This window comes from Streptomyces minutiscleroticus, from assembly GCF_014650875.1.
Taxonomy (GTDB): Bacteria; Actinomycetota; Actinomycetes; order Streptomycetales; family Streptomycetaceae; genus Streptomyces; species Streptomyces minutiscleroticus.
In genome coordinates, this window is record NZ_BMVU01000003.1 from 57,672 (window position 1) to 112,922 (window position 55,251).

At 74.6% G+C, this 55,251-nt stretch carries 54 protein-coding genes and 3 pseudogenes (2 of these 57 running past the window's edge); 20 read left to right on the forward strand and 37 right to left on the reverse strand.

What is annotated here, in order from left to right:
- The 8 genes from IE271_RS05425 to IE271_RS05460 all read right to left on the reverse strand — a co-directional run.
- A protein-coding gene (locus IE271_RS05425) for an inositol-3-phosphate synthase (RefSeq protein WP_190189024.1) crosses the window boundary here: on the reverse strand, positions 1–1,183 show its 5' portion. The gene continues 68 nt to the left of window position 1, outside the view; 1,183 of the gene's 1,251 nt are visible here — the first part of the coding sequence; its start codon is at positions 1,181–1,183; the stop codon falls past the left edge of the window.
- Between the two features lie 429 nt (positions 1,184–1,612).
- Positions 1,613–2,440 carry a GvpL/GvpF family gas vesicle protein gene (locus IE271_RS05430; protein WP_190189025.1) on the reverse strand — a complete coding sequence of 276 codons (828 nt, stop codon included), beginning with the start codon at positions 2,438–2,440 and terminating at the stop codon, positions 1,613–1,615.
- Positions 2,437–2,751, reverse strand: a complete 315-nt coding sequence (locus tag IE271_RS05435) for a gas vesicle protein K (protein ID WP_190189026.1) — start codon at positions 2,749–2,751, stop codon at positions 2,437–2,439. The genes IE271_RS05430 and IE271_RS05435 overlap by 4 nt, the downstream gene beginning before the upstream one ends.
- 55 nt (positions 2,752–2,806) lie before the next feature.
- Positions 2,807–3,736 (reverse strand): gas vesicle protein, encoded by a 930-nt coding sequence (locus IE271_RS05440; protein ID WP_229919143.1) that lies wholly within the window; start codon positions 3,734–3,736, stop codon positions 2,807–2,809.
- Positions 3,726–4,334, reverse strand: a complete 609-nt coding sequence (locus tag IE271_RS43555; protein WP_308435156.1) for a gas vesicle protein — start codon at positions 4,332–4,334, stop codon at positions 3,726–3,728. Before IE271_RS43555 ends, IE271_RS05440 begins: the two co-directional genes overlap by 11 nt.
- A gap of 283 nt (positions 4,335–4,617) precedes the next feature.
- Positions 4,618–5,112 (reverse strand): STAS domain-containing protein, encoded by a 495-nt coding sequence (locus tag IE271_RS05450; protein ID WP_190189027.1) that lies wholly within the window; start codon positions 5,110–5,112, stop codon positions 4,618–4,620.
- Between the two features lie 432 nt (positions 5,113–5,544).
- Complete coding sequence (locus IE271_RS05455) at positions 5,545–5,979, reverse strand: response regulator (RefSeq protein WP_190189028.1); 435 nt, start codon at positions 5,977–5,979, stop codon at positions 5,545–5,547.
- A 1-nt stretch (position 5,980) separates the two neighbouring features.
- A complete protein-coding gene (locus tag IE271_RS05460; RefSeq protein ID WP_190189029.1) occupies positions 5,981–6,358 on the reverse strand; it encodes a hypothetical protein in 378 nt (125 codons plus the stop codon).
- A 162-nt stretch (positions 6,359–6,520) separates the two neighbouring features.
- On the opposite strand from IE271_RS05460, the gene IE271_RS05465 reads away from it, so the two are divergent.
- Together IE271_RS05465 and IE271_RS05470 are read left to right on the forward strand one after the other, a co-directional pair.
- Positions 6,521–8,065 carry a sensor histidine kinase gene (locus IE271_RS05465; RefSeq protein ID WP_190189311.1) on the forward strand — a complete coding sequence of 515 codons (1,545 nt, stop codon included), beginning with the start codon at positions 6,521–6,523 and terminating at the stop codon, positions 8,063–8,065.
- Positions 8,062–9,309 carry a PP2C family protein-serine/threonine phosphatase gene (locus tag IE271_RS05470; protein WP_190189030.1) on the forward strand — a complete coding sequence of 416 codons (1,248 nt, stop codon included), beginning with the start codon at positions 8,062–8,064 and terminating at the stop codon, positions 9,307–9,309. The genes IE271_RS05465 and IE271_RS05470 overlap by 4 nt, the downstream gene beginning before the upstream one ends.
- A gap of 18 nt (positions 9,310–9,327) precedes the next feature.
- Here the strand turns inward: IE271_RS05470 and IE271_RS05475 are convergent, their stop codons facing one another.
- The 10 genes from IE271_RS05475 to IE271_RS05520 form a co-directional block, all read right to left on the reverse strand.
- Positions 9,328–9,792, reverse strand: coding sequence for a lasso peptide biosynthesis B2 protein (locus IE271_RS05475; protein WP_190189031.1), 465 nt, complete (start codon positions 9,790–9,792; stop codon positions 9,328–9,330).
- A gap of 1 nt (position 9,793) precedes the next feature.
- Positions 9,794–10,069 (reverse strand): lasso peptide biosynthesis PqqD family chaperone, encoded by a 276-nt coding sequence (locus tag IE271_RS05480; protein ID WP_190189032.1) that lies wholly within the window; start codon positions 10,067–10,069, stop codon positions 9,794–9,796.
- Entirely contained in the window at positions 10,056–11,921 is a 1,866-nt protein-coding gene (locus tag IE271_RS05485) for an asparagine synthase-related protein (protein ID WP_190189033.1), read from the reverse strand. Before IE271_RS05485 ends, IE271_RS05480 begins: the two co-directional genes overlap by 14 nt.
- Positions 11,922–11,927: 6 nt before the next feature.
- The gene (locus IE271_RS05490; RefSeq protein ID WP_190189034.1) at positions 11,928–12,098 is read right to left on the reverse strand and encodes a lasso RiPP family leader peptide-containing protein; all 171 of its coding nucleotides are present in this window, start codon (positions 12,096–12,098) and stop codon (positions 11,928–11,930) included.
- A 161-nt stretch (positions 12,099–12,259) separates the two neighbouring features.
- Entirely contained in the window at positions 12,260–12,433 is a 174-nt protein-coding gene (locus IE271_RS05495; RefSeq protein WP_190189035.1) for a lasso RiPP family leader peptide-containing protein, read from the reverse strand.
- Between the two features lie 108 nt (positions 12,434–12,541).
- A complete protein-coding gene (locus IE271_RS05500; protein WP_190189036.1) occupies positions 12,542–13,417 on the reverse strand; it encodes a geranyl diphosphate 2-C-methyltransferase in 876 nt (291 codons plus the stop codon).
- Positions 13,418–13,500: 83 nt separating this feature from the next.
- Positions 13,501–14,559 carry a family 2 encapsulin nanocompartment cargo protein terpene cyclase gene (locus IE271_RS05505; RefSeq protein WP_190189037.1) on the reverse strand — a complete coding sequence of 353 codons (1,059 nt, stop codon included), beginning with the start codon at positions 14,557–14,559 and terminating at the stop codon, positions 13,501–13,503.
- Between the two features lie 568 nt (positions 14,560–15,127).
- Positions 15,128–16,102: an STM4015 family protein gene (locus IE271_RS05510; protein WP_190189038.1), complete on the reverse strand. Its 975-nt coding sequence runs from the start codon at positions 16,100–16,102 to the stop codon at positions 15,128–15,130.
- Positions 16,103–16,257: 155 nt separating this feature from the next.
- Positions 16,258–16,599: an STAS domain-containing protein gene (locus tag IE271_RS05515; RefSeq protein ID WP_190189039.1), complete on the reverse strand. Its 342-nt coding sequence runs from the start codon at positions 16,597–16,599 to the stop codon at positions 16,258–16,260.
- 195 nt (positions 16,600–16,794) lie between these two features.
- Positions 16,795–17,826, reverse strand: a complete 1,032-nt coding sequence (locus IE271_RS05520; RefSeq protein ID WP_190189040.1) for a medium chain dehydrogenase/reductase family protein — start codon at positions 17,824–17,826, stop codon at positions 16,795–16,797.
- Positions 17,827–17,977: 151 nt separating this feature from the next.
- On the opposite strand from IE271_RS05520, the gene IE271_RS05525 reads away from it, so the two are divergent.
- Entirely contained in the window at positions 17,978–18,679 is a 702-nt protein-coding gene (locus IE271_RS05525) for a TetR/AcrR family transcriptional regulator (protein ID WP_190189041.1), read from the forward strand.
- Between the two features lie 97 nt (positions 18,680–18,776).
- On the opposite strand, the gene IE271_RS05530 is transcribed toward IE271_RS05525, so the two are convergent.
- Positions 18,777–18,995: a hypothetical protein gene (locus IE271_RS05530; RefSeq protein WP_190189042.1), complete on the reverse strand. Its 219-nt coding sequence runs from the start codon at positions 18,993–18,995 to the stop codon at positions 18,777–18,779.
- Positions 18,996–19,174: 179 nt separating this feature from the next.
- On the reverse strand, positions 19,175–20,368 hold the full coding sequence (locus tag IE271_RS05535; protein WP_190189043.1) for a glycoside hydrolase family 64 protein: 1,194 nt from the start codon (positions 20,366–20,368) through the stop codon (positions 19,175–19,177).
- Between the two features lie 515 nt (positions 20,369–20,883).
- Between IE271_RS05535 and IE271_RS05540 the strand changes: the two genes are divergently transcribed.
- Positions 20,884–21,306 (forward strand): cupin domain-containing protein, encoded by a 423-nt coding sequence (locus IE271_RS05540; RefSeq protein WP_190189044.1) that lies wholly within the window; start codon positions 20,884–20,886, stop codon positions 21,304–21,306.
- 73 nt (positions 21,307–21,379) lie between these two features.
- The gene (locus tag IE271_RS05545) at positions 21,380–22,129 is read left to right on the forward strand and encodes an SDR family oxidoreductase (protein ID WP_190189045.1); all 750 of its coding nucleotides are present in this window, start codon (positions 21,380–21,382) and stop codon (positions 22,127–22,129) included.
- Positions 22,130–22,340: 211 nt separating this feature from the next.
- On the opposite strand, the pseudogene IE271_RS05550 reads toward IE271_RS05545, so the two are convergent.
- Positions 22,341–22,994, reverse strand: a pseudogene (locus tag IE271_RS05550) (EamA family transporter); the annotation flags it as partial.
- A gap of 29 nt (positions 22,995–23,023) precedes the next feature.
- Here IE271_RS05550 and IE271_RS41670 point away from each other — a divergent pair.
- A pseudogene (locus IE271_RS41670) lies at positions 23,024–23,143 on the forward strand (XRE family transcriptional regulator); the annotation flags it as partial.
- Positions 23,144–23,183: 40 nt separating this feature from the next.
- Complete coding sequence (locus IE271_RS05555) at positions 23,184–23,825, forward strand: hypothetical protein (RefSeq protein ID WP_190189046.1); 642 nt, start codon at positions 23,184–23,186, stop codon at positions 23,823–23,825.
- Positions 23,826–23,925: 100 nt separating this feature from the next.
- Here IE271_RS05555 and IE271_RS05560 read toward each other — a convergent pair whose 3' ends face one another.
- The 3 genes from IE271_RS05560 to IE271_RS05570 form a co-directional block, all read right to left on the reverse strand.
- Complete coding sequence (locus IE271_RS05560) at positions 23,926–24,885, reverse strand: bile acid:sodium symporter family protein (RefSeq protein WP_229919145.1); 960 nt, start codon at positions 24,883–24,885, stop codon at positions 23,926–23,928.
- A gap of 100 nt (positions 24,886–24,985) precedes the next feature.
- Positions 24,986–25,417: a nuclear transport factor 2 family protein gene (locus IE271_RS05565; protein ID WP_190189047.1), complete on the reverse strand. Its 432-nt coding sequence runs from the start codon at positions 25,415–25,417 to the stop codon at positions 24,986–24,988.
- A 116-nt stretch (positions 25,418–25,533) separates the two neighbouring features.
- A complete protein-coding gene (locus IE271_RS05570; protein WP_190189048.1) occupies positions 25,534–25,761 on the reverse strand; it encodes a hypothetical protein in 228 nt (75 codons plus the stop codon).
- 449 nt (positions 25,762–26,210) lie between these two features.
- On the opposite strand from IE271_RS05570, the gene IE271_RS05575 reads away from it, so the two are divergent.
- From IE271_RS05575 to IE271_RS05585, 3 genes are all read left to right on the forward strand, one after another.
- Positions 26,211–27,422 carry an MFS transporter gene (locus tag IE271_RS05575; protein ID WP_229919146.1) on the forward strand — a complete coding sequence of 404 codons (1,212 nt, stop codon included), beginning with the start codon at positions 26,211–26,213 and terminating at the stop codon, positions 27,420–27,422.
- Between the two features lie 134 nt (positions 27,423–27,556).
- Positions 27,557–28,006, forward strand: coding sequence for a hypothetical protein (locus tag IE271_RS05580; RefSeq protein WP_190189049.1), 450 nt, complete (start codon positions 27,557–27,559; stop codon positions 28,004–28,006).
- Between the two features lie 676 nt (positions 28,007–28,682).
- Entirely contained in the window at positions 28,683–29,564 is an 882-nt protein-coding gene (locus tag IE271_RS05585; protein WP_229919147.1) for a DUF2637 domain-containing protein, read from the forward strand.
- 202 nt (positions 29,565–29,766) lie between these two features.
- Here IE271_RS05585 and IE271_RS05590 read toward each other — a convergent pair whose 3' ends face one another.
- On the reverse strand, positions 29,767–30,747 hold the full coding sequence (locus tag IE271_RS05590; RefSeq protein WP_190189050.1) for a TIGR03557 family F420-dependent LLM class oxidoreductase: 981 nt from the start codon (positions 30,745–30,747) through the stop codon (positions 29,767–29,769).
- Positions 30,748–31,161: 414 nt separating this feature from the next.
- Here IE271_RS05590 and IE271_RS05595 point away from each other — a divergent pair, with 414 nt between their 5' ends.
- The gene (locus IE271_RS05595) at positions 31,162–31,503 is read left to right on the forward strand and encodes an STAS domain-containing protein (RefSeq protein ID WP_190189051.1); all 342 of its coding nucleotides are present in this window, start codon (positions 31,162–31,164) and stop codon (positions 31,501–31,503) included.
- Positions 31,504–31,802: 299 nt separating this feature from the next.
- The gene (locus tag IE271_RS41675; protein ID WP_229919148.1) at positions 31,803–32,168 is read left to right on the forward strand and encodes an STAS domain-containing protein; all 366 of its coding nucleotides are present in this window, start codon (positions 31,803–31,805) and stop codon (positions 32,166–32,168) included.
- A 532-nt stretch (positions 32,169–32,700) separates the two neighbouring features.
- On the opposite strand, the gene IE271_RS05605 is transcribed toward IE271_RS41675, so the two are convergent.
- Positions 32,701–33,342 carry an MBL fold metallo-hydrolase gene (locus IE271_RS05605; RefSeq protein ID WP_190189053.1) on the reverse strand — a complete coding sequence of 214 codons (642 nt, stop codon included), beginning with the start codon at positions 33,340–33,342 and terminating at the stop codon, positions 32,701–32,703.
- A 91-nt stretch (positions 33,343–33,433) separates the two neighbouring features.
- On the opposite strand from IE271_RS05605, the gene IE271_RS05610 reads away from it, so the two are divergent.
- Both IE271_RS05610 and lpdA read left to right on the forward strand, forming a co-directional pair.
- Positions 33,434–33,859, forward strand: a complete 426-nt coding sequence (locus tag IE271_RS05610; protein WP_190189054.1) for a MarR family winged helix-turn-helix transcriptional regulator — start codon at positions 33,434–33,436, stop codon at positions 33,857–33,859.
- 146 nt (positions 33,860–34,005) lie between these two features.
- On the forward strand, positions 34,006–35,403 hold the full coding sequence (gene lpdA / locus IE271_RS05615) for a dihydrolipoyl dehydrogenase (protein WP_190189055.1): 1,398 nt from the start codon (positions 34,006–34,008) through the stop codon (positions 35,401–35,403).
- Positions 35,404–35,738: 335 nt separating this feature from the next.
- Here the strand turns inward: lpdA and IE271_RS05620 are convergent, their stop codons facing one another.
- The 4 genes from IE271_RS05620 to IE271_RS05635 all read right to left on the reverse strand — a co-directional run bounded on the left by IE271_RS05620 (position 35,739) and on the right by IE271_RS05635 (position 41,157).
- Complete coding sequence (locus IE271_RS05620) at positions 35,739–37,385, reverse strand: MDR family MFS transporter (RefSeq protein WP_229919149.1); 1,647 nt, start codon at positions 37,383–37,385, stop codon at positions 35,739–35,741.
- A complete protein-coding gene (locus IE271_RS43255) occupies positions 37,382–38,611 on the reverse strand; it encodes a glycosyltransferase (protein WP_190189056.1) in 1,230 nt (409 codons plus the stop codon). The genes IE271_RS05620 and IE271_RS43255 overlap by 4 nt, the downstream gene beginning before the upstream one ends.
- A gap of 1,173 nt (positions 38,612–39,784) precedes the next feature.
- Positions 39,785–40,810 carry a hypothetical protein gene (locus IE271_RS05630; protein ID WP_190189057.1) on the reverse strand — a complete coding sequence of 342 codons (1,026 nt, stop codon included), beginning with the start codon at positions 40,808–40,810 and terminating at the stop codon, positions 39,785–39,787.
- Positions 40,807–41,157, reverse strand: a complete 351-nt coding sequence (locus IE271_RS05635; RefSeq protein WP_190189058.1) for a PadR family transcriptional regulator — start codon at positions 41,155–41,157, stop codon at positions 40,807–40,809. The genes IE271_RS05630 and IE271_RS05635 overlap by 4 nt, the downstream gene beginning before the upstream one ends.
- Positions 41,158–41,502: 345 nt before the next feature.
- Here IE271_RS05635 and cbiE point away from each other — a divergent pair, with 345 nt between their 5' ends.
- On the forward strand, positions 41,503–42,762 hold the full coding sequence (gene cbiE, locus IE271_RS05640; RefSeq protein ID WP_190189059.1) for a precorrin-6y C5,15-methyltransferase (decarboxylating) subunit CbiE: 1,260 nt from the start codon (positions 41,503–41,505) through the stop codon (positions 42,760–42,762).
- A gap of 241 nt (positions 42,763–43,003) precedes the next feature.
- Here the strand turns inward: cbiE and IE271_RS05645 are convergent, their stop codons facing one another.
- On the reverse strand, positions 43,004–44,125 hold the full coding sequence (locus tag IE271_RS05645) for a cobalt-precorrin-5B (C(1))-methyltransferase (protein ID WP_190189060.1): 1,122 nt from the start codon (positions 44,123–44,125) through the stop codon (positions 43,004–43,006).
- Positions 44,126–44,161: 36 nt separating this feature from the next.
- Between IE271_RS05645 and IE271_RS05650 the strand changes: the two genes are divergently transcribed.
- Complete coding sequence (locus IE271_RS05650) at positions 44,162–44,905, forward strand: cobalt-precorrin-6A reductase (RefSeq protein ID WP_190189061.1); 744 nt, start codon at positions 44,162–44,164, stop codon at positions 44,903–44,905.
- A gap of 233 nt (positions 44,906–45,138) precedes the next feature.
- On the opposite strand, the gene IE271_RS05655 is transcribed toward IE271_RS05650, so the two are convergent.
- Positions 45,139–45,765, reverse strand: a complete 627-nt coding sequence (locus IE271_RS05655; protein ID WP_190189062.1) for a precorrin-8X methylmutase — start codon at positions 45,763–45,765, stop codon at positions 45,139–45,141.
- Positions 45,766–45,983: 218 nt separating this feature from the next.
- Complete coding sequence (locus IE271_RS05660) at positions 45,984–46,532, reverse strand: LysR substrate-binding domain-containing protein (RefSeq protein WP_190189063.1); 549 nt, start codon at positions 46,530–46,532, stop codon at positions 45,984–45,986.
- A gap of 40 nt (positions 46,533–46,572) precedes the next feature.
- Here IE271_RS05660 and IE271_RS05665 point away from each other — a divergent pair, with 40 nt between their 5' ends.
- Positions 46,573–48,408, forward strand: a complete 1,836-nt coding sequence (locus IE271_RS05665; protein WP_190189064.1) for a gamma-glutamyltransferase family protein — start codon at positions 46,573–46,575, stop codon at positions 48,406–48,408.
- Positions 48,409–48,677: 269 nt separating this feature from the next.
- Here IE271_RS05665 and IE271_RS05670 read toward each other — a convergent pair whose 3' ends face one another.
- Both IE271_RS05670 and IE271_RS05675 read right to left on the reverse strand, forming a co-directional pair.
- Positions 48,678–50,027, reverse strand: coding sequence for an MFS transporter (locus tag IE271_RS05670; RefSeq protein WP_190189065.1), 1,350 nt, complete (start codon positions 50,025–50,027; stop codon positions 48,678–48,680).
- Between the two features lie 258 nt (positions 50,028–50,285).
- A complete protein-coding gene (locus IE271_RS05675) occupies positions 50,286–51,734 on the reverse strand; it encodes an MFS transporter (RefSeq protein WP_229919150.1) in 1,449 nt (482 codons plus the stop codon).
- Positions 51,735–52,097: 363 nt separating this feature from the next.
- Between IE271_RS05675 and IE271_RS05680 the strand changes: the two genes are divergently transcribed.
- On the forward strand, positions 52,098–52,943 hold the full coding sequence (locus IE271_RS05680; RefSeq protein WP_190189066.1) for a class I SAM-dependent methyltransferase: 846 nt from the start codon (positions 52,098–52,100) through the stop codon (positions 52,941–52,943).
- A 91-nt stretch (positions 52,944–53,034) separates the two neighbouring features.
- Here IE271_RS05680 and IE271_RS05685 read toward each other — a convergent pair whose 3' ends face one another.
- Complete coding sequence (locus IE271_RS05685) at positions 53,035–53,280, reverse strand: DUF5133 domain-containing protein (RefSeq protein ID WP_190189067.1); 246 nt, start codon at positions 53,278–53,280, stop codon at positions 53,035–53,037.
- A 202-nt stretch (positions 53,281–53,482) separates the two neighbouring features.
- A pseudogene (locus IE271_RS05690) lies at positions 53,483–53,871 on the reverse strand (HD domain-containing protein); the annotation flags it as partial.
- A 146-nt stretch (positions 53,872–54,017) separates the two neighbouring features.
- On the opposite strand from IE271_RS05690, the gene IE271_RS05695 reads away from it, so the two are divergent.
- Positions 54,018–54,479 (forward strand): nuclear transport factor 2 family protein, encoded by a 462-nt coding sequence (locus IE271_RS05695; protein ID WP_190189068.1) that lies wholly within the window; start codon positions 54,018–54,020, stop codon positions 54,477–54,479.
- A 292-nt stretch (positions 54,480–54,771) separates the two neighbouring features.
- Positions 54,772–55,251, forward strand: partial view of a siderophore-interacting protein gene (locus IE271_RS05700; protein WP_190189069.1) — the 5' portion only. Its footprint extends 339 nt past the window's final position; 480 of the gene's 819 nt are visible here — the first part of the coding sequence; the start codon lies at positions 54,772–54,774; its stop codon lies beyond the right edge, outside the window.

Genomic DNA, 55,251 nt, shown 5'->3' on the forward strand with positions numbered 1-55,251 from the left:
GGTGCAGGGCATGCTCCGGGACGCCCCCGCCGACGGTCATCGGGGCCTTGAAGAAGAACCCGAACTGCTCCTGCACCCCGCTCTCCCCGCGGCGCCGCGCCTCGGCCAGCAGGCGTACCAGCTCCAGCACCAGGGGAGCCGCGAGGACGGAGTCGCGGCACAGGAAGTCGACCTTCATCTGCATCCGGCGGCCGAGGAAGCCCACGATGTCGATGTTGTCCCAGGCCTCCTTCTCGTCGCCGCGCGGCCGGTAGTACTCGATGCGGACCTTGTGGTCCTCCACCGGGTAGCCGAGCACCGAGTCGAGGACCGACTCCTTGGTGGCCGTCTTGCTGGCCAGCGAGTCGGGGTCCTCCAGCGCCCGGCCGTCGCGGTTGCCCAGCAGGTTGGTGGAGTACCAGCCCTCCACCCGCAGCGCCCGCGAGCGCAGGGCGGGCGCGAGCACCGTCTTGATCAGGGTCTGCCCGGTCTTGCCGTCCTTGCCGGCGACCGGCACGCCCCGCCGTTCCGCCAGGCGGGTCAGGGCCGGCACGCCGGCCCCCGAGCTCGGGGTGAAGTTCAGGTACGCCATGCCCTCGCTCAGGGCCGCGTAGGCGTAGAGCATGGAGGGGGTGACCGCCTCGTCGCCGTCGTCCAGCGCCGCCTCGAACGCCTCGACCGAGGCCAGGGCGGGCGACGCCGGGTCGGGCAGCCGCTCGGTCGAGGCGAGGTTGACCACCACCACCTCGTCCAGGTCCTGCTCGTCGCGGAAGCGCCGCAGGTCCTCCCGGATGCGTTCCGCCCGCTCGCGCAGGCCGTCGAACGCCACGACGTTGGCGCCGGTCACCGCGCGGCAGTAGCCGGGGTCCGCCACGGCCGGCCAGGGCCGCAGCCGCTGCAGCTGGGGGGCCACGGCCTCGATGTGGGCCGGTTCCAGGACCCCGTGCAGATGGGCGGCCTTGGCCAGGTCGTCGGCCGACACGTCCCAGCCGCCGAACACCAGGTCCTCGTAGGGCACCAGGTCCGTGCGCGCCGCCAGCGGGAGCCCGTCCTGGCCGCAGATGCCGAGCCTGAGCAGTTCCACCCCGGCCACGGCGGTGGTGGCGACCGCTCCGCCCAGCCCCACGACGGCGGCGCCCAGCCGGTTCGCCGGGGTGCCCGCGCCCCCGGGCCGGGAAGGCCGTCCCACAGTCGGTCCGTCCATCGCTCTCTCCGTTCGACTCGACCGCCGGACACGACCGGGCCCGGGTCGGGAGACGAAGGGGCGGTCGACGGCCCTGGAGCGGTCCGCAGCAGCTGTCGTTCGCGCGGCGGTACGAGCCGCCGCCGCGACACGACCAAGGCTCGGGGGAACCGCGGACCGCCGCATCCCGGAAAGCGATCACGGTTCCGGCGTTTCGTCCGCGCGCACACGGTGATGACGCGCCGGACCGCCCGCCGGCCGCCGTCTCCGGCACGCGGCGGACGGCCCGGGCGGGTGGCCGAACGGGTGAAATGTCCCGGGGGCGGCCGGGCGGCGCGGGCGGCCGTCCGGGGAGCCCGGGACGCCGGTGCCCTTCATCGACTGCGGGGCCGGGTCACGGCACCCGCCCGCCGGACCACCGCCACCGCTCCGCCCCTGGCGCCGGCCGGGTCACACCCGGGCGGTCTCCGGCGTCTCGGCGAACGAGTAGGGCGGCCAGGGGCCCAGGAAGCGGATGCGGACTGCGGGCTGCTCCGCCTGGAGTTCGCTCAGAAGGGTGCCCACCGCGTCGATCTCGTCCTTGCGTACGAGGAGGGCGGCGCAGAGCACGTCGGTCTCCTGCGGGGCACGGTGGGTACGGCCGCGGTCGCGCAGGTCGTCGGCGACGGACAGCAGCCGCCCGCGGAGGCCGGCGTGCAGCGCGTCGGCGAGCCGCTCGGCCGCCTGCCTGCTCTGCTGCTCCTGCTGCTTGGCGAGCAGCCGGCGCAGGCCCGCCGAGCGGACGGCCGCCGCGTCCGCCGCGTCCGCGCCGGTGTCGTCGGCGGACAGCGCCGTACGGTCCAGGGTGATCTCCACGCGCAGTTCGCACCGCCCGTCCAGGGCCGCCAACTGCTCGTTGATCTTCGGCGCCTGCTCGGTGACCCAGGCCGTGAGGCGCTGCTCGGCCGTCCCCGCGCCGTCGGCGGTGTCCGCGTCCCCGTCCGTGCCCGTGTCCGGGGCGTGACCGGCGACCAGGACGTTGAACGTCGTCGGCAGCAGACCGCCGGTGCGCTCCCACACGAGGGTGACGGCCCGGCTCTGCTCGTCCACCCAGCGGCGCACCTGCTCGTCGCCGCCCTGGTAGGGGGTGGCCGGAGCGTCGTGGACCAGCGCGGCCAGGCCGGTGCCGGGCACGGACAGCAGCCGCAGGGGCAGACCGTCGATGCCCGTGACACCGTCGGCGGCCCCCGCCCGGTCGGGCAGCAGCGCGTAGACGTACAGCGCGTCGCGCTCGCTCATGCCCCCGCCTCCTCCGCCCAGCGGCGCGGGTTGATCAGCTTGTCCACGACGTCGTCGACCACTTCGTCCAGTCCTCGGTGCAGGTCGGCCACGGAGGCGGTGATGCCGTGGTCCTCCTTGATCTGCTCCAGCGCCTCGTCCAGTTCCAGCAGGGCGTCGGCGAGGCGCTCGCTCTCCTCCAGGGTGAGGTCGCCGCCGTTGATCCGGCGCAGGGCCTGGCGTTCGAGCGCTTCCTGGATGACCTCGGTCAAGGTGAGCACCAGGGACAGCACCCCGTGCTTGAGGCTCTTCTCGTCGACGGTCAACGGCATGTCTTCTCTCCACCCTCCTGTTCCTGACGGCCCCGTCCGGGATCGCGCCGGGCGGTCACCCGGTCCCCATCGCCGGACGGGCCGCCGCCAGCCGCTCGGTCCAGGCCGCCGGGTCGTCGGCGGCCAGCGTCGCCTCGCCCCCGTCCGTGGTGCGCACGACGAAGACGGTGCCCTCCCCGGCGGGCCCGTACCCGGCGGACCGCTCCACCCCGGCGATGTCCGCCATGGGCACGACCAGAGCGGGCCGGGAGTCCACGGGGGCCTTCCACACCAGGCCGGCGGCGGTGAGCCGGCCCTGCCCGCCGCGCCACAGCGGGCCGCCGCGGCGTGGCTCGTGGAACCACAGGTGCCCCTCGTGCAGCGGCTCCTCCTCGACGGCCGGCCGGAACGGGAAGGGCGTGTCGAGACGGCCCGCGCACGCGTCGGTGAGCCGCGCGTGCAGCTTCTCGGGCTCCTGCGCGGACAGCAGCGCCTCCCCGCCGTCGGCCAGGGCGACCCGCAGGCGCAGGCGCTCCTCGCCGCCGACCGTGCGCTCCGGCTCCAGCCGGGCGGCCCGTACGGCGTCCAGGTCGGCCTGCCACAGCACCTCACGGGGCTCGTCGCGCACCACGACCAGGCGCTGGTCGGTCAGGTGCACGGTGCCGGGCCGCCAGCCCGTGTAGATGCCCTCGGCCAGCAGGTGGCCGCCGCTCATCCGGCAGACGACGCTCTCGCCCTCGCGCAGGTCGAGGCCGCGGCGGCGCACGGAGCGCTCGGCCCAGGCGCGGGTGTCCTCGTCCCACTGGCGCATCATGCCGTACTCCAGCATCGTCTCCATCCCCGCGACGACGGCCCGGACGTTGACACCGATCAGGGGGATGTCGGCCACGGCGACGATGAGGTCCAGGTGCAGGACGGCGCCCTTGTTGAGCAGGACCTCCACCAGGTCGTCCAGGGTCACCCGGGGGTCCCGCGTCGGCCGCAGCGGTGCACGCTCAGCCGTCACGCCGCACCGCACCGCCCTCGGACTCCACGGTCTCCCCGGCCTCCTGGGACTCCTCGGCCTCCTCCGGCCCCTCGGTCCCCCTGCTCTCCTCGTCCTCCCCGGCGGTCCGGCCCCCGCCGTCCCCGGAACCGGCGGGCAGGCCCTGCCGGGACTCGTGCTCCAGCCGGGCCTGCGCGCTGCGCCAGCCGCACCACGGGCACCACTCGTGCATCAGCTGCTGGAGGGGTGCGCGCTTGCCGCACTGCGGGCAGGTCTCCTTCTCCTCGCGCGCCTCCCGCCAGGCGGCGGTCTCCGTGTCCGTCCCCGCCGGGAACTCCAGTCCGTAACGGGCGGCCGTCTCGAACGACGCCAGCGCCGCCCGCAGGCGGATGCCCAGCAGTTCCACCCCGGCGACGGAGACCATGATGTCGGCGTTGAGGACGAGCCCCTTGTCCAGCAGCGTCTCCACCACGTGGGCCAGGCTTCCCTCGCCGTTGCGGGTGGGCTGCAGGGGCTGGACAGACGCGCTCCCCGCACGGTTGGGCACGGCGCCCCGGCTCGCGGTGGCCGGCGGGAAGACGGCACCGGTGGCTGTGTCTCTGTCCAGGCGGTTGCTCATTCTTCGCGCGTATCCGGTTTCCCAGGGCTTACACGCGGCACCCGGCGGGGAATGCCCTCTCGCGGGCACGGCGCCCGTACGGAGGGGCGGTCGGAGGAGGGAGGCCGCGTCGGCCGGGCCCCGGCACGGGGTTTCGCCGCTCCCGCGGACGGGGTGGTACGGCAGAAGGGCCGGAGGGTGCGGACGGGGTGGTCGGCAGAAGGGCCGGAGGGCGCGGACGGGGCCGTACGCACGGCCTGGGCGCCCCGCCGTCACACGTCGGGGCGGCGGCGCCGCGGCCGTGTCACACGGCCCGGCCGAGCACGGGGAGGACCTCGCTCGCGGCGCCGGCCTCCGCCGCCCCGGCCGACGCACGCGCGTGCCCGGCGTGCGCCGTGCCGAACAGCGGCCAGGCGCCGGTCAGGGTGAGGAGGCGGTCGGCGGCCGGACCGGCCGCGCCTATGGTGAGCGCCTTGCCCTGCTCGGCCGCCCAACGGTGCAGTGCCAGCAGGACGTTCAGTCCCGAGCAGTCGATGAAGGTGATGTCCTCCAGGTCCAGTTCCACGCCTCGTGGGGCACGGCGCAGGACGTCGCGGAGCGCGTGCTCCAGCACCTGCTCGGCCTGGCGGTCGATCTCGCCGCGCAGCACGACGGCCGTCGTGTCCGCTCCGGGGGCTTGGGGGCGCGTGCGGAGGGCCAGCGGGTAGGGCAGTCCGGCGCCGAGGCTGATCACCTCGGTGAGGTGCGCCGACCGTGCGTCGCGCACGGGCACGGGCGTGGCCGTCTTGTCCGTCGACATGCGTCCGTCCTCCTCTCCGTCGAGTCCTCAGCCAGGAACACGCTGAAAGATACGCGAAATATATGTCATGCATTCTGTGTCCGCCAAGGGTCCCCCCTTGTCTCGGTGCGGCACCGCCGGTCGCGCCGTCCGGCGGTGAGCGCGAGGGGGCGGGCGGCACGCAGGGGCCCGTCACGGACGCCTCGTGCGCAGGCAGACAAAAAGCAGGCCCACGGCGAGCACGCCGTCACAGCGTGTGACGGAGGGTGTGTCGGTGGTCCTGCTCTGTGAGGGGACGCCGCCTCGGACGCCGCCCCGGACGCCCGTCCGGCGTACGGGTGCGGGCCCGGCGGCCGGACGCCGGCCGGCGTCCCGCTTCGGCCGCGCTTTCGGGGCCGCGTGCGGCCCGTCCCCCTCGGGCGCGGCGCGGGCTGAGCGGGGCGGCCGGTGTCCCTACGGGCGGGAGGGCTTGGCGGCGACGTCCAGGTAGAAGGTGTCGATGCTGCGGACGGCCTGCTCGAACTGCTCAAGGTTGACCGGCTTGGTGACGTAGGCGTTGGCGTGGTGCTGGTACGCCCCCGAGACGTCGTCGGGCGCGGAGGACGTCGTCAGCACGACCACGGGGATGGAGCGCAGGTCCGCGTCCTCCTTGACGATCGCGAGGAACTCGCGGCCGTTCATGCGGGGCATGTTCAGGTCCAGCACGATCAGGTCGGGCCGGGAGTGGTTCGGGTCACGCAGGTACTCCAGGGCCTGGACCCCGTCGGCGACCTGGGTGAGGTTGCGGGCGCCGCGGTCCGTCAGGGCGTCCTGGATGAGCATCGCGTCGGCGATGTCGTCCTCGACCAGCAGCACGTCGTAAGGGCGGGTGGCGGCGGGGGTGGTCATGTCACGAACTCCTGGTCGAGTGGCGGGAGTGGGGGGAGACGGAGCCGCCGGCCACCAGGCCGGGCCACCGGCGCCGCGCTCCCTGGCGGCTCATGTTCGAGGCCTGGCCGATCTCCGGGTATCCGGCACCGGCCGCGGCGGCCGCTCGGGCCGCCTGGGATTCCAGCTGCTGCACAGCCTGTTCCGCGACGGTGAGGACGTACAGGCGCGCGAGCGCCCGTCTGCGGTCGGCGGCCGCCGGGTCGGCCGGGTCGGGCGCACCGGCCGAAAAACACACCGTGTCCAGCGCGATCCGGCGGGTCAGCTCGTCCACGGCCTCACTCACATGTGCAGCGATCTCCTTCTCGGCCAGCTGTGGGGCAAAGGCGGGATCTGGCATGTTGTCACCCTAGACGCTCGCGGGGACGTGCGACAACAAGTGTTGTCCTGCCCGGGTAAGGTGGGCCTGCCGTGCGGCCGGCCCGCCGCACGGTGTGTCCGAGGTCTGTGAAGGAGCATTCCTGTCGTGAGCAACGGTTCGCCCGCCGGCGTCACCGGCTCGATGGCCGGCTGGACCACCCGCCGCTGGCTGCGGACGGGCGTCGCTGTCACCCTGGTCGTGCTCGCGGTCGTGGGCTCGCTGAGCGTGTGGGCGATGGCCCGCGCCGCCCGGATGACGGACGAGCTGGTGAACACGCGCACACCGGCGCTGGTGGCGGCGGTGCGCCTGGAGTCGGCCCTCGTCAACCAGGAGACCGGCGTCCGCGGGTACGGCCTGACCGGCCGCACGGAGTTCCTCACCCCCTACACACAAGGTGTGAAGGACGAGAAGGCCGCCATGCGGCGGCTGCAGTCCCTGCTCGCCGGCGACGGGCGCGCACGCGCCGACCTGGCGCGGGTCCGCGAGCTGGCGGAGACCTGGCAGGGGCGCATCGCCCGGCCCGTCTCCGCCGCCTCCGCCGAGGAGGCCGTGCCGCTGGCCAAGGAGCGCGCGGAGGAGGGCAAGGCCGCGTTCGACGCCCTGCGCGAGGCGGTGGGCCGGCAGCAGGCACGGCTGCAGGAGCAGCGCGCGGTGGCCGCCGGCTCGCTGCGGGAGGCCACCACGCTGCGCAACTGGACGCTCGGCGCGGGCGCGGCGGTCGTCCTGGCCGTGGCCGTCCTCGTGTCCGTGGCCCTGCGGCGCGGCATCACCCGCCCGCTGGAGCGCCTCGGCGCCGGGGCCCGCACGGTCGCCCGCGGCCGCTTCGACCAGCCGATCGCCGTCACCGGCCCGGCCGACGTGCGGCAGCTGGCCTCCGACGTGGACTCGATGCGCACCCGCCTGGTGACCGAACTCATCGGCAGCGAGGAGTCGCGGCGGCTGCTGGACGAGCAGGCGGCCGACCTCAAGCGCTCCAACACCGAGCTGGAGCAGTTCGCCTACGTCGCCTCGCACGACCTGCAGGAGCCCCTGCGCAAGGTGTCCAGCTTCACCCAGCTCCTGCAGCGGCGCTACGGCGGCCAGCTGGACGAGCGGGCGGACCAGTACATCGCGTTCGCCGTCGACGGCGCCAACCGCATGCAGGTCCTCATCAACGACCTGCTCACCTTCTCCCGGGTGGGCCGGGTCCTGAACGACCACAAGTCGGTCGACCTGGAGAAGGTGCTGGAGCACACCACGGACGCGCTCAGCGTGTCGATCGAGGAGAGCGGGGCGGAGATCACGCACGACCCGCTCCCCACGGTCGTCGGCGACCCCACCCAGCTGGGCATGCTCTGGCAGAACCTGCTCTCCAACTCCATCAAGTTCCGTGCCGCGGATCGCCCGCCGAGCATCCGCATCGGTGTGACGCGCAGCGGGGACCTGTGGGAGTTCACCTTCACCGACAACGGCATCGGCATCGCCCCGGAGTTCCAGGAGAAGGTCTTCATCCTCTTCCAGCGCCTGCACACCAGGGACGCCTACCCCGGCACCGGCATCGGCCTGGCCATGTGCAAGAAGGTCGTGGAGTTCCACGGCGGGACCATCACCATCGACCCCGACCACGGGCCCGGTACCCGCGTGGTGTTCACCCTTCCCGTCGCAGAGGTCCCGGAGGCGGTCCCCGAGGAAAGGGCGGCGGCGTGACCCAGCCGTCCGGCGATCGCGAGGCCCACTACCGCATCCTCCTCGTCGAGGACGACGACGGGGACGCCCTGCTGGTGGAGGAGCTGCTCGTCGACACCGACCTCCGGTACACCCTGGTGCGCAGCCGCTCGGTGGCCGAGGCCCGCGGCGAGCTGGCGGCGCGCCCCTTCGACTGCGTCCTGCTGGACCTGCACCTGCCCGACGCCTCCGGTGTCGCGACGGTCCACACCGTGCAGGAGACCGACGGGCACGCCGCGGTGATCGTGCTGACCGGACTCGTCGAGTCCCGCGCCGGGGTGGAGGCGCTCGCCGCCGGTGCGCAGGACTACCTCGTCAAGGGCAAGGTAGAGCCCGAACTCCTGCAGCGCGCGGTGCGCTACGCGGTCCAGCGCAAGCAGTCCGAGCGGGCCAGCGCGGCCCTGCAGGTGGGCCGGCTGCGGGCGCAGGAGAACGCGCGCCTGGAGCGGGGGCTGCTGCCCCAGCCGCTGGTCTCCTCGCCGTCCGTCACGATCACCAGCCGGTACTTCCCCGGGCGGGAGCAGGCGCTGCTCGGCGGCGACTTCCTCGACGTCGTCCAGACCGACGACGGCCAGGTGCACGCCATCGTGGGGGACGTCAGCGGCCACGGGGCGGACGCCGCGGCGCTCGGCGTCTGCCTGCGCATCGCGTGGCGCACCGCCGTCCTGGGCGGCCACCGCGACCAGGACCTGCTGCACCTGCTGGAGCGGATGCACATCGCCGAGCGCAGCGGGAGCAGCCTCTTCACCACCTGCACGCTCGTCACGCTCGACCCGCTCCGGGCGCAGGCCGTGCTCCACCTGGTGGGCCACCACGAGCCGCTGCTCATCACACCGTCGGGCGCCGAGGTCGTGCCCGCCGAGCACGGCATAGCCCTCGGCATCATCCCCGGCCTCGGGGACTGGCCCGCCACCACGCTCCGGCTGCCCGCCCGCGGCAGCCTCATCGTGTACACCGACGGGCTCATAGAGGGCTACGCCGGAGCCGACGAGCGGCTGGGCGTCGAGGGTCTGCTGGCCATCATCGAGGAGACGGACGCGTCGGGGCCCGGGGACCACCTCGACCAGCTCATCGCCAAGGCACGCTCCCTCAACGCCGAGCGGCACACGGACGACCTGGCGATCCTGCGCATCGACTGGAACGCCCCCGGGGACGCGGCGGACGGGCCCGCCCCGGCCGGGGAGCGGCGGGGCCGGCAGCCGACCGCGCGGTCCGGCGCGCACTGAACCGCGGGGCCGCCCGGATCACGGGGCGGCGGGGCCGGACGTCTCGGGGCGGGACGTCCGCGGCGGCCCCTCCTCGGGCGCCACGGTGATGGTGGGGGTGTAGTAGCCGGGCGGATGGGGCTCGTCGACGGGGCGGCCGTCGGCCTCGACCCAGGCGTGGGCGGTGAAGGGGTAGGCGCGCACCCCGGTGCGCCAGGTGGGCCAGGTCCCGCGCAGCCGGCACAGCAGCGCGGTGGCGATGGAGCGGGGCAGGCAGCCCTGGCCGGCGCAGGACAGGCTCACGGCCAGGACGGCGTCGCGGGCGGCCCCGGCCTGGGCCGCGGTGGCGGGGGCCGCGCCCCGCCGCGCGGCGGTGAGCAGGGCGCGGATGCGGGCGGGCGGCCGGCGGGCGATCACATGGGCGGCGGCCACGGCGGCCAGCGCGGCGGGCCGTTCGCGCCAGGGCAGGCGGGGGCGCGTCCGCGCGGTGAAGGGGACGCTCACGTCAGGTCTCCAGGAGCCGGGCGTCGGTGAGCTGGGTCACCAGACGGTGGGTGTCGGCCTCGGCGCGCGGCGCGGCGGCGGGGTGGGCCTCGGTCAGGCACCGGGCGGCCTCGTGGGCGGTGGCTCCGGACAGCAGGGCGCGTACCAGCAGGTGCGCGGTGGGGTTGAGGTGCCAGTAGCGCCCGGTGCGCTCGTCCAGCAGGACCGCCGGGGTCCCGGCCGGTGGCGCGGTGGGGTCGCCGGCGGGGGTGAGGGTGACGTGGTCAGGAAGGTGCATGGTCGCGGACTCCCGCTGGTGTGGACGGACGGACGAGGGCGTGGGGGGCGCGGGACCGGGCGCGCAGCCAGTTCTCGACGCCGACGAAGACGTCCAGGGCGAGCCTGCCGGCCCCGGCGTCGACGGGCGTGTGGACGCACAGCTCGCGCAGGGCGGCGGGATCGGCCAGGCCGAGCCGGACCAGCAGCGCGTCGTCGGCCAGGGCGTGCAGCTGGTCGCGGTGGGCGCGCAGCCCCTCGTAGAGGAGGGCGGAGAACTCGGCCTTCGTGGCGCGGGCCAGGCACGCGGCCGGCACGTGCGGGCGCATCGCGGCGACCGTGAGGGGCTTGTAGCGGCCGGGTACGGCCCGGTGGTCGAGGCGTACCGCCAGGGCCGCGGCGACGACGCGGTCGTCCAGATAGGGGGCGTGCACGGCGGCGCCCGCCCGCGCGGTCAGCTCGCGCAGGGAGGCCATCAGCGGTGCGGTGGCCCGCACGGCGGACAGGGCCTGGTGCTGGGAGCGCGCGGTGGCGCAGGGGCGGGCGGCGGGAGCGGCGCGCAGGACGCGGCGGGAGACGGTGTCGGCGGCGGCCGGGGTGGTCCAGGCGGGCAGCCGCCACGGCAGCTCCCAGCCGAAGTCCGGCACGTTCAGCGGGGACGGGGGCGTGGTCAGCAGGCGGGCCTGGTCGGCCAGCCAGGTGCCGTAGGGGCGCCGGTCGGCCAGGGCGCGCACGCAGGCGGTGTGCGGCCAGCGGGTGCGGGCGCGGAGGTTGCGCAGGCGCGGCCACAGCGCGCTCGGGCGGGTGCGGGCCAGGTCGTGCAGGTAGGAGGAGGACAACAGGGTGAGTTCGTCCCCGCCGTGGCCGGTCAGGTGGACCCGGGCACCGTGGCCGGCCAGGCGCCCGGCGGTCGCGGTGACGCGGGCCAGGGCCCGCAGCCAGGGCAGGGGTTCGTCCAGGCCGTCCACCGGCTGGGCCACACCGGCGAACCAGCCCGGCAGTTCCTCCGGAAGGGCCGTCACGTGCTCGCCGCTCAGATGCCGCAGCGCGCGGGCGGTCCAGTGCGCGTCGTCGTGGGCGGGGTCGGCGACCTCGTGGGCGAAGGTGACCAGCCGCCCGTGCCGTTCGCGCACCGCGGCGTCGGCGAGGAAGGCCACCGGGGTGGAGTCCAGGCCGCCGGACAGGTCGCAGGCCACCACCTCCTCCTCGCCGACGCGCACCCGTACGGCCTCCCGCAGGGCGTCGGCGAACGCGGGCGCTCCCCGCGACAGGGGCAGATGGGGTTCGGGCGGGGTCCACCAGGTGCGTGTCCGTACTCCGCGCGGGTCGAGGTGGGCGGCGTCCCCCGGCGGCACCGGGCGCACCCCCCGCCACAGCGGGGAGGTCAGCACCGGCGGCGGCTGGTCGAGGAGCCGGACCGCCAGCGCCTCGGCGTCCAGGTCCGCCCCCGCCAGCGCGGCCAGGACGCCGGCCCGGTCGCCCGCCACCACCGTGCCGGCGCCGTCACCGGTCAGACGTGTGAAGAAGACGCGGCGCAGGCCAGAAGCCGTGCCCTGCACCCGCACCCGGTCGCCCACCACGGCCACGAGGTGGAAGCAGCCGGGCAGCCGGGCGGCCACCGCGTCGGCGTCCTCCGGGCAGCTCAGCCGTGCCGCCATGGTCCTCAGCGCGCCGGCGGTGACCGGGCAGTCGCCGATCACCGCGAGACGCGCCCCGCCCGCCTCGGCGCGGACGACGGTGCGGGGCGCGGCCGTCACCAGGCACGGCCGGCCGGACGCGTAGGCCAGCACCGCCCCGCCCGCGAGCCGTCCGCCGACGGCGGTGCCGGCGGGGCTGTCCGGCAGGACCACGAACCATCCGGCGCTCGATGTCATCGGGGGCTATCCCGCGGCGAACCACGAACCGGCGATGACGTCGGTCCCCTTCGGGCCGAGACCGCGGGTCAGCACGGTGAAGTCGCCGACCTCGACGGCCCGGGGCGGCTCGTACGGCTCCGCCTCCCCGGCGGGCCCCGGGGCCGGGCGCACGTCCGTGTCCTTGAGGGTGTCCATGACCATGTCCTCCTTGAGTGTCGATGGTGCTGTCTCAAAGTAGGACGAAGCGTTATAGATGGCCTGTATATCTACTTTCCGGGCGGGGGCGCACGACGACGGAGGGCCGCGAGCGGCCCTCCGTCCCGATGGTGGCGTGACGGTCGTGTCCCGTCGGCCGGCTACCCCGCGTCGCCGGAGAAGCCGGCGATGACGTCGGCTTCGCTCGTGGCGCTCCAGCCGCGGGTCAGCGCGTGGAAATCACCGGCCTCGACCGCCCGCGGCGGCTCGTACGCGGTCGGTCCGTCCACCGGCTCCGAGGCCGTCCGGACGGTCCTGTTCTCGATCGGATCCATGATGACGGTGTCCTCCTTTCGGACACGTGGACATCGCTCCCTCGGAGCGGGAGGAATGTCCGGGGACAGGATATTTCCTGCCGCTCCGGTCGGCCGCCCGGAGCCGGGTCAGACGCGGTCGGCGACGACGAGCAGATACTGGAAGCTGCCGTTCCTGTACGCCGTCAGGAACGTGTCCTCGATGCCGGTGGCCAGGTGGTCCGCCCGTTTGCGCAGCTCCCAGTACGGGACGGCGGCCTCGGTGAGGTCCTGCACGTGGACGGGCACGAGCCGGTTGCGGGCCAGGGCGCGGAAGTACGCGGAACGGGGGTGGATGTCGCAGATGTAGTGGGCGTTGATGAGGGAGACCTCGCGGGAGGCCTGCCCGTAGGTGTCGTTGTAGCAACCGGTGATCACCGCGTAGCGGCCGCCGCGGCGCAGCAGCCGCGCGTGCTCGGCGAAGAGCAGGTCCAGTTCGACGTACATGGTGGACTCGTTGTTCCAGGACGCCGCGTACCCGCCGGTATCGAGGCCGGTGTCGAGCATGTTGCGGTGGTGGAAGCGGACCTTGGCGTCGATGCCGCGCTTGCGCGCCTGCTCGTTGGCGAAGCCGGCCTGCTTCTCGGAGAGGGTCACTCCGTCGGTGTGGCAGCCGTACCGCAGGTGCGCGACCACGCTGCCGCCCCCGCGTCCGCACCCCGCGTCGAAGACGTGGTCGGCGGGGGAGAGGGGGCCGAGGTGGGAGGCGAGCAGTTCGGCCTGGGCGTGCTCGAGGCGGTGCAGTTCGCGGGTGATCCGTTCGCCGCGCCGGTCGGGGTCCGGCTCCTCCAGCACGGAGAAGTCGGCGGCGCCGACGCCGTAGTGGTGGTGGTAGAGGTCGTCGAGCTTGCCGAGTTCGAGGTTGACCGGGTTCTCCTCGGCGTTCCAGTACTCCGCCACGCGGTTCTGGTACGTGGACTGGGCCGGGATCGGTGCGGACGTGGTGCCGGTGTGCGCGCTGGTCAACAGTGACTCCTCGCTGTGGTGCGGGCGTGCGTTCGGTGGTCGGTCGGCGGGCCGGGGACTACCGGGCCGGACGGGCCGGGCACTCACCAGTAGTCGGGCAGGCGGTAGCGTTCGGTGTTGGTGGCGTGCCACTCGTGGTTGCCCGCCACCCAGTCGTCCAGGCCGCGGGCGTACCGGGCGACGAGCGGCGAGGCGGCCGACAGCTCGGCGGCCTCCGTCTCGAACGCCTCCATGACCCGGTTGTGGATCTCGACGCTCCTCAGATAGGCGGCCTTGAGGCCGCACCGCTCGTTCGCGGCCACCACCTGAGGCAGGTTCAGGTGCTCGGGGTCGCTGGCCAGTTCCTTGGTGAAGGAGTACAGGTCGTTGACGAGCGTCGTGGCGTTGCAGGCCAGGGCGGTGATCCGCTGGATCTCGGGGCGGGCGTACACCGCCTCGGGGAGTTCGTAGCCGTCCACGGCGTCGACGATGGACAGGCAGGGGCGGAAGTTGTTGAACTGCCGCATCACCAGGTACTCCCAGACGCGCGGCACGTGCCGCGTCTCCGCCCAGGAGGCCTCGGCGAGGTAGCCCATGTGCAGCCGGGCGATGTCGTGCACGAACCGGTCGGTCTGGCTGGGGGTGGCGAAGGCCGCGTAGTCCTTCAGGGCCCAGTGGTACGAGCGCAGCGGGCCGTCGGCCTGCACGCCCTCGCGCCACCGCGTCTCGTACTCCGGGGCGCCGTGGAACGGGTCGAGGGCCGACTGCGCCATGACCAGCCGGCCGCCCAGGCCGCGCCGCGCGCCGCCCCTGCCCTCGTCCTCCTCGCAGTAGCAGCTGTCGACGATGTTCTCGGCCAGCAGCAGCTTGCCGGCGACGGTCAGGCGCTCCAGGTCGGCCGCCGCGGGGTGCTGCAGGCACACGGCCCGGCCGAACCGGAACTGCGCGAAGTCCCCGCTCCACGCCGCGGGGAACAGGTCGAGTTCGCGCGCCCATTCCTCCAGCCTCCGGTCGACCTCGGCGGCCTTGTCGGGGTCGGCCGGCGCGGCGGGCCGGTGTCTCAGTCCCGGAACGGCCCCGGTGCGCCGGGTCCGCAGCGAGCGGGCCGGATCGGGAGGGCCCGGCAGGGTGAAGGTGGAAGCGGCGTTCGTGGACGTGCTCATGGTGGTGGGCTCCAGGACGACTCGGGGCGCGGATGCGCTGTGCACGCCGCCGCACCAGGCAACCAGCAGACCGCGGTGATCGAGAACCGCGCGAAGGGGGCGCCTTCGCACCCGAAAGGCGTAAACCCCGTGGTCGAGGCACGTGGAACGCACGCGGTCGCACGTGGAGCGGCGGGAAGATCCTCACCGCTCGCCCGTAAGAGGGAGTTCCGCGCCTTCGCACGTGCACAAGATTGCGGTGTCGTCCCGTCCGTACGAACACCCGGCCGAGGCCCGGCGTCGCGGACGGCGCCGCCCGCCGCCGGGTGAAAGCGGGCGGCGGCCACCGCCCCGACGTCTCCCAGGACTCCCGCGCGCCCGGGGACGACCGTCCGGCAGCGGGCGTGCGGGCGTGCGACGGACTCCAGCCGCGGATCCGGCGGTCGGGGCGGACCCGGCGGCGGAGGCCCGCGGCGGCGGAGTGGCAGGGTGGCGGTGGAGGGGCGGGGCGGCGATGGGGGCCGGGCGGCGGTGGGGCCCGGGCCGGGGCGGCGGCCCGGGCCCGGACGCCGGGAGGATCAGCTCCTGTTCACTCTCCCGCCGCCGTGTACCGGCTCCCGTCCTCGTCGGCCTTCTCCTGCTCGCCGAGGTCGACCTCCACTCCGAACGGCTCCAGGGCCTCGCGCAGGCGCCGCATCATCGGATCCGACAGGAAGTGGTGGTGGAGGTCGAGTTCCTCCAGGTGGGTCAGGGGCTGACCGGTCAGGAGCGCCTCGGCGCCGGCGTCGCCGAGGGTGCCCAGGCCCAGGTGCAGCGAGGTGAGCCGGGCGACGACCGGAGCGGTGGCGACGGCGGCGGCGACCTCGTCCTGCACGTCGCTGTTCTGCAGGCCCAGGTGGCGCAGGGCGGGCAGGGCGTCGCCGGCCAGGAGCGGGGCGAGGTCGGCGACGGTGGTGGTGCGGCCGTAGTACTCGTCGCCGAGCCACAGGTCCAGGCGCTCCAGACGGGGCAGGTCGCAGGCGACGAGGCCCTGGACGACCTCGCGGGGCAGGCCGCCGTTCTCGAAGCGCAGGACGCGCAGGTGCTCGTGGCGCAACGGGGTCAGCCGCAGTCCGGGCTCGTCCTCGAAGCCGCCGTTGGAGCCGCGGACCGCCAGTTCCTCCAGGCGGGGGTAGGCGGCCAGGACCGGCGACACGTCGCCCTGCACGATCCAGGACAGCTCGGCCTCCTCGAAGGTGAGGTCGGCGAGGTAGAGGGCCCTGAGCCCGGTCAGCCGGCCGGCCGCGGCCGCGAGGCGCTCGGCCGTCTCCTCCGGGTCGTCGCCGGAGTCCTCCGTGCCGTAGGCGCCCGCCCCCAGCACCAGGGCCCGCACCCGCGCCGGGTCCACGGTGTCGAGGAAACGCTCCCAGCAGAGGTCGAAGCTCTCCTCGTCGGTGCGGAACGGGTCCCGCGCCAGCCGCCAGGCGACGGTCTCCGCCGCCGGCAGCGGCCCGTCCTCCTCCCCGGCGCGCGGAAAGTCGTACACGGGCAGGCCGTGCAGCTCGGATATGTGATCGATGGTCACGCGATGTCCTCCCGCATGCGGACCGGGGCGCCGGCGGACACCGCCGACGCCCCGCCGGTCCATGGGCCGCCCTTTCTACCAGCCCTCACCGACACGCGTTTCCCCGGTGCCGACCGCAGCCTCCCGCCTCGCACCGGGGCCGTGCGGCCCCGCCGTCACGGGCGGTGGAGAGGGAGCTGGTCGCCCAGGCCGACGAGGGTGATCATGGTGCGGACGGCGGTGCTCAGATCGGTGATGGTGACGAGGACGCCGATCGCGTGCAGCGCGTTGCACAGACCGAGGAGGGTGAACAGGCTGCCGGGATCGCAGTAGGTGATGTCGGACAGGTTCAGCAGCACACGGTGGTGGTCGTCCCGGTGCAGGGCCAGCTGCACGAAGTCCTCGACCAGCAGACGGGTGGTGTCGAGGTCCAGCTCACCGGCCAGGTACACCAGCACGGCGTGCTGGTCGGCCCGCACCCGACGCATGACCAGTCGGGGTTCCGTGTGCTGGTCCATCCCTCTGCCGTCCCTCACGGACGGGCCGTGCGCGGCCCGTCGTCGTTCGTCCTTCCTCATCGTGGCAACGAGGTTCTCACCTGTCAGGACACTCTTCGGCGGCTGTCGCACGATCGACGCGGTTTATATGCGCCCAGCATGAGCCGGTGCCATGGGCGGGGGTCCCCGCCGGCCCGTGGCACCGGCCGACGGGCTCTAGGGGATGAGCACGATCTTTCCCGCGGTGGTGCCGGACTCGGCCAGCCGCAGGGCCTCGGCGACGTCGGTGAGCGGCAGCCGGGCGCCGATCCGGGCGGTGACGTCCCCGCGCCGCAGGGCGGCGAAGACCTCGGTGAGGTCGGCGCGCAGCCGGGCCCGGAACCGGTTCCTGGCCAGGGAGCGCCCGGCCCAGAGGTTGAAGAAGTGGGCCCGGCGGCCGTTGGGCAGCGCGTTCCACAGCCACACCCGGCCGAGCAGCTTGAACACGGGCCACTGCTTGGAGCCCTCGTCGTCCCGGGTGGAGGCGGTGCCGTAGGAGACGAGCGTGCCGCCGGGCGCGAGGAGGCGCCAGGAGTCGACGATGCCGCGGCCCCCGACGTGGTCGAAGACCGCGTCCACCCCGCCGGGCGCGAGTGCGCGGACCCGCGCGGCCACGTCCCCCGTGCGGTAGTCGACGGGGACGACGCCCCAGGCCCGCAGGGTGTCGTGGTGGCGGACGGACGCGGTGCCGATGACCTCCGTCCCCGCCGCGCGGGCGAGCTGGACCAGGACCGAGCCGACGCCGCCGTTGGCGCCGTGCACCAGGACCGTCCCTCCCGCCCGGACGCGTGCCGTGCGGTGCAGCATCTGCCAGGCGGTGAGGCCGTTGACCACCAGGGCCTCGGCCTCCGCCGCGCCGACGCCGTCGGGCACCGGCACCACGTCCGCCGCGTCGACGAGCACGTGGCTGGCCCAGCCGCCGACCTTGACCAGGGCGGCCACCCGGGTGCCGGCCAGGCCCGGCTCGACGCCCTCACCGGTCGCCAGCACCGTGCCGACCAGGTCGTAGCCGGGCACGAAGGGGAACGGCGGCTGGTCGTAGTAGCGGCCCCGGCGCATCTGCTGCTCGGCGAAGGAGACCCCGGTCGCCTCCGTCCGGAGCAGGACCTGGCCGGGGCCCGCCACGGGGACGTCCCCGCGCCGGATCCGCAGCCCCTCCGGCTCCACCTTGCCCGGCAGGACGATCTCGACGAGTCCTTCGGCGTTCATGACGACCTCCCCTGCGGCGCGTATCTGGTGAGCGCCTCTTGGTTTAGTTAGAAGTTGTAACCGAACGCGAAAGTGAGTGTCAATAGGCTTCGTGATAGCCTCTAACTAAATCGTGGGCCCGCAGCCGTGCGGGCGCGGAGAGGCGGAGGCCATGACGGGCACAGGCGCGAAGACTCCGCGCGAGCGCTACCGCGCCCAGGTGCGCGCGGAGATCAAGGAGCGCGCGTGGGAGCAGATCGCGACGGCGGGCGCCTCCGGGCTCTCCCTCAACGCGATCGCCAAGCGGATGGGCATGAGCGGTCCCGCCCTCTACCGGTACTACGCCGGCCGCGACGACCTGATCACCGAACTCGTCCGGGACGCCTACCGGAGCCTCGCCGACACGTTCCGCGCGGCCTCCGCCCCGGGGCCGGACGCGGCCGCGCTGGCGCACGCCCTGCGCGGGTGGGCCCTGGAGGACCCCCACCGGTACTTCCTCGTCTACGGCACCCCCGTCCCCGGCTACCACGCGCCCGACGACATCACCGGGATCGCGTCCGAGATCATGGCGACGCTGCTGGACGCCTGCGCGGCGCTGCCCCCGGACGGCCCCGGCACACCGTTCGGCACGCACCTGGAGGAGCACCGGCAGTGGGCGGACGGCCACCCCGCCCCGCCCGCGGTCCTCCACCGGGCCCTGACCTTCTGGACCCGGCTGCACGGCGTCCTGTCACTGGAACTGGCGGGCCACTTCACCGGCATGGGCTTCGACCCCGCGCTGTTCTTCGCGGCCGAACTCGACGACCTGCTCGCGGGCGGTGGCCGGTCCGCCGGGCGCGGGTCCCCGCCGGGGCGCGAGGACCCGGCACGGTGAGGCGGTGGATCCCGCCCGGGCGGCGCCCGGCGGGCAGCACGCCGTCCAAGGGGCGCGCCGTCCGCGTCGGGCGGGCGGCCTCGCCGGTGGCGCCGCCTCAGACGACGGGCTGTCCGTCGTAGATTCCGCCCTTGCAGTGGGCGACGGTCCTCGCGTCCTCGCCGTTGCCCACGATCGAGACGATGATGATGCCGCCCCCTGCGGTGCACTGCGCCACCGTCACGTCGGCCGGCCCGGACGCGGCGGCCTGCGCGGGCACGGCGGACAGCGCGGATGCGGCGAGGACCGCGGCGAGCACACGGACCGGCTTCCTCATGGTGGTCTCCTTCTCTCCGGTTCCGTACCAGCGTCGTCGGCGCGCGCCCGGGCCGCCATCGGACGCGGGCACCCGGGGTACGGGAGCCGCCGCGACACGCGCGGAGCCGTTCCTCCCCGGTGCGGGGAGGAACGGCTCCGACGGTGGTGCGGAAGGCTCCCGGCCGGGACCGGCCGGGATCAGCCGAAGGACTCGAGCGTGATGGTCGCGTCCTTCGGGGCGCCGTCGTGCACCAGCGACTCATGGGCGCCGACGTCGTCGAAGGCGAAGGCGTACGCCTTGCCGTCCTGCATCTGGTCGTGGACCAGCCGGGCGTAGTGGTTCGTGACGCCGTCCCGGTAGAAGCCGGAGGCGTCGGCGTCGGGCTGGTCGGGGTTGGTGAGCAGGGTGGAGCGGTTGTACGCGGCGCACAGGGTCCGCGATATGGGGCCGCGCACCTGGTCGTTGGGGGCGTCCAGCTTGTTGTAGCAGCCGAAGACGGAGTCGGAGTCGGGCTTCTCGAAGGAGGTCACGACGGCACCGGTGCCGTCGGTGAAGTCCATCCTGTCGCCGTTGACCCTGCCGTGGAACTTGGTGTCCGGCTGCTCCTTGAACGGGGTCACCGTCAGGGTGTCGGTGGCGTACTTGGACCAGACGCGGTCGATGTAGTCGTTCATCACGTCGGCCGGGATGGCGCCCGAGCCGACGCCGTGGCCGGGCGCCAGGACGCGCAGCGGCGTGCCGTCGCCGCGGGTCTGGACCAGGCCCTCCCAGCCGCCGCCCTGCGCCTTGAGGCCGTCGACGACGGCCTGGTAACCGCCCGGCTTGAGCCTGCCGGTCTCCTTGGTGGAGCCGTCGCCGGCGGTCAGGCCCACCGAGTAGGGCGCGGAGAACATGTCCACCTGGGTGGAGTTCAGCCACAGACCGGAGTCGTTGAGCGTGTACTCGGTCCAGTTGAACAGGATGTCGTGGTTGGGGTCGGAGGCGTTCTGCACGGCGGGCTGCACGAGCCCGCCCTCGGCGAGCCGGAAGTCCAGCTTCTGGCCGTACGAGAAGTAGACCCGGCCGGAGAACTTCGGAAGCTGAATGGTCTTTGACTCGCCGTTGACCGGACCGGCGAACGAGGCGTCGGGGGCCGGTACCGGCGGGGCGCCGCCGGCCGGCCAGGCGTGGAAGGCTCCGCTCTCGTCGGCGTACCCCTGCTCGCCGGAGGCGAGTTCGGTGCCGATCACGTACACGTACACCTGCTCGCTGCTCCCTGAGGTGTTCTTCAGGGTCAGGGGGATGGTGTCCGCCGCGGCCGAGGCCGGTCCTGCCGGACCGGCGACGACGGAGGCTGCGCCGAGCGCGGCCGCGACAGCCAGGGACGCCGTCGGCCTGCGTGGGGGAAGCATACGGTCCTCCTTGGTGTGGGGGGACTTGCAACGTTGTACTCCGATCTTGTGCATGTCAATGAGTCGAACAGGATCAACCGTGTGCAGACTCCGCCGAGTTCGGAAGGTGAAGTAGTGAAAACGCTGGTGGACGGCGGGTGGCGGACCGGTGCGGAAGCGGCCGGACCGGCCTGCCGGAAGGCGGCGGGGCGGCCGGGGGCGGCACGGTGCCGGGGACGTGTCCGGAACCGCGCTCACCGGGCGCACCGGGTCCCTGGACAATGGGACTCCTCCCGGGAGCGCCCCACGAGCCCCCGGGCCGCGCGCCGGGTCAGCCGTCCGCGTCCCCCGGCGGGCACGGACCGGGGCGCGCCGGCGAGGGAGGGCTCCCGCGCTCCGTACGCCCCGCCACGGGCACCGCCGCGTACGCCCTCGACCGCAGCACCGCCCCGTAGAGACCGCTCCGCCGGCCATCACCCCGTACGACCCCGATCGCAGGCGCCGCGGAGCACAGGCACCGCGGAAGGAGAAGTGCCGTGTCCGACACCCGGAAGCACCCGCGTTCCGAGGCGTGGAAGACCGCGCTCACCGTGCTGCAGGAGGTGACCCCGCCCGCCGTTCCGGAGGGCGCGCACGTGACGACCGTCCGGGTCGAGTTCCCGCCCGGTGATCCGGGCACCCCGCCGCACCGCCACCCCGGACCGGCCTTCGGCTACGTGCTGGAGGGCGAGATGCGCTTCGAGCTGGAGGGCGAGCCGGAGCGGATCGTCCGCGCGGGCGAGACGTTCTGGGAGCCCGGCGGAGACGTCGTCCACTACCAGGACGGCAACCACCGCACCGACACCCGCCTGCGCTTCCTCGTCACCATGCTCTGCGTGCCGGGACAGCCCATGCTCGTCCTCGTCGACGACGACGAGCTGAAGCGGCGCGCGCACCTGCGGGCACCCCGGCCGTCCTGACCGAACCCCCTCTGGACGCGACCGGTTCGCCGTCCGATCCGCTGATCCGCCATCGGAGCAAGGAGAGCGTGACGTGAAGATCGTGGTCATCGGAGGCACCGGGCTCATCGGCGGCAAGGTGGCCGGCAGGCTCGGCGAACTGGGGCACGAGGCGGTGCCCGCCGCGCCCGGCACGGGCGTCGACACCCTCACCGGTGAGGGCCTCGCCGCCGCGCTCGCCGGAGCCCGGGTGGTGGTGGACGTGACCAACTCGCCCTCCTTCGAGGAGCGGGCGGCGACGGACTTCTTCACCACCTCCACCCGCAACCAGCTGGCCGCCGAGGAGGCGGCGGGCGTCGCGCACCACCTGACCCTGTCGGTCGTCGGCGTCGACGGTCCGCTCGACAACGGCTACTTCCGGGCGAAGGTGGCACAGGAACAGCTGGTCAAGCAGGGGCCGATCGCCTACTCGATCGTCCGGGCGACACAGTTCTTCGAGTTCGTGAAAGGTATCGCCGACACCGCCACCGAGGGTGACACCGTGCGTGTGCCGCCCGTGCTCGTCCAGCCCATGGCGGCCGACGACGTCGCCGAAGCGGTGTGCGAGGTCGCCGTGGGGGCCCCGTTGAAGGGCACCGTCGAGGTGGCGGGTCCCCAGCTGCTCCGCTTCGACGCGTTCGTCGCCGAGGCGCTGCGCGCGTGGGGCGACCCGCGCACGGTCGTCGCCGACCCGCACGCCCGTTACTTCGGCTCCGAACTGGCGGAGCGCAGCCTCGTCCCCGACGAGGGCCGCGCCCGCCAGGCCGGCACCCGCTTCGAGGACTGGCTGCGCCGCACTACTTGAGCCGCCCTCGCCGGGCACGGCGGCGGTCGGGCACGGTGGCGGCCGTACGGTACGGGCGGCGCGGGACGGACCGCGGACCGGCCCAGGTCCAGGCGGGGGCGAGGAGGCCGGCTGCCGCGGGGGTGAGGGCGGCCGGTGCCTGCAGCGGCCGCGGCGGTGCGGGCGATGACGGCGTCGATCGGTGTGCGGCGGGCCGCGGGACCGTCCGGTGTCAGGTGAGGGCGCGGAGCCCGACGGCGACGGCGGCGGTGCCCGGGTCGGCGAGCTGGCCGCGGTGGATGCGTTCGGCGAGCACGCCGCGGGCGAGCAGGACCGTGCCGGCCGGGTAGAGGGCGGTGATCACGGCGACGACGGTGAGGTCGCCGCTGCGGGCGGCGAGCAGGAACAGCAGGTTCGCCACCGAGTCCAGTACGCCCGCGGCCGCCGACATCGCGTGGGCGGGCCGCTCGGAACCCGGCCTGCGGTGCGTCAGGGCGGCCGCGGTCAGGGTGACGGCCGAGGAGACCGCCCGGCCGACGACCAGCGGGGCCACCCCGCTGCCGGACGGGGCCTGGTGCAGGAAGACCAGCTGGAGCGCGATGGCGGCGCCCGCGCCGAAGGCCGGCAGCAGCGCCCTGCGGGAGGGGCGGGCGGAGCCGGCGCCGTGCCCGGCGCTGACCAGCACCACCGCCACCAGCGCGAGCGGCAGCCCCACCAGCCCGGCGGCGCTCAGGCGCTCGCCCTGGAGCAGGCCCACGCCGACGGACAGGGCCGCGGACACCAGCGCGGTCACGGGCGAGAGGACGTTCATCGGGCCGATCGCCAGGGTGCGGCAGAGCAGGGCGAACGCGGCGGCCGAGGCGACCCCGGACGCGGCGCCCCGGCCGGGGACCGCGGCGTCGAACGACCGTCTAGGCCGGCCAGACCGCCACCTTCGACGGGGACACCCCGCACACCTACCGCGGCGCGGACGCCGGACCCTGCGACCTGATCATGACGGTCCACCTGCCGCCGGGCCCCGTCGCCACCGCCTGACCCGTCCGGCACGCCGCAGGTGTGACCATAAGGTGTGCCGGTGGAATCGGAACAGCGTGGTGTACGACGGCAGTTGGCGTACGGGGCCGTCGGCCTCGGGTGCGCGGTGCTCGCCGTCTGGGCGCAGTGGGGCGGTCTGCTGCTGGTCGTCGCGGGACGGGTGGTTCCCGGCTGGTGGGTGAGCTGCGTCCTGTACCTCGCCGCGCTGGTGCTCATGAGGGCCGGCGACACACCGGAGCCCGCCCTCCGGGCGGACGAGGGGGACGCGACGGCGGGGCCCGGCCGCCCGGCGGCCGACCGGCCCGCGGGGAAGCGGCGCGCCGTCCCCTACCGGGTACTCCTCCTGGCGAAGGTCGCGGCGGCGCTGGGCATCGCACTCGGCGCGCTCGGCGACCTGACGCAGGAGGCGGACTACCGCGTGCTCGAACCCGAGAGCCCGCAGGGGTGCCGGGTCGTGGTGCGCGAGACGTCCTTCCTGGTCGCGGGCGGCGGTGACGTCTACGAAGTGGGGGTCATGGGCCTGGGCCTGAAGGTCGGCTCGTGGTCGTCCGACGACGGCTACCGCCCGTTCCGCTCCAGTACGTACGAACTGGACTGGGGACGCGAGGGCGACGCCCTGACGTTCAGCGGTACCCGCGGTGATCCCGTCCTCTGGTCGGACGTGGAGCCGATCGACTGCTGAGCCGCCGCGGCGGCAGATGCCGTGGTGCCCGCCGAGCGCGTCCGGGGGTGAGGCGCGGACGCCGGCCGCCGCTCGTACGGCGGCCGGCGTCCGCACGGTGTCAGCGTGTCCGGCGGGACAGCCAGGCCGCGACGAGGGCCCCGGAGACGTTGTGCCAGACGGAGAAGACCGCGGCGGGCAGGGCGGCCAGCGGGCTGAAGTGGGCGGTGGCCAGCGAGGCGGCGAGCCCGGAGTTCTGCATGCCGACCTCGAAGGCCATGGCGCGGCTCCCCGGCTCGCCCAGCCGGCCGAGGCGCCCCGCGCCGTAGCCCAGCGCCAGGCCGAGGCCGTTGTGGAGCACGACGGCGGCGAACACCAGCAGGGCGGCCGACTTGATGGCGTCGGCGCTGCCCGCGACGACCACGATCACGATCACACCGATGGTCAGGGCGGACAGCCAGGGCAGCACCGGCAGGGCGCGCTGCACGTGGCGGCCCGCGAACAGCCGCACGGCGAGGCCCGCGAGCACCGGCAGCAGCACCGTCTTGAGGATGTCGGTGACCATGGAGCCGGCGTCGACGGGCAGGTACTCGCCCGCCAGCAGCAGGGTCAGCGGCGGGGTGACCAGCGGGGCCACGAGAGTGGAGACGGTGGCCACGGAGACGGAGAGCGCGACGTCGCCGCGCGCCAGGTAGGTGACCACGTTGGAGGCGGTGCCGCTGGGGGCGCAGCCGACGAGGATGACGCCCGCGGCGAGCTGCGGCGGGAGCTGGAGCAGGTGGGCGACGGCCCAGCCGAGTCCGGGCATGATGACGTAGTGCGCGACCAGTCCGAGGGCCACCGCCCAGGGCCGCTGGGCGACCCCGCGGAAGTCCTGCGGGGTCATGGTGACGCCCATGCAGAACATCACCACGCCCAGCAGGTACGGCACCGACTCGCCCCAGCCGGCGAAGGTGTCCGGGAGGAGGAGTCCGAGGGCGCCGGCCGCGAGGACGAGGATCGGGAAGACGGTGACGGCGCGCCGCGCGGAGCGGTCGCCGATGTCGTCGTTGCCGTGCTGTGCGGGTTGTTCGGTTCTCACCGTGCGAGACAACGCCTGGCCAGGGGAGTGGCGCAAGGGCGTCTCGCGATGTGATCACCGGTCGGCGGGACCCGGCCCCGCCCCTCGGCGGGAGCCCGTCCTATCCGTCGGCGGGTGCCGGTGCGAGCCCGTCCGCGACCAGTCCCGCGAGGACGGCCTCGCCGAGGGCGTGGACGGCGGACCTGGGCCGGACCATGACCGTGAACTCCTTGATCCGCCCGTCGTCGGCGAAGTGCAGCAGGTCGATGCCGTGGATCTCCTTGCCGCCCGCCCTGGCGCGGAACAGCAGCACCTCCGAAGGGGCGGACGCAGCGTCGCCGCTGGTCTGCGAGGTGCCGGTGAAGTGCCCTATGTAATGGAAGTCCTCGAACGTGCGCAGCAGGACCCCGAAGAGGCCCAGCACCGCCCGCTTGCCCTCGAACGGCGGGAACTTCACCGGGCTGTAGAGGCGGACGTCGTCGGTGAACAGGTCGTCGAGTGCCGCGAGATCCCGGTTGTCGACGGCGGTACGGAAACGGTCCGCGGTGGTCATGTGCCCCGCCCCTCTGCGTGGTCGTGGATACGGACGATCACTTCCCGGCCGTCATGACGGGCACACGCGACAGCGGAAAGGCGGGTGGACGCCTGTGCGTCCACCCGCCTGTGCCGTCACACGTTCCGGCCGGTCCGCTCGGTGCGGCAGACGGCGGTCCCGGTCGGTGCGGGCGTGTACTGCTCCGTCGCGATCTGCCCGGTGAGCGCCGCCCGGAGCCTGGAGGCGGTGACGCTGTCGAAGCCGGTCACGGTGAGGTCGTGCCCGATGCCGGTGCCACGGCTCGCGAAGGTCACCCACTTCCCGCTCGCGGCGTCCCACCGTTGCAGGTCGAACGACTGCACCCGCGGCTCGGTCCCCGAGTCGGTGTACTCGTCCAGGTAGACCTCGTCGAAGGTGGTGGCCGCGCCGAAGCCGATGTCCGGCGTGATCGGGGAGGCCGCGTCGTCGGCGTCGGCCCAGCGGGTCGTCGGGTCGCCGCCGGTCAGGTGCTCCGCGCCGCGGACCGCAGGTCACGCTGTACTGCCCGGCACCGCTGCTGCGCGCGGGCGGGAACACTGTGACGGTCCTCGAACCGGAACGGCTCGGCGGGGTCCTGGAGCTGCGGGACCGCCCGGAGCTGGGGCCTCCGGAGGAGTATGCCGAGGAGTCCGACTGACGCGGCGGCGTGCACCGGCTCGGCCGCGCGCGGCACGGCTGTGTTTGAATCCGGGGAGGGGGTGATCACGGCGCCCGGCAGGGTCCACGTGGCGCGTCCGGCCCGTGGACGGAGAACGAGAGGCTGATCGTGTCGGTGCCCGGTACGGAACCCGCCGGCGAGCGGATGCGCGCCGCCGCTGCCCTCGCCCTCCTGGCCGTCGCCACACTGCTGTCGATGAGCGTGTGGTTCTCCGCCTCGTTCGTCGTCCCGCAGCTGCGGGAGATGTGGCACCTCACCGGCGGCGAGTCCTCGCTCCTGACGATCGCGGTGCAACTGGGCTTCGTCGTCGGTGCCCTCGCCCTCGCCGCGACCGGTCTGGCCGACGCGGTCCCCGGCAGGCGCCTGATGAGCGCCGGCGCGCTGGGCGCCGCCGCCGTCAACCTCCTCCTGCTGTGGGCGCCCGGATTCGCTGCGGCCCTGGCGCTGCGCGCGCTGACGGGGGCGTGCCTCGCCGCGGTCTACCCGTCGGCGGTCAAGGAGGTGTCCTCGTGGTTCCGCGAGGGCCGCGGCACCGCCCTCGGTGTGATGATCGGCGCGCTGACCCTGGGCTCGGCCGCGCCGCAGCTCGTCAAGGCCTCCGGCGGCCTCGGCTGGCAGGCGGTGATCGTCGCGACCTCGGTCCTCACGACCGCCGGCGCGCTCGTCGTGCTGCTGGTGCGCGGCGCCGGACCGTATCCGTTCCCGCGGTCGGCGTTCAGCCTGCGGGCGGCGCTGCGGGCCGTCCGCAGCCGTCCCGTGGTCCTCGCGAACATCGGTTACGCCGGGCACATGTGGGAGCTCTACGCGATGTGGGCGTGGATCGGCACCTTCCTCGCCGGCCTCGACGGGTTCGCCGGCACCCCCGACGGGGAGCGGCACGCGGCGCTGGCCGCCTTCGCCTGCATCGGGGTCGGCGCCGCGGGGTGCCTCGTCGGCGGCCGCATCAGCGACCGCTTCGGGCGCGCGCAGGCCGCGCTCGTCAGCCTCGCCCTGTCCGGCGGCGCGGCGGTCGTCCTCGCCTTCGTCCGGCAGGTGCCGCTGCCGGTCGTGCTGCTCGTCAGTGCCTTCTGGGGGTTCTGGGTGATCGCGGACTCCGCGCAGTTCTCGGCGATGGTCACCGAGAACGCCGACCCGCGCTACGTCGGCAGCGCGGTCTCCCTCCAGCTGGCGATCGGCTACGTGACGACGGCCGCGACCCTCTACCTCGTCCCCGTGCTGGCCGAGCACGCCTCGTGGACGACGGCACTCCTCGTCCTCGCGCTCGGTCCGCTCGTCGGGGTCGCGGCGCTGGTCCGCTACCTGCGGACGCGGACGGCGACGGACTGAGCGGTTCCGCCGGGGGCCGCGGCGGAGCCGGACGGCGGCGTACAACCCCCGGGCGGCCGGGAGTGTCTTGTCCCATGTACGGGGGAACCGGATGTTCCCGTACATCGTGCACCGCACACAACGGGGGAGAAGTGATGAACAGGAACCGCCGTCTCGTCCGCCGCGGCACCGTCGCGGCCTTCACCACGGTGGCAGTGGCCGGTCTCGGACCGGCCGGCCTGACGGCCTCCGGCGCGAGTGCCGCCGCCGCGCCGCAGACGAAGGAGATCGCCTCGTCGGTCCTCGGCGAGGACTACAGGTTCACGCTCACGGCGGTCCGCTCGGCCGACGACGCGTACGCCGCCACCGTACGGCTGCAGGTGTACACCTACGACGGCGGCGTCTGGACGGAGTCGGACCGCGCCACGGTCGGTGAGGCGGACGGGTGGTTCTGGTACCCGCTCACGGGCAAGGGGGGAGTCTGCCGGTTCTCCACCTCCGCCGCCGACCCCGCGCCCGTCGACGTGAGTCTGCTGATCACACCGTCCATCGGCTGTTCCGGGCCGGAGCACTTCGTCGTGGAGAACGGCACGATCCGCGCATAGACGGGATTCCCGGAGGGGCGGGATTCCCAGGGCGGAACTCCCGGAGAGGCGGATCCGCGGACAGTGGGAGCCGTGGACGGTGGGATTCGCGGGTCCGCCCCGCCGGGCCCGAACGCTCCGCACCTGTCGGGGAAGGAATCGACCCGCCGGGCGGAGACCGGCGGAACGGTGGGCACGCGGCATGTTGTGTTCCGAAAACCTCCCGGGCGACATGCACAAGGAAAAAAACCTTCCTGCTCCTCCGCGGAAATATTTTTCTCCGCCCGGCGGCATCGACGGTTCCTCGTGACGGCCGGACGAGACAATCTTTGGCGAATCCGTTCACTCGTATGCCGCGTATCCGGATGAATGCAGTGGCGTTACTTCGAATGTGACCAAGGAAAACGGCGAGCGACCGCCTCGCGTTCCGAGCCGGAGGCGGAAGTGCGGAAACGCCCCTGCTGAGCGCCGGGTGCGACGAAGGCCCGGCACCCGCGTCCCCGGCCGGGAGCACTGCTCGCCGCCCGCCGACGGAACCTTCGCCCGGGCGGATCTCCCCGGACGCCGGGGGCGGCCGATCTAGTACCGCAGCACTTCTCGGACGTCACGTCAGGAACGGGAAAGCCATTTCACCCGACGGTGGCCCCGGTCGTACCACACATTGACTCGAACGCGGGCGGAGCAGCTGATCTGCGCTATGTATCACGAACGTTCTGAATACTACCGGCCCCATGACGAGACGCCTTTCGACGAGACCGGCACCGGCAGACACCGCGCCTCGGACGAGAGCTTCGCGCAGACCCTGGTGCCGCCGGATCCCGGCTGGGACCCGGCCGAGGAGCTGGCGTTCATGCTCCAGGACGCCAGGGAGCAGGAGGACGACGCCGCTTTCGAGGAGGTGCCGGCCGCCACGGCCGCGGCCCCCGGCACGCCGCTGGGGAACCTGCACGACATCACCGCGGAACTGCCCCCGCTGCGCGAGGCGCCCAAGAGCCATCGCAAGGTCCGCAGGGAGATGAGCCGGCTGCGGGCGACGAGCCTTCTCATCGCGGCCCTGGCCGCGGTCGTCGCGTGCTCGGTGAGCCTCTTCGGCGGAGTGGTGGCGTACGAGCCCCTGCGCCTCGCGACCGAGTCGCGTCCGGAGGGCGCCGTGGCGTCCTGGTGGCCCCTGCTGATCTACGGCCCGTGGCTGGTGGCGTCGCTGTCGGTCCTGCGGGCCGCGCTGCACCGGCGCCGGGCGGTGCACTCCTGGGTGGTGGTCCTGCTGTTCTCGTCGATCGCGATGCTCCTGTGCATCCTCCACGCGCCCAGGACGGTCAGCGACACGGCGGCCGCGGCCCTGCCGGGACTGGCGTCGCTGGTCTGCTTCCAGCAGCTCGTCCGCCAGGTCACCCTCACCCGGCCGCCCCGGCGGACGACGACGCCCCGCCACCGGCTGAACCTCCCGTCGGCGCAGGCTCCCTCCGACGACGAGCAGTCCGGCGCGACGACGCGGCGCGCTCCGCTGCCGTTCCCCCACCAGCGCCATCACACGGACGACGGACGGCTCGACACCGACCGTCCCCGGCGCCCCGACTGACGGCGGAACGGCCGACGGGCGGACCGCCCCGGTGCCGCCGGGACCCGAGCCGGCCGTGTCCCACCTGCACGCCGTAGCGCGGGGCGGGAGGCACCGGCGGCGGACCCGGCGGATCCGGGGCGGTCCGCCCGTCGGCAGCGGGTCCCGCGGCCTGTGTCTGCGCGCCGGCGGGTTCCGCGACGGCGGGGCCTGCGGCGGTGGGTCAGGAAGCGGCGCGGTTCGGACGCAGCCGGCGCAGCGGCTGGGCGAGTTCGCGCTGGTAGAAGTCGATGAACCCGTCGGGGTCGGGGCCCGCGTTCTGCAGGACCAGCCGGTCGAACCCGGCGTCGACGTACTTCTGGGCGGCCGACAGGTAGCGGTCCGGGTCGGGGCCGCAGGCGAACTGCTGGAGGATGTCCTCGGTGCGGACCGTGGTGGTGGCGGCCTCGAAGTTCACGGGGTTGGGGAGCTCGCTCATCACCTTCCACCCCGTCACCGCCCAGCGCGAGGTCTTGAGCGCCGCCTCGGCGGCGGTCCGCTCGTCCTCGGCCCAGGCCATGGGCACCTCGGCGTACCCGGGTCCGGAGCCGCCGGCGGCGCGGTAGTGCTCGACGAGTGAGGGCTTGTCCTCGGTGGCGAACAGGCCGTCCCCGAGTTCGGCGGCGATCCGGGCCGCGTCCCCGCCGCCGGCGGCCACGGCGATCAGCGGGGCCTCCTCGGGCAGGTCGAAGACCCGGGCGTCGTCCAGCCGCAGGTGCTTGCCCTCGTAGGACCGGTAGCCGCCCTGCCACAGCAGGCGGATGATCTCCAGGGCCTCGCGCAGGAGCTCCTGGCGCACGCGCACCGTGTCGGGGAACCCGCGGCCGACGACGTGTTCGTTGAGGCGCTCGCCGGAGCCCACGCCGAGGACGAAGCGGCCGCCGGAGACCAGGGCGAGCGTCGCCGCGGCCTGCGCGATGATCGCCGGGTGGTAGCGGACGGTGGGGCACGTCACCCCGGTCACCAGGCCGACGCGTTCGGTCCTCGCCGCCACGGCGCCCAGGACGGTCCAGGTGAAGGGGGAGTGGCCCTGGACGTCGAGCCAGGGGTGGAAATGGTCGCTCATCTCGACGAAGTCGAAGCCCGCTGTCTCCGCGAGGACCGCCTGGCGGATGAGCTCTTCCGGGCCGAAGGCCTCCGAGGCCAGCTTGTAACCGATCTGCATGGGCACACCCTGACACCCGGCGGATCCGGACCCGGACCGACGACACCCCGACGACACCGCCCCGGTCCCCCGGCTCCATCCGAACGGCGGACCAGCGCTTTCCCGGTGCCGGCGCCGGACAGGCCCGTCCCGCGCGCTCGGCGGTGACGCGCGGGGCTCGGCCGGGTCCGTGACGCCGAGGGCGGGCCGGAGCCGGTGCGCCGGCCGGGGGCGCGGCCGGGTGCGCCCGTACGGACGGCCGAGCCGGCGCGGGACGGTGTGCCGCCGGCCCGTAGGGAATGCGGCCGTCCCTTCCGTACGGCGATGTGCGGGGATCGGGGCGGTCGCCTGACAGGGGCCGGAACTGTCGCCAGGCTGGAAGGACGGGCGAGCGGAGGGGGTGCGACCCGTCGTCGCTGATCAGAGGTGGCAGGCATGGCGCAGGGACCGGAACCTCCACTGGTCGTCCGCCAGGTGAGGGCGGATGGCGACGCGGTGCTGATGCAGCTGACCGGGGAGCTCGACGTCGACGCGGTGCGGCGGCTGGACGAGGCCGTCGTGGACGTCGTGCTCGGCGGGGACCGCGGGAGCCGGGTCCTGCTGGACCTGTCCGGCGTCACCTACTGCGGCCGCGACAGCGCGTTCACCCTGCTGGGCATGTGCATCACGCTGAAGGCGCTGGGCGTCGACGTGACCATCACCGAGCTGAGCACCATGGCGCGCATCGCCGTCCACGGCGCGGGCCTGGAGAGGCGGCTCCCGCTCCGCCGCCGGTGAAGGCCCACCGGATGTGAATGCGGATACGGACGCGGGTGCGGACGTGGGGCGCGGGTGCGAGTGCGGACACGGGCGCGGGCGCGATACGGGTGGGGACGGGGACGGAACCGGCAGCCTCGGCCGCGTGCCGGAAGCCGCCCTCAAGCACCCGTTCGGGTGTATCCAGCACCTTGTCCGTGCACGTTTTTGACGCGGTGAGGGACGGTGGCAGGGGGCGTGCCTTCGGTAGTCTCGGGGGAGGCTGTCGACGCGAGGCCCTGCCCCGAAGTCCGTATCGGCGAGCGCAGTTGAGGACCCCTGTGACCGGTTTTGACGGAGCAGCACAGCCCGATCCACTGTCGATCATCACGGACACCATCGAGGGTGTGCGGGTGGTCGTCCCGCGCGGCGAGATCGACTTCGGCAACCGTGACCACCTCGCCCGGACACTGCTCGCGCCCGGCGGCACGGCCCCGCCGCGGACCGTGCTCGACCTCAGCGACGTGACCTTCATGGACTCCAGCGGCATCAACCTCCTCGTCGTCGCGCACCGCACCGCGGTGGACGCGAAGGGCTGGCTGCGGCTGGCCGGGCTCCACGGAACCGTCCTGCGCGTCGTCCGGATGGCCGGCATCGACGCCGCCATCCCCTGCTACACCACGCTCCGCTACGCCCTGCACGCCTGAACCACCCGCGTCACACGGTGTGCGGCGGCACCGCCGGCCGACGCGGCCGCGAGCGCCGGTGCGGACCGCGCCGGTCCGCGGTGCCGGGACGTCCCGGCACCGTCCGGCAGGTCCCGCCCGTGCACAGGGGCACCGGCCTCTCGCGCGGTGCGTGCGGTGCGCGGTGCGTGCGGTGCGCGGTGCGAGTGGGCGGAGCGCGGTGTGGCTCCGGGCGGTCCGGGTGGTCCGGGCGGTTCATGTGGGTCAAGGGTGCCGACGCTGCGCGTACCCTTCGCGCGGCGGTCCGCCGAGCAGGTCGAGCACCTGCCCCGCCGCGGCTGCCGGCGGGGCGGGGTCGGCGCGTTCGGCCGCCGCACGGTGACCGTCCGGCAGGGCCCCGCCGCGTTCCGGGTGCGCGCTCAGCAGTCCGCGGGAGAGCCGTCTGCCGATCCCCGTCCACGCACGGTGGTACGCGGTGACCGGGTGCGCCGTCTCACGCAGGGTGTGATCGGCGACGGCCGGCTGCTCGTGGCGGCCCGGTGGGCGGGCGGGGTCAGCCGAGCCGGACGGTCGTGCCCGGGGGCAGGCGGTGGTAGCGCGTCGCGGTGCCGGGACCGCGGTCGCCCAGGAAGCCGCCGACCATCGCGGTGCCGACGTCGTTGAGGGCGCCGTCGTGGACGGCGTAGGCGTCGCGCGGGGCGACCTCGCGGACGTAGTCGATCAGGTGGCCGACGGTGGACCAAGGGGCGTGCACCGGCAGCAACAGCGTGTCGACGGTGGCATCGGGGACGGTCAGGGCGTCCCCGGGGTGGAAGAGGCTGTCGTCCACGAGGAAGCCGACGTTGGTGACGCGCGGGACGTCCGGATGGATGACCGCGTGCCAGGTGCCGTGGACCTGCACGTCGAACCCGGCCGCGGTGAACGCCTCGCCCTCTCCGACGGCGGTGACCCGGGTGCCGAGGCCGTCCAGCCGCGCGGCGACGGAGGAGGTGGTCCAGATGCGCAGGAGCGGGTTGTCCCGGGCCGCCCGGCGCAGTGCCTCCTCCGAGAAGTGGTCGAAGTGCTCGTGCGTGACCAGGACCGCGTCGGCGCCGTCCAGCGCCTGCGGCTCGGTCAGGCCGCCCGGGTCCACGACCAGGCGCCGGCCGTCCTTCTCGACACGGACGCAGGCGTGGCCGAACTTGGTGAGCCGCATGGCGGGCTCCCTTCCACTCGGGAAACTCTGGAACCAGACTGTACAAATAAACTGTACAACTAAATTCAACATGTCTGGGTAGACTGCGTCCATGGACGAAGAAGCGCTGGCCGAGGAGTTGCGGCAGACGATCGGAGAACTGGTCCGGGCGGTGCGGGTCGTGGACACCATGCCGCCCGGGGAGGCGGCCGCCCTCGGCTTCCTCGACCGCGGCGGCCCGCTGACCACGGCGGACCTCGCCCAGCGGCGCGGCGTGACGCACCAGTCGGCGGCCAAGTCCGTGAAGGACCTCATCGGCGGCGGCCTGGTGCGCGCCGAACCCCACCCCGGCGACGGCCGCAAGCTCCTGCTGCACATCACCGACGCCGGCCGCGCCCGCCTGCGGAGTGAACGCGCCCGGCGCGCCGGCGCCCTCGACGCCGCCCTCCGCGACGTCTTCAGCCCCGAGGAGCGGCGGCGGCTGCGCGACTGCGTCGCCCTGCTGTCCCGCCTGACCGCGCACCTCGCCGGGAAGTGACCGCCCGCTGCCGCGCCGGCGTCGGTGCGCGGGCCGCGCACGGGGTGCTCCCGCCGCGGGGAGCGGGCGCCGCACCCGCCGGGCCCCCGGGCCGGTGCCGGGCGGACCGGCGAGGAGTGCCGTCGAACCGCCGGTAGGCTGGCGATGTGACTCACTTTGATGTTCTCGTTCTCGGTGCCGGCCCCGGTGGGTACGTCGCCGCCATCCGCGCCGCCCAGCTCGGCAAGTCCGTCGCGGTCGTCGAAGAGAAGTACTGGGGCGGTGTCTGCCTCAACGTCGGGTGCATCCCCTCCAAGGCGCTGCTGCGCAACGCCGAGATCGCCCACATCCTCACGCAGGAGAAGAAGACCTTCGGCATCAGCGGCGACGCCACCATGGACTTCGCCGTCACCCACCGGCGCAGCCGCTCCGTGGCCGAGGCCAGCGCCAAGGGCGTGCACTACCTGATGAAGAAGAACAAGATCACCGAGGTGCACGGGCGGGGCGTGCTCACCGGCCCGAAGTCGGTGGACGTCACCGGCGCGGACGGCGCCACGGCCTCGTACACCTGCGACAACCTCATCATCGCCGCCGGTGCGCAGGTGCGGATGCTGCCGGGCATGAGCCGGAGCGCCAACGTCGTCACCTACGAGGAGCAGATCCTCGACGAGAACCTGCCGGGCTCGATCATCATCGGCGGTTCGGGCGCGATCGGCGTCGAGTTCGCCTACGTCATGAAGAACTTCGGCGTGGACGTGACCATCGTCGAGTTCCTCGACCGCATGGTGCCGACCGAGGACGCCGACGTCTCCAAGGAGCTGCTGCGGCACTACCGCAAGCTGGGCATCGAGGTCCTGCTGTCCACCAAGGTCGACTCGGTCGAGGACACGGGCTCGGGCGTCAAGGTCACCGTCAGCCCGGCCGGGGGCGGCGAGTCCAAGGTGCTCGAGGCCGACAAGATGCTGGCCGCGTTCGGCTTCGCGCCCCGGACCGAGGGCTACGGCCTGGAGGCGACCGGGGTGGAGCTCACCGAGCGCGGCGCGATCGCGGTCGACGCCCGCGGACGCACCAGCGTGGAGGGCGTCTACGCCATCGGCGACGTGACCGGCAAGCTCATGCTGGCGCACACCGCCGAGGCCATGGGCGTCGTGGCCGCCGAGACCATCGCCGGCGCGGAGACCCAGGAGATCGACTTCGCGATGATCCCGCGGGCGACGTTCTGCCAGCCGCAGATCGCCTCCTTCGGCTACTCCGAGGCCCAGGCCCGCGAGCTGGGGTACGACGTCAAGGTGGCGCAGTTCCCCTTCTCCGCCAACGGCAAGGCGCGCGGCATGGCCGAGGGCGTCGGCTTCGTGAAGATCGTGGCGGACGCCCGGCACAACGAGATCGTGGGTGCCCACATGATCGGCCCCGAGGTCACCGAGCTGCTGCCCGCGCTGACGCTGGCGCAGATGTGGGACCTGACCGCCGACGAGGTCGCGCGCAACGTCTTCGCCCACCCCACCCTGTCGGAGGCCGTGAAGGAAGCCGTCGAGGGCATCGCGGGACACATGATCAACCTCTGATCCGGTGTGACCGCGCGGCTGTCGTGACCGCGGCCGTACGGCGCGTACGGCACCGGAGCGGTGTGCGCGGGGCACCGGACGTGGCGGACACGCCCGGTGCCCCGCGCCGCGACGACGGCCTCGGGCACGCCAGCCCGTACGGCCGACGCGTACGGCCGGTCCGCATGGCGCGTACGGTCGGTCCGGACGACCCGTGCAGTCGGTTCGTACGGCGCGTACGGCCGGTCCGGATGATGCGTGCGGTCGGTCCGGGCGGCCTGCGTGGCCGGTCCGTACGGCCGGTCCCGGTGGCCGCACCGCCGCGGTCGTCGGGCCCGGGTGTCAGGTGTCAGGTGTCAGGTGTCGGACAGTTCCACGTCCGGCACCCGCGACAGCGCCACCACCAGGGCCGCCAGCATCAACGCCGCGCCGGTCAGGAAGACGGCCTGCAGCGCGTCCACCCAGCCCTCCAGGAAGGGCCGGGCCAGCCGGGGGCTCAGGGTGCGCAGGAACGCGGAGTCCTCCAGGTTCACGCCGCCGTCCGGCCGCAGCACCCCGCTCAGGGCCCGCGCGTTCTCCGGCTCCGCGGCGAGCCGACGGGTCGGTGCGTCCTCGAGCGCATCACCGAGCCTCTCTGCGATGCGGCCGCCCGCGGCGGAGAACAGCACCGACAGGAACACGGCGGTACCGGCGGTGCCACCGTTGGAGCGGAAGAAGTTCACCGAGGCCGTCGCGGCGCCCATGTCGGCACGGGGCACCTCGGACTGGGCCAGCGTGGTCATCGTCTGCAGGGCCGCGCCGAGCCCCGCGCCCATGAACAGCATCCCCGCCCACACGTGCCACAGCGGACTGTCCACCCGGAGCGTGGCGAAGACCGCCATGGCGACGGTGAAGGAGCCGATGCCCAGCACCAACGGTGGTTTGGGGCGGCCGGTGCGGACGAGCAGCCGGCCCACCGTCAGGGTGACGGCGACGTTCGCCGCCGTCGTGGGCAGCATGGCCAGGCCGGCCTCCGTCGGGCTCAGGCCCCGGGCGATCTGCAGGTACAGCGGCAGTGTCACCGTCGCGCCGAACATCCCGGCTCCCACCAGGAAGTGCAGCAGGGTGCCCAGCCGGAAGCTGCGGACGCCGAACAGCCGCAGTGGCAGCAGCGCCGCGGCCCCCTTGCGCCGTTCCACGGCGACGAAGCCCGCCAGACCGGCCGCACCGGTCGCGTACAGGACGAGCGCCGCAGGGGAGGTCCAGCCCCAGCCGCGGCCCTGCTCGGCCACGACCAGGAGCGGCACCACGCCGGCCGCGAGGAGGAGGGCGCCCCCGTAGTCCAGCCGGTGCCGGACGGGCCGGTGCGGCAGACGGCGCAGCACCCGCACGATCACACCGAGCGCGAGCGCCGCCAGGGGCAGGTTCAACAGGAAGATCCACCGCCAGCCCGTGACGCCCAGCAGGGTGTCGCTGCCGGCGAGCAGGCCGCCCACCACCGGGCCGACGATGCTGGAGCCGGCGAACACCGCCATGAACCAGCCCTGGTAGCGGCCCCGTTGACGCGGTGAGGTGATGTCCGCGACCACCGTCATCGCCAGGGACATCAGCCCGCCGCCGCCCAGCCCCTGCAGCGCCCGGAACGCGGCCAGCTGGTGGATGGAGGTCGCGCAGCCGCACAGCAGGGAGCCCGCCGCGAACAGGGCGATCGCCCAGACGTAGACGGGCCGCCGGCCGTGGATGTCGGACAGCTTGCCGTACAACGGTGTGGCGATGGTGCCCGTCACCAGGTACGCGGTCGTCACCCAGGCCTGTGAGGTCAGCCCGTGGAGGTCGTCCGCGACGGTGCGCAGCGCCGAGGACACCACCGTCTGGTCCAGCGCCCCGAGGAACATGCCGAGCATCAGCCCGGACAGCACGGTGACGACTTCCCGGTGCGACAGCCGCGGGGGCGGCCCGGCCTCCCGGCCCGGGCCGCCCCCGGCCGGCCCGGCGTCCTGCCGGGCCGCGTCCGACGGTGTCACGCGGTTTCCCCGGCGATCTTCTCGAGATCGGTCACGGCGGCGGAGACCTCCGGGAGGGCCAGCATCTCCAGCCGTGCGCGGCGGGCGGTCGCCGCGGCCCCCGGGTCGGCCAGCACCGCGCGGCAGGCGGCGGCGACCCCGGACGGCGTGCGGTCGGTGATGTGCCGGCCCAGGCCCAGCTCCTCGACGCGGGCGGCGTTGGAGTGCTGGTCGCCGAACTGGGGCAGTACCGCCAGCGGTGTTCCGGTGCGCATCGCCTCGCGCATGCTGTTGAACCCGCCGTGGGTGAGGAAGAGGTCCGCGCACTCCAGCAGCAGCGGCTGCGGCAGGCGCTCGGTGAGGTGGACGTGCGGCGGCAGGTCCGCGCGGTCCACGGGGAGCCCGGCGGTGGCGACGACCACCGTGCACTCGCTCAGTTCGGCGGCCGCCGCCACGATGGTCCGCAGCGTCTCCACCGGGTCGGGGAAGGCGAAGGGGAGGGCCGGGCCCCGCCCGCCCTCCTGCCGCTCGTGGAGCATGGGCAGCGCGGTGCCGAGCGCCGCCCACACCAGCGGCCGGTCGGTGGGCAGCCCGGTGACCCAGTCGGGCAGGACGGCACCGCGGTCCACGTCGACGGTCTGGCGGTACGACCAGGAGGGCGGCAGGTGGCGGGCGAAGCTGAACGAGGGCGGCACGTAGTCGACCCGGCCGTGCGGTACCACCGACATCGGGTCGTCCGGCGTGGGCAGGCCGAACTCCGCGCGCAGCGCGGTCAGCCCCGGCAGCAGCGCCCGGGGGTCGACGGTGTTGGCGGCGCCCGACGGAGTGGGCAGGTGCGGCACGCCCAGTTCCTCGGCGGCCAGGCAGACGCCCAGGTCCATGCCGTCGCGGAGCACCAGGTGGGGGCGGAAGTCGCGGGCCACGGGGAGCACGGCCTCCCGCAGCGCTCGGGCCATCGGCCCCGACATCGCGCGCGACAGGGTGTCCAGCAGCAGCCGCTGCTGCTCCTCGGGGGCGAGCCGCGCCGGATCCTCGGGCAGGGCGTCGCCGATCGCCGACGCCATGGAGCTGTCGGGCAGGTCCGGCAGGCGGGTGAGGACGGGCAGCTCCTCCCTCTCGAACAGTGGGGTCAGCGCCGACGTGGTGACGACCCGCACCCGGTGCCCGGCCGCGACGAGCGCCCGGAGCAGCGGCAACTGGGCTCGGCCGTGCGAGGGGCTGCCGAAGGTGGTGCACAGAACCCGCATGAAGGACCTTTCTGATCGGGGGATCGAGGATCGAGCGATCGGGGGATCGGGTGGGGGACTCCTCGGAAGGGGACGGGGAGGGACGGGCCGCGGAGACGGGGAACGGCCACGTCGAGGCGCGGCCGTGCGTCCGTGACGCCTCGCCCGCTCGTCCCGTGAACGTTGTGGACGCGTCCGTACGACAGCGTGCATCCCTGCGACAGCACGTCCGTACGACGGGCGTCCGTACGACGGTGGGAAAGGCCCAGCCCGCTGGGAAAGGGCCTCAGTCCGTCGGCGGGGCGGACGACCGGCCGGCGCTCCGCCGGACCGGGCCGGCCCGCTCCGGCCGCCCGGCGGCGGGGCCGGGTACGAGGAGGCCGCCCCCGGCGCGGCCGGGGCGCCTCGCCTCGCCGGGGCCGGCGTCCGCGCACACGACACGGTGTCGCGGGGAGGCGGGGCAGGCGCTCGTCACCGGTCCCGCGTGTCCGGAGCCGACGACGTCGACAGGGTGAGCCACGGATGATCACCTCTTCGGAAGGCCGGTGGCGGGCCTGACCGTACGTCACCCGCGTACAGGAAAGTCAACGGACGATGACAACGGTCGGCGACTTCAAGACACGCTCCGTAGTCACTCCGTCACGCGCCGGGCGGCAGGCCGAGGCGGGGCCCTCCAGCGGAGGGGAGGAAGGCGCGGTCGCGCTGCCCCGGGCGGGCCGGTATGACACGGCGGGCACCCGCGGCGCCTTGGTGAAGGCCGCCGCCCGGCGCTTGGCCCGCCGCCGAGGTGGACCGGCCGCGGCGGTCCGCGGGGAACCGGTGGCAGCGCCGCCGACGGGTACCGGCCCGCTGCGCAGGGCGTTCCGCGCCCCGGCCCCACGACTGTCTCAAAACAAACCCTGCGCACCCACCTCGGCGCGGCCCTTCGCTGCCGCTCGGAGGGAAACGCCGATGGGCGGGTGTGACGGGGGGGATGGGCGGGTGTGACGGGGGTGGAGGCGGGCCTGCGTGGTCGGATCCGCCGCGACGGCCGGCCGCGAGAGGCGGCGCGGGCACGTCGCGGGGTGGGGCACACGACGGAAGGCGCGGTCGGGGCGGGAAGGGGAGCCGTGGGCGGAGCGCAGGTGCCGTGAGGGCGCCTGCGCTCTGTGGGGTCGTGGCCGGCCCTCGTCTCCGGAGGGCCGGCCTCGCTGGTCAGCGGATGGTGTCGTGCGGGGCGGTGGCGGGTGAAGGGCGCCGGGTACGGCGGCGGTTGAGGAGGGGGAGACCGAGTGCCACCAGGAGCAGGGGCAGGGCGAGAAGCACCGTCGCCGGGTTCCGTCCGACGCCGGACTCGCCCATCGTGCCCATCAAGGTCTGCTCGTAGGTGAAGAACAGCAGCGGCAGGGCGGCGAGGACGACGGCGAGCGGCAGGGAGCGGTCGCGGGTCGGCAGGGCGAGGACGGCGGCCAGTGTGACGACGACGGCCGGAGTGGCGGCGCGTGCTCCCTCCTGCCACCCGGCCGAGGCCGCGAGGAAGGTGATCGCGGCGGTCGCGGCCGCGCACGCCCGTGTGCTCCAGGAGGTGGTGAGCAGGTCGCGCGGTGCGCTCAGGAGCAGTACCGCCCACAGCAGGTGCGGCAGGCCCATCACGAGCAGGTTCTCCAGCACGAGCAGCGGATCGAACCTGACGAAGGCGTCACTGACGTAGTCGAGCCGGGCGCCGAGCACGGCCAGTGCGGCGAGTACGGCGGCCGCCCGGGCGGGCTGCCAGTGCCCGCCGAGCACGGAGAGGAGCGACAGCGACCACAGCGCCGCGGCGGTCAGGGCGATCGCGTACGGCACCCCGCCGACCATGTCCGTCCAGGGGAAGGTGAGCGGAGGTTCCGTGTGCGGCAGGCGCAGCACCAGGGCCAGGTGCTGGCCTGCGGCCACGGCCACCACGAACGGCGCGGCGACGGCGGCCAGCCGCGCGCCGGACCGGTCCGGGGTCAGGCCGGCGCGCAGCCGCAGGGCGTGTCCGGCGACGCTGGCCGCCTCGTGCCAGCGCGCGGCGCGACCGCGCCCGGCCGTGGCCTCGGCGGCGACGGTGGCGATCTCCTCGCCGTACCGGTCGCGGTAGCCGCCCGGGTACAGCCGCAGGGCCAGGGCCAGCGAGCGGGACCGTCCCCCCGGCGAACCCTGTCCGGGCGCGGAGGTGCGGTGCGAAGGGGAAGCGGGGGAGGAGGACGGGGTGTTCACGCGGTGCTCGCCCCCAGGCCGCCGGCGGGACCCGCGCCGAGACGGCGGTGCGCCTCGGTGACGACGGTGTGCAGGTGGCCGATCTCCTCGGCCAGCGCGCTCCGGCCCGAAGGGGTGAGGCGGTAGAAGCGGCGGGCGCGGCCGTCCACGACCTCTTCGCGCTCGACCTGGATCAGGCCCTGGCCCTGCAGCCGGTCGAGGGCCCCGTACAGGGTTCCGGTGCGCATGCGCACGCGGCCCTCGGACAGGGCGGTGACCTCTTGCAGGATGCCGTACCCGTGGCGGGGCGTGTCCGCCAGGGCGGTGAGGATGAGCAGGGCGGGGCCCTGCACCGTTCGGTTACTCATGATCGAAGAATATATCGCGCGACGGCATATGTCGCCGGAGAGGCTGGTGCGGAGCCCCGCGCGGGACCCCGCTCGGGGCTCCGTCCGGAACGCGCTGAGAGCCGTCCGCCCGCCGCGTCGCCGGTGCCGGTCCCAGTTCTGGTTCCGGTTACGGGTGCTTCGGGTGCAGTGGGTGCAGCGGGTGTGGTCCATGCCCACCGGCCCGCCCTCCCGGCAGAGCCGGGTAGGGCCGACAGAGCCGGTAGGGCCGACAGGGCCGCGGCGGGGCGTACCCGAGCACGGGGGCGCGGACGGCCGCCGAGTAGAGTGCGCCTCTGTTGCCCCCGAACCCCGAGGTACCGAGCAGTGACCCCCGCACGACCAGAACCGCCCGCCGCCGTCACCGTCGTCGGGATCGGAGCCGACGGCTGGCGGGGCGTCCCGGAGACCTCGCGCACCGCACTGCTCGACGCCGAGGTCCTCATCGGCGGCCCGCGCCAGCTGGACCTGCTGCCCGCCGAGTGCGGCGGGCAGCGGATCGCCTGGCCCTCGCCGCTGCGCCCCGCGGTCCCCGGCCTGCTCGCCGCGCACGCCGGCCGCCGGATCGCCGTACTGGCCAGCGGGGACCCGATGTTCTACGGCATCGGGCGCGCCCTGACCGAGGTGCTCGGCCCCGGCACGGTGCACGTCCTGCCGCACCCTTCCTCCGTCTCGTACGCGGCCGCCCGTCTCGGCTGGCCCCTGGAGGACGTGGACGTGGTCACGCTCGTCGGCCGGCCCGCCGCACGGCTCGCCGCCGCCCTGCACGACGGCCGGCGGCTCCTCGTGCTCAGCGCGGACGCGGGCACCCCCGGCGAGGTCGCCGCCCTGCTGCGGGACCGCGGCTTCGGCCCCAGCCGGATGCGGGTGCTCGAACAGCTCGGCGGGGAGAAGGAGCGCGTCGGTGCCGAGGCCACCGCCGACGACTGGCCGCACCCGCCCGGCGACCCCCTCAACGTCGTCGCCGTCGAGTGCCGCCGCGCCCCGGGGGCCCTGCGGCTCGGCGCCGTTCCGGGACTGCCCGACGAGGCATACGAACACGACGGGCAGCTCACCAAGCGGCACGTCCGCGCCGCCACGCTCGGCGCGCTCGCCCCCGCCCCCGGCGAACTGCTGTGGGACGTCGGAGGCGGCTCGGGTTCGGTCGCGATCGAGTGGATGCGCACCCATCCGTCGTGCCGGGCGGTCACCGTCGAGCGCGACGCGGTGCGGGCCGAGCGCATCGTCCGCAACGCCGAGCGGCTCGGGGTGCCCGGGCTGCGGGTCGTCACCGGGACCGCACCCGCCGTCCTGGCCGAACTCCCGCCGCCCGACGCCGTGTTCGTCGGCGGCGGGCTCACCGAGCCCGGACTCCTCCAGGAGTGCTGGCGGGCACTGCCCGTCGGCGGACGGCTGGTCGCCAACACCGTGACGCTGGAGTCCGAGGCGGTGCTCGCCGACGCCCACCGGCGGCACGGCGGCGAACTGGTACGGCTCGCGGTGGCGCACGCCGTGCCCGTGGGCGGCTTCACCGGGTGGCGGCAGGCGATGCCGGTGACCCAGTGGGCCGCGCACAAGACCGCCGACGCGCCCGACCGCCGCGCGTAAGCGGACAGTTGACCGCAGGGCCGCAGGGCCGCAGGGCCGCAGAGCCGTGTGACCGTAGAGCCCTATGACCGTGTAAGTGCGCGGTCGTGGCCGTGTGGCCGCGTGGCCGTGTGATCCCGTCCTCCGCCGGTGGCCGGCCCGGTGGTGCCACCGTCGTGATCGCGGCGCGCGGCGCCCGTACGCCGCGGCGCCCGCCGCACGGACCCGTCCGTGCGGCGGGGACCCGGCACCGCGACCGCGGTCACCGCACCGTGCTGCGCCCCACGATCGTGCCCGCCCGGTCGATGCAGATCACGTCGACCGCGACGGGCGCGCCCCGCAGCACGGTCAGGGCCTCGTCGCGGGCGGCGGCCGCCACCAGGTCGCCGAGCGGGACGCCGGCCGCCGCGCACAGCTGGAGCGCGGCCAGGCCCGTGGCGGCGTGCGCGACCCGGTCGGCGAGGGCCTCGTCCGCGCCGCCGCGGCGGGCCAGTCCGGCGAGGAAGCCCTTGTCGACCTGGGAGCGCGCGGAGTGCAGGTCCAGATGGCCGGCCGCCAGCTTGGACAGCTTGGCGAAGCCGCCGCAGATCGTGAGCCGGTCGACGGGGTGGCGGCGCACGTACTTCAGCACCGCGCCCGCGAAGTCGCCCATGTCGAGCAGCGCGTCCTCGGGCAGGCCGTACGCGGCCACGACGGTCCTCTCCGAGGTCGAGCCGGTGCACCCGGCGACATGGGTGCGCCCGGCGGCCCGGGCCACGTCCACACCGCGCCGGATGGAGTCGATCCACGCCGAGCAGGAGTACGGCACCACGATCCCCGTCGTGCCGAGGACGGACAGCCCGCCGAGGATGCCGAGGCGGGGGTTCCAGGTGGAGCGGGCGATCTCCTCGCCGTGGTCGACGGAGACGGTGATCTCGACGTCGCCGGTGCCGCCGTGCAGGGCGGCGACCCGGGCGACGTGGTCGCGCATCATCTGCCGGGGCACGGGGTTGACGGCGGGTTCGCCGACGGGCAGGGGCAGACCGGGGCGGGTGACGGTGCCGACGCCGGGACCCGCTCTGAAGACGACGCCCGCCCCTGCGGGCAGCCGCCGCACCGTGGCCCGTACGAGCGCGCCGTGCGTGACGTCGGGGTCGTCGCCGGCGTCCTTCACGATGCCCGCCATGGCGTGGCCGTCGGCCAGCTCCTCGACGGCGAGCGCGAACGCCGGCGTCTGCCCCTTGGGCAGGGTGATCGTCACGGGGTCCGGGAACTCCCCGGTCAGCAGCGCCGTGTACGCGGCTGTGGCCGCGCCGGTCGCACAGGCGCCGGTGGTCCAGCCCGGGCGCAGGCCCGTGTGTTTGAGTTGGGCGCTGCGCCCGCCCTTCGCCTGGCTGCTGCTCATGCCTCACTACTACTTCAGGAAGGAAACCGGAACACTGTGCACGTACTGATCCTGGGAGGGACCACGGAGGCCCGCCGGCTCGCCGAGATCCTGGCCGCCGAGGCCCCCGGCCTGCGGGTGACGACCTCTCTGGCCGGGCGGGTGGCCGCGCCCCGGCTGCCGCCGGGCGAGGTGCGCGTCGGCGGCTTCGGCGGTGCCGGGGGCCTGGCCGCGTGGCTGCGCGCGCACCGGGTGGACGCACTCGTCGACGCCACTCACCCCTTCGCCCGGACGATCGGTCACAACGCGGCGTCGGCCGCCGCCACCGCCCATGTTCCCCTGCTCGCGCTGCGCCGCCCCGGCTGGGTCCCCGGAGCGGGGGACGACTGGCGCGAGGCCGGTTCGCTGGAGGAGGCGGCCGGGCTGCTGCCCGCGCTGGGACGACGTGTGTTCCTGACCACCGGCCGGATGGGGCTGGCCGCGTTCGCCGCCCTGGACGGGCTGTGGTTCCTGGTCCGCTCCGTGGACGCGCCCGAGGCCCCGCACCCGCGCCACATGGAGGTGGTCCTGGACCGCGGCCCCTTCACGCTCGACGGTGAGCGGGACCTGCTGCGCCGGCACCGGATCGACGTGGTCGTCACCAAGGACAGCGGGGGCTCGGCCACGGCGCCCAAGCTCCGGGCGGCGCGGGAGGCGGGGGTACCGGTGGTCGTCGTACGGCGGCCGCCCGTCCCGGACGGGGTGGAGGCGGCGGCGGGACCGGAGGAGGCCGCACGGTGGGTCCTGGGGCAGCGCCACTGATTCCGCCGTGCCGGGGAGCCGGTCCTCTCCCGGGTTCCCGCACACGGTGTGCTCCCTTGCGCTCGCTGCTGCCGCAGTGCCCGGTGTGTCCGCCCGGGGACGTCCGAGCGCGACCTGGACCCCGCCGGCCCAGCCTTACGGACGAGCCCCGCCGACGGCGCCGGGCGGCGTCCGGACGGCCCTCCCGACCCCGGCCGGCGGGGTGCCGGGCCCGGTTCCGCGGGGCCCGGCGCTCACTCCTCCTCGCTCGCGATCGCGTTGAGCGCGGCGGCGGCGATGGCACTGCCGCCCCGGCGGCCGCGTACGACGAGGTGCTCCAGATTGGAGGAGTGCGAGAGCAGGGCCTCCTTGGACTCGGCGGCGCCGACGAAGCCGACGGGCACGCCGATGACGGCGGCCGGCCGGGGCGCGCCCTCCTCGACCATCTCCAGCAGGCGGAAGAGGGCGGTGGGCGCGTTGCCGACGGCGACCACGGCGCCCTCCAGCCGCTCCCGCCACAGCTCCAGCGCGGCGGCGCTGCGCGTCGTGCCCAGCTTCGCCGCCAGTGCGGGCACGGCCGGGTCGGACAGGGTGCACAGCACCTCGTTGCCGGCGGGCAGCCGCCTGCGGGTCACCCCGCTGGCCACCATCTGCACGTCGCAGAGGACGGGGGCGCCGGCGCGCAGGGCCTCGCGGGCGCGGGCCACCACCGCGGGGGTGTGGGCGATGTCGCGGACGAGGTCGACCATCCCGCAGGCGTGGATCATCCGCACCGCGACCTGGCCGACGTCCGCGGGCAGACCCGCGAGGTCGGCCTCGGCGCGGATGGTGGCAAAGGACTGGCGGTAGATGGCCGCGCCGTCCTTCTCGTACTCGAACACCGTGCTCCTACTCAGTCGTCCGCGCCCGTGGCACGGGCCGCCGCCACGGTGGCGGCCGGCGACCCCGCCCGCCTCGCCGTCACCGTGGCGGTGCGGGACGACGGGGGCGGGGAAGCCGCGGGCATGGCGGCGAGCATACCCACGCCCCCACGAGCTGTATGCCCCGCCCCATCCCCCGGACCCTTACTGCGTCTCCGCCCGTCGGACCCTTGTGACGCTCACACGGCGCTGGACGCCCGGTCCGCCGCCCACGCGAGCGCCGTGCCGAGGAACGCCCGGGTGACGGAGGCGACCGGGCCCCCGCGATGGACGAGCCACCGGGCGATCCGCTCCGCCGGGTCGAAGCGGTGGACGGCGGCAGCACCAGCAGGAACTCCCGCGTCCCGCAGACGGTGTGCGGTCGGCCCGTGCCCGGCGGGCCGCGCGGAGCTGCCGCCGACGCCCGACTCGCAGCGGCCCCGCGCCACCATGGCGACCACCTCGGTGGCGGACCCGGCCGAGGAGACGCCGGCCGTCACGCCGGGGTGCCGCTCCCGCAGTTCGGCGACGGCGTCCACGACCGGCTCGGGACCGGAGGACGAGGCGGCCGCGACGTCGACCCGGCCGGCCGGGCCCCCGCCGGGCGCGCGGGCCGCCGCCGCCCGCACCGCCTCCGGGTCCCGCGGCACCGGCCGCGCCCGCTCCGCCGGCACCTCGACGGCGCCGGTCCGCCGCGGCGGCGCTGACGGCGGCCCATGGCCGTTCGCCGTCCCGACGGTGTCATGCATGTCCTGGACGCACAGCGTCCCCTGCGGGTTTACTCGCGCCATGTTCACCACTCGTCCCACGCTGCAGGGCACGTTCGGCATGGCCTCGTCCACGCACTGGCTGGCCTCCTCCGCCGCCATGGCCGTGCTGGAGGACGACGGCAACGCCTTCGACGCCGCGGTGGCGGCGGCGTTCGTGCTGCACGTCGTCGAACCGCACCTGAACGGCCCGGCCGGCGAGGTGCCGATCCTCCTGGCCCCGGCCGGGACCGGACCGCGGGTGCTGTGCGGGCAGGGCCCCGCGCCGGCCGGCGCGAGCATCGCGCACTACACCTCGCTCGGCCTGGACCTCGTCCCCGGCACCGGCCCGCTGGCAGCCGCCGTGCCCGGCGCGTTCGACGCCTGGATGCTGCTCCTGCGCGACCACGGCACCAAGTCCCTGGCCGACGTCCTGAAGTACGCCGTCGGCTACGCCGAGGACGGGCACCCGGCGGTCGAGCGGATCGGCGCGACGGTGGAGACGGTCCGGGAGCTGTTCGAGACCGAGTGGACCACCTCGGCCGAGGTCTACCTGCCCGGCGGCCGCTCCCCGGCGCCGGGCGGCCTGCTGAGGAATCCCGCGCTGGCGGCGACCTGGCGGCGGCTGCTCGCCGAGGCGCGGGCCGCGGTCCCGGACGGTGCCGGCGCGGGCCGCAGGGAGGCGGAGATCGAGGCGGCGCGCCGGGTGTGGCGGGAGGGCTTCATAGCCGAGGCGCTCGCCGGCTTCGCCGCCCGGCCCGTCATGGACACCTCCGGCGAGCGGCACGCGGGCACCCTCACCGGCGACGACCTCGCCGGGTACGCCGCGCACTACGAGGAGCCGGTCACCCACGACTGGAACGGCTGGACCGTCGCCAAGGCCGGACCCTGGAGCCAAGGTCCCGCACTGCTCCAGCAACTGGCCCTGCTGGACGACGACTTCGGCGCACCGGGCAGCGGGGCGGAGTACGGGAGCGCCGAGTACGTGCACACCCTCGTCGAGGGCACCAAGCTCGCGATGGCCGACCGCGAGGCCTGGTACGGCGACGCCGAGGGGGCCGACGTACCGCTGCGGGCGCTGCTGTCGCCCGCGTACAACGCGGGGCGGCGCGCGCTGATCGACGCCGGGCGCGCGTCGTACGAGCTGCGGCCCGGCAGCCCCGACGGGCGTGCGCCCCGGCTGCCGGCGCTGGTCTCGGGGGAGCGGAGCCCGCGCGTGCCCGCCCCCGCGGCCGCGGGGGCGGGGGAACCGACCGTGGCCCGGGACGGCGCCACCCGCGGCGACACCTGCCACCTCGACGTCGTGGACCGCTGGGGCAACATGATCTCGGCGACGCCCAGCGGCGGCTGGCTCCAGTCCAACCCCGTCGTCCCCTCCCTGGGCTTCCCGCTGGGCACCCGGCTGCAGATGACCTGGCTGGAGCCCGGCCTGCCGAACTCCCTGACGCCCGGCCGCCGTCCGCGCACCACCCTGACACCGTCCCTGGCCCTGCGCGACGGTGTGCCGGTGCTCGCCTTCGGAACTCCCGGCGGCGATCAGCAGGACCAGTGGAGCCTGCACTTCCTGCTGGCCGTGGCGGTGCGCGGGACATTCCGTGGCGGTTACGACCTGCAGGGCGCGATCGACGCCCCGAACTGGCACACCGAAGCGTTTCCCTCCTCCTTCTACCCGCGTGCCGTGAACCCCGGGACGATCACCGTGGAATCCCGTGCCGGCGACGACGTGATCGCGGGCCTGCGCCGCCGCGGGCACCGCGTCACGGTCGCCGGTCCCTGGTCGGAGGGGAGACTGTGCGCGGTGGCCCGCGACCCGGAGACGGGTGTGCTGTCGGCGGCGGCGAACCCGCGCATGATGCAGGGGTACGCCGTCGGGCGATAGGCCGCCGGGGCGCGGAGAGCCGCGGCGCTCCGCGCCGGGCGCGCGGTTCCCGGTGCCGGGGGGTCCGCGGCGCAGACGGTGGCACCGTGACCGTCCCGGTCCGCACCGGGACCACGTTCGCGGACGGCACCCGGTCCGCCACGGCTGCGCAGTGGCCGCGAGATCGCCCGCGAGGCGGTGGTCATGGAGGGGCGAGGCAGGGGGACGGCGGTCCGGTGCAGGCGGCGGTCCGAAGGAGGCGTACGGAGGCCCGCCCCGGTGTTCCCGGCTCACCGGGCGTCCGAGGGCTTCCGGCACGCCGGGCCGGGTCGGCCGTCGTCCGCGGCGATGCGGCTGCGCTCCTGCTCCGGCGGGTGGGCCCGCGGAAGGTCGCGTTCGCGGCGCATCGGGCCCAGCGCGAGGACGAGCCAGGAGGACGCGACGACACTCGTCATGACCCACATGGCCGGCCGGTACCCGACGGTGTCACCGAGCACGCCGCCGAGCAGGGACCCGGCCGGGACGGTGCTGTGGTTGACCACCATGGCCGTGGCCACGACCCGGCCGAGCAGGCGCGGCGGGCAGTAGGCCTGGCGGAAACCGCCGACCACGATGTTGGCCACGCAGACGCCGGTCCCGACGAGGACGGACCCCACCGCGAACAGCACCGTCCCCGGCCCCGCCGTGGTCAGGGGCAGGAGCAGCACGAACGGCAGGGTGGCGGCCTGCAGCAGGAGCAGCCCGCGCGCGGTGCCGAACCACCGGCCGACCCGGGTGGCCACCAGCGCGCCCACGACGCCGCCGGCGCTGCCGCCGGTCAGCAGCAGCCCGACCACGGCCGGGTCGAGGCCGACGGTACGGACCAGGAACACGACCTGGACCGCCTGATAGCCCGTCAGCGCCATGTTGATCACGGCACCCCACGCGACCATCGGCCGCAGGTACCGGTCCCGGGCCACGAAGCGGACCCCCTCGGCGATCTGCCGTCGGAGGGGGACGCGTTCCCCGCCGGGGGCGCGGTCCGGCTCCATCGCGCCGATCCGCCCCAGGCAGGCCGCGGAGACCAGGAACGTCACCGCGTCGGCCGCGAGCGCGGTGACCGCGCCGAACGCCTGGGCGAGCAGTCCCGCCGCCCCCGGCCCGGCGACCTGGGCGGCGGCCTCGGCGCCCTGCAGCCTGGCGTTGCCCTCCAGCAGGTCGCGGCCGTCGAGCACGGTCCGCACGTACGCGTGGCAGGCGGTGCTGAAGCACACCGCGGCGGTGCCGCAGACCAGGGCGACGGCGACCATGTGCCCGAAGGTGAGCGCGCCGAGCCACGCCGCCAACGGAACACTCGTCAGGGCCGCACAGGAGACCAGGTCGCACACTGTCATCACGGTGCGTTTGGGCGCCCGGTCCACCCACGCGCCCACGGGCAGGCCCACCAGCAGCCAGGGCAGCCACACGGCCGCGGTGAGCAGGCCGACGGCGGTGGAACCGGTGTCCAGCACCTCGACCGAGATCAGCGGTACGGCCACCACGGTGACACTGTTGCCCAGACCGCTCACCGTCTCGCCCGTCCAGAGCAGACGGAAGTCCCGTTGTGCGAGTACGCCCCATCGCGTCCGGGGCCGGTCCGGCGTGTCGTTCCTCGGGTCCATCCGAGGCATCGTGCCGTAGGCCGACACACTGTGTCCTGTCCTTTCCGGCGGCCTTCCCTGCCGCACACCCTGCGGCCCGGGGGCCGCTCCGGCCACCGGGCGCCGGCCACCGGTCACCGGTCACCGGACGCCGGAACGCCGGGCGGCGGAGCGGAAGGGCGGTGCTCGGGACGGCATGCCGGAGCCGGAGAGCACGGTGGGACAGGCGGCCCGCCGCCCTTGTGCGGTGGCGGGGGAGCGCCGCGCGCGCCGGTCGGTTCAGGCACCCGCCGGGGCCGGCCGAGGGGGCAGCCCCGTGCGGTTGTCGCGCAGCGGGCCGGAGGCCAGCCCGAGCAGGCCGATGCCGGTGACCACCGCGGCGCAGGCGACGACGGCGGCCACCGGGCCCGCGAACCCGGCGAGCGCGCCGAGCACGTTGTTCATCAGCAGCAGGGCGAGGCTCTGCACGAGGACGAGCACGGCCTGGATGCGGGACAGGTGGCTCTCGGGCGTCTCCGCGAGGACCAGTGGCGCGATGTGCGCGGAGAAGACGCCGTTGCCGATGCCGACGACCAGTCCGGCGGCCGTCGCTCCCGCCGGGCCGGGCGCCAGTCCCAGTCCCAGCGCCCCCAGTCCCGCCACCACGAGTCCGCCCGCCGCCAGCAGCCCGGGGCGACCCAGCGGACCGCGCCGTACGACGGCCAGGGTCACCGCCACCATGCCGACGCCCTGCGCCCCGATCACCAGCCCCGCGGTTCCCGCGCCCCAGTGCTCCGCCCGCGCGAGCAGGGGGAGCAGCAGCGGCAGTACGGGCAGCAGGAAGCCGGCGGCGGCGCCGGTGAGCAGGAGGCCCGGGCGCAGGACCGGGTGGGAGAACGCGACGCGCACACCGTCCGCGGCGTCCTTGAGCAGGTGGGACGCCGCGGGGGAGGGCGGCGCCCCGTACCGGGGCCGGACGGCGGTCAGCACGGTCAGGACGAGGGCGAAGGTGACGGCATTGACCAGGGCGGCGCCCGCCAGTCCGGCGAGACCCACGAGCACGCCGCCGAGCGGCCCGCCTCCCGTGTTGATCACCTGGCCGCCGACCTGCCGCAGGGACAGCGCGCGCGGCAGGTGCTCCCGGGGCACCAGACGCCGCGGCATGGACCCGGAGGCCGGCAGGTAGAAGGCGTCGGCGACACCGACCGCCACGCCCGCCGCGACGAGCAGAGCGGGCGGTGCGCCCAGGTGGTGGGCCACGGCGGCCAGGACGAGGGAGAACACGAGCATTCCCGCGTCGCCCGCGATCAGGACGCGGCGTGCGCTGATCCGGTCGCTCACCGCGCCCCCGACGAGCAGCAGCAGGACACGGGGCAGGCTGACGGCGCTCAGAACCAGGCCTGCGACGGCTCCGCCGTGCTCGCTCGCCGCCCAGCCGAGGGCGAAGCAGAAGACGGCGTTGCCCGCCAAGGACGCCAGGATGCCGCCGAGCCACAGCCAGTACGAGCGGGGGAGCCGGCCCCCGCCGCTCCCGCGCCCCGCGTCGGCCGCCTCGGGCGAACGTGCCTTGCCGCCCGCCCCGGACGCACGGCTTTCGCCGGCCGTCCCGGACGCAGGGCCTTCGTCGGCCGTTGCGGACACACGGCTCTCGCCCGTCCAGGACGGAGGCCCCACGTCGACCGCTTCGGACGAAGCGGTGCCCGAGGCGTCCGCGGAAGGACGCAAGGGGTTCTCTTCAGGCGCTGGCATGGGGCACTCCCGGGGCGGCACGGCTGATGACGGTGATCGGCGTGCCCCACGGTCGCAGACGGCACTGACAAGTCCCCCGGCGACGGCACTGGCAACGCCCCCGTCCCGCGCAAGCAGGTCCCAGGGCCCCAAGGCCCGTCGGTGGACCGGCTGTTCCGGTCGTCGGCGGCTCGTACGGCGGGCCGGCCCGTCCGGCCCGTCCGGTCGATCCGGCCCGTCCGGTCGATCCGGTCCGTTCGGTCCGTTCGGTCCCCGGGACCGTTCAGCGCGCTGTCGTCCTCAAGAGGTCCGGCACCGCCCGCGGGGCCGCCGCGGCCGACACCTTCCCGGCCTCCCGAGCGGCCGGCCCCTCACCTGCTCCGCATGCCCGACGACACCACGTACGCGCAGCGCGACGACCGGCCCGCGGAGTCCCGGCGGGTGCGCCTGGGCCGGACCTTCGACGAGGACGCGGAGCCGTACGACCGGGCCAGGCCCGGATATCCGCCGGAGCTGTACGACGACCTGGCGGAGCTGGCGGGTGTCCGTCCCGGCAGCCGCGTGCTGGAGGCGGGCTGCGGCACCGGCCGGGCGACGGTGCCGCCGGCCGGCCGGGGCTGCCGGATCACGGCCGTCGAGGCGGGGCCGCGCATGGCCGCGGTCGCCCGCCGCAACCTGGCCGGGGCCGGGGCGGTGGACGCGGAGGTGGTGACGGCGGAGTTCGAGAGCTGGCCGCTGCCCGAGGAGCCGTTCGACGCGGTCGTCTCGGCGACGGCGTTCCACTGGATCGACCCGGCGGTGCGGACGGCCGGGGCCGCCGACGTGCTGCGTCCGGGCGGGGCGCTCGCCGTGGTGCGCACCCAGCACGTGAGGGGCGGCACCGAGGAGTTCTTCGCCGAGGCCCGGCGCTGCTACGAGCGCTTCGACCCGGACACGCGGCCCGGACTGCGGCCTCCCGCGGCGGCCGACGTCGAGGGCTCGGACCACGCGGAGGAAGCGGCGCGGAACGGCCGGTTCGGTCCCACGGTCCTCCGCCGCCACGAGCGGGACCCGATGTACACCACGTCCGGCCACCTGGAACTGCTGCTGACCTACTCCAACCACCGGGCGCTTCCCGAAGCGGCCGGGAACGGACTGCTGGAGTGCGTCGCGGGCCCGATCGACGGCCGGTACGGCGGCCGGGTGACCAAGCGGTACCTCATCGAACTGGCGGTGTCGCGCGGGCGGTGACACCGGACCGCCGGCCCGCCGTCCCCTCGCGGGGGCGGCGGGCCGGCGGTGTCCGTCGGATCCGGGGCGGGCGGGGAGACGGCGCGTGCCGTCACGCGGCCAGCGCCTCGTCCGCCTGCGTCCCCTCCTGGCGGGCGGCGCAGAGCCGCTCCAGGAGCGCGTCGGCGGCGGCGAGGGCCTCGTCGGCCGTGCGGGTCGCGGTCATGACGCACAGCGTGTACGTGGCGTCCTCGAGGTCCTGGCTCGTGCGGCCGGTGGGACGCACGTCGTGGCGGATGCGGGCGTCCGCGAAACGGGCGAGCACCATCCGCAGTTCCTTCTCGGTCGGCAGCAGCACGGCAGTTCCTCTCTACAGGCACAGCTCACGGGCCGGTCGGGTCACGCTGTGAGCCGTGAGCCGCGGAAGGCGGCCCCGCTCGGCCTCCGCGCGGCGCGTGGTGGCAGTGAATCCGGTCTCCGCCTGCCCCGCTTTCCATGTTCCATACATACATATCCGCGGCCGGGTCCGCGGGGCGGCCGCCGCCGGTCGTCCGGCCAAGGATCGTGCGGACGAAGTCCCCGCGCTCGAAGCCGGGGACGAAGTGCTCCGGCGCGTCCGCCTTCACGTTGCCGAACGTCGTCTCCGGCTTGGTGCGGATGCCGTCCGTGAAGGCATCCAGGATGCGGTGCTCGAAGCCGGGGCGCGGGTGCGGCGCCACGACGGCATCGCGGTCCTGCGGGGGGAGATGTCCTCGTACCCGATGCCCAGTACGTCGTGCTCGGCGCCCGCCGTCACCAGTGCCACCTCCGGCTCCATGAACCGCGGGACGCCGGGGGTGGTGCGCAGCGCGATCGCCGTCCACACGCGGCGCACACTGTCCTCGGGCACACCGTGGGTCTGCAGGAACCGCTTCGTCTCGTCGGCGCCGTCCACCTCGAACCGGCGGCCGTGTCGGAGGACACACGCCCGGCGGCCGCGCCTGGTGCATGCGCCCGCCGGACGACCGAGCCCGGACGAGCCGGCGTCGTCCGGTTCCCCCGGGCGTGATCGTGCGCTCTTGACCTCAAGCCGACTTGAGGTAGGAGGCTCGGAGCATGACCAGTCGGACGGATCACGCAGAGATCGGTGTGCTCGTCGATCGTTTCTTCCACGCCCTGGACGAGCGGGAGTTCGCAGCGGGCTGGGCCCTCGACTTCGTCACCGACGACGTACGCATGGAGACACCTTTGGGAACGTCGCGAGGAGCCGCGGCCGTACGCTCCACCGAGGAGGCGCTCGAACGCTACGACCGCACCCAGCACATCGCGTCCGGAATCCTGACGGACGCGGAGGCCGGAGCGGAGCGCGCCACCGTCTCGTGGAACGCCCTGATGACCCACGTCCATCGTGAAGCCACGCTGTCGGAACGCGGCGCCGACGCCGATCCCCTGTTCGTGGTGGGCGGCCGCTTCGAGGCCGACCTGCGCCGCACTCCCCGCGGCTGGCGCTTCAGCCGGGTCGAGGTCCGGCCGACCTGGACGAAGGGCGAGCCGCCTCCGGGGGTCGACGCGCGGTGACCGCCCGACGGGTCGAACCTCGTGCGGGTCGGACCTCCTACGGGTCGGACCGATGACGGATCAGGCCGATCGGCGCGGCCACGGGTCGAGTGCCGCGTGGTCGCCGTCGGTCGGGCCACGACGGAGATCGACACGGTGATCAAGGGCGCGAGTCCCGGCCGTCGATGCCGGACGGCCGGTCGGACCGCCCCTGCCAAGGGCGCTTCGCGCACGCGAGGGCTCGTGGCGCCGGTGGTCGGATTTCCGGCGAGGAGAGGTTAGGCTCACCTTACTAAGGCGTTATCGTTCTCCCATGGCGAAGAATCACCGGCTCATGCCGCAGCACCCGCGCATGTTCCGCGCGGAGGTGGTGCGCACCGTACGCGTCTCCCCCTCCGTCCAGCGCCTCACCGTCACCGGTGCGGATCTCGCCGACTTCCCGTGGCGCGGCTACGACCACTGGTTCCGGCTGTTCCTGCGGCTGCCCCACCAGTCCCGGCTGCGGCTGCCCGAGTTCACCGGCGCCCGTTGGTGGCAGCCCTACCTGGACATCCCCGACGCGGAGCGGCCCCACTGCGCGAACTACACGGTGGCCGACTTCCGTCCGGAGGCGGCGGAGATGGACATCGACTTCGTCGTGCACCGCGGACCCACGGGCGAGCTGGAGGGCAGGGCCGCGATCTGGGCCTGCCGCGCCCGCCCCGGCGACATGCTGGCCGTGCTGGACCAAGGCGTCCTGTTCGACTGCCCCGGGGACGCCTCCGAGGTCCTCGTCGTGGCCGACGAGACCGGC

What these genes read in the sequence shown, in the direction of transcription:
- IE271_RS05530 (WP_190189042.1), bottom strand. Translation starts at nt 18,995, where the DNA reads ATGAGGAAGCCGGTCCGTGTGCTCGCCGCGGTCCTCGCCGCATCCGCG.
- IE271_RS05680 (WP_190189066.1), top strand. Translation starts at nt 52,098, where the DNA reads ATGCCCGACGACACCACGTACGCGCAGCGCGACGACCGGCCCGCGGAG.
- IE271_RS05455 (WP_190189028.1), bottom strand. Translation starts at nt 5,979, where the DNA reads ATGACCACCCCCGCCGCCACCCGCCCTTACGACGTGCTGCTGGTCGAG.
- IE271_RS05460 (WP_190189029.1), bottom strand. Translation starts at nt 6,358, where the DNA reads ATGCCAGATCCCGCCTTTGCCCCACAGCTGGCCGAGAAGGAGATCGCT.
- IE271_RS05695 (WP_190189068.1), top strand. Translation starts at nt 54,018, where the DNA reads ATGACCAGTCGGACGGATCACGCAGAGATCGGTGTGCTCGTCGATCGT.
- IE271_RS05580 (WP_190189049.1), top strand. Translation starts at nt 27,557, where the DNA reads ATGAACAGGAACCGCCGTCTCGTCCGCCGCGGCACCGTCGCGGCCTTC.
- IE271_RS05605 (WP_190189053.1), bottom strand. Translation starts at nt 33,342, where the DNA reads ATGCGGCTCACCAAGTTCGGCCACGCCTGCGTCCGTGTCGAGAAGGAC.
- IE271_RS05535 (WP_190189043.1), bottom strand. Translation starts at nt 20,368, where the DNA reads ATGCTTCCCCCACGCAGGCCGACGGCGTCCCTGGCTGTCGCGGCCGCG.
- IE271_RS05520 (WP_190189040.1), bottom strand. Translation starts at nt 17,826, where the DNA reads ATGAACGCCGAAGGACTCGTCGAGATCGTCCTGCCGGGCAAGGTGGAG.
- IE271_RS43255 (WP_190189056.1), bottom strand. Translation starts at nt 38,611, where the DNA reads ATGCGGGTTCTGTGCACCACCTTCGGCAGCCCCTCGCACGGCCGAGCC.
- IE271_RS05485 (WP_190189033.1), bottom strand. Translation starts at nt 11,921, where the DNA reads ATGACATCGAGCGCCGGATGGTTCGTGGTCCTGCCGGACAGCCCCGCC.
- IE271_RS05635 (WP_190189058.1), bottom strand. Translation starts at nt 41,157, where the DNA reads ATGAGTAACCGAACGGTGCAGGGCCCCGCCCTGCTCATCCTCACCGCC.
- IE271_RS05670 (WP_190189065.1), bottom strand. Translation starts at nt 50,027, where the DNA reads ATGGACCCGAGGAACGACACGCCGGACCGGCCCCGGACGCGATGGGGC.
- IE271_RS05660 (WP_190189063.1), bottom strand. Translation starts at nt 46,532, where the DNA reads ATGCATGACACCGTCGGGACGGCGAACGGCCATGGGCCGCCGTCAGCG.
- IE271_RS05595 (WP_190189051.1), top strand. Translation starts at nt 31,162, where the DNA reads ATGGCGCAGGGACCGGAACCTCCACTGGTCGTCCGCCAGGTGAGGGCG.
- IE271_RS05565 (WP_190189047.1), bottom strand. Translation starts at nt 25,417, where the DNA reads ATGACCACCGCGGACCGTTTCCGTACCGCCGTCGACAACCGGGATCTC.
- IE271_RS05465 (WP_190189311.1), top strand. Translation starts at nt 6,521, where the DNA reads ATGGCCGGCTGGACCACCCGCCGCTGGCTGCGGACGGGCGTCGCTGTC.
- IE271_RS05675 (WP_229919150.1), bottom strand. Translation starts at nt 51,734, where the DNA reads ATGCCAGCGCCTGAAGAGAACCCCTTGCGTCCTTCCGCGGACGCCTCG.
- IE271_RS05430 (WP_190189025.1), bottom strand. Translation starts at nt 2,440, where the DNA reads ATGAGCGAGCGCGACGCGCTGTACGTCTACGCGCTGCTGCCCGACCGG.
- IE271_RS05610 (WP_190189054.1), top strand. Translation starts at nt 33,434, where the DNA reads ATGGACGAAGAAGCGCTGGCCGAGGAGTTGCGGCAGACGATCGGAGAA.
- IE271_RS05495 (WP_190189035.1), bottom strand. Translation starts at nt 12,433, where the DNA reads ATGGATCCGATCGAGAACAGGACCGTCCGGACGGCCTCGGAGCCGGTG.
- IE271_RS05450 (WP_190189027.1), bottom strand. Translation starts at nt 5,112, where the DNA reads ATGTCGACGGACAAGACGGCCACGCCCGTGCCCGTGCGCGACGCACGG.
- IE271_RS05515 (WP_190189039.1), bottom strand. Translation starts at nt 16,599, where the DNA reads ATGGACCAGCACACGGAACCCCGACTGGTCATGCGTCGGGTGCGGGCC.
- IE271_RS05490 (WP_190189034.1), bottom strand. Translation starts at nt 12,098, where the DNA reads ATGGACACCCTCAAGGACACGGACGTGCGCCCGGCCCCGGGGCCCGCC.
- IE271_RS43555 (WP_308435156.1), bottom strand. Translation starts at nt 4,334, where the DNA reads ATGAGCAACCGCCTGGACAGAGACACAGCCACCGGTGCCGTCTTCCCG.
- IE271_RS05525 (WP_190189041.1), top strand. Translation starts at nt 17,978, where the DNA reads ATGACGGGCACAGGCGCGAAGACTCCGCGCGAGCGCTACCGCGCCCAG.
- IE271_RS05665 (WP_190189064.1), top strand. Translation starts at nt 46,573, where the DNA reads ATGTTCACCACTCGTCCCACGCTGCAGGGCACGTTCGGCATGGCCTCG.
- IE271_RS05590 (WP_190189050.1), bottom strand. Translation starts at nt 30,747, where the DNA reads ATGCAGATCGGTTACAAGCTGGCCTCGGAGGCCTTCGGCCCGGAAGAG.
- IE271_RS05645 (WP_190189060.1), bottom strand. Translation starts at nt 44,125, where the DNA reads ATGAGCAGCAGCCAGGCGAAGGGCGGGCGCAGCGCCCAACTCAAACAC.
- IE271_RS05480 (WP_190189032.1), bottom strand. Translation starts at nt 10,069, where the DNA reads ATGCACCTTCCTGACCACGTCACCCTCACCCCCGCCGGCGACCCCACC.
- IE271_RS05585 (WP_229919147.1), top strand. Translation starts at nt 28,683, where the DNA reads ATGTATCACGAACGTTCTGAATACTACCGGCCCCATGACGAGACGCCT.
- IE271_RS05435 (WP_190189026.1), bottom strand. Translation starts at nt 2,751, where the DNA reads ATGCCGTTGACCGTCGACGAGAAGAGCCTCAAGCACGGGGTGCTGTCC.
- IE271_RS05505 (WP_190189037.1), bottom strand. Translation starts at nt 14,559, where the DNA reads ATGAGCACGTCCACGAACGCCGCTTCCACCTTCACCCTGCCGGGCCCT.